This is a genomic window from Kitasatospora sp. NPDC036993, from assembly GCF_055607525.1.
Map to the genome: position 1 here is coordinate 170,344 of NZ_JBVJRP010000006.1, position 54,607 is coordinate 224,950.

Genomic DNA, 54,607 nt, shown 5'->3' on the forward strand with positions numbered 1-54,607 from the left:
GACCCGGCGACGCTGCTCGGCGGCGGCGAGGAGGACCTCTCGCCGGCCGAGAAGGCCCGCCGCGAGCGCAGCCGTGAGGGCTCGGCCGGCATCGTCGGCTACGCCCTGGACGCGGCCGGCACCCTGGCCGCCTTCGCCCTCTCCGGCCGCCTGTTCACCGCGGACACGGTCACCGGCGCCACCGCCGAACTGCCCGCCGAGGGGCCGCTGCTGGACCCGTGCCCGTCCCCGGACGGCTCGTGCGTCGCGTACGCCAACACCGCCGGCGAGCTGCGGCTGACCCGTACCGACGGCAGCGGCGACCGGGTGCTCGCCGAGCCGGACGGGCCGAACGTCACCTGGGGCCAGGCCGAGTTCATCGCCCAGGAGGAGATGGACCGCGACCGCGGCTTCTGGTGGTCCCCCGAGGGCGACCGGCTGCTGGTCGAGCGCGCCGACGACAGCCCGGTGGGCCGCTGGTGGATCGCCGACCCGGCGAACCCGGACCGCGAGCCCGCCGAGGTCGCCTACCCGAAGGCCGGCGCCGCCAACGCCGAGGTCGGGCTCTGGCTGCTCGACCTGCACGGCGGGCGCACCGAGGTGGTCTGGGACCGCGGGGCCCACCCGTACCTGGGCCGGGTGCACTGGTCGAAGGGCGGCGTCCCGCTGCTGCTGGTCCAGACCCGTGACCAGCGCGGCCAGCGGATCCTCGGCCTGGACGTGGCCACCGGCGCCACCGAGGTGCTGCACGAGGAGAAGGACGGCACCTGGCTGGAGCTGTTCCCCGGCTCGCCGGCCTGGACCCCGGACGGCAAGCTGGTCCGGATCTCCGACACCGAGGAGGTGCGCGAAGCGCCTCAGAAGGGTGGTGGCGGGCGACGGGAGGGCGTGCGGGCGCTGGTGATCGGCGGGCGCGCCGTGACCGGGGCCGACCTGCACGTCCGCTCGGTCGTCGCGGTCACCGAGGACGAGGTGTTCTTCAGCGCCTCCGGCGGCACCGAGGAGACCGACCCCGAGCCCGGCTGGGTCGCCGTCGGCCGGATCAGCCACGACGGCACGCGGCTGAGCTGGGAGTCCTCCAACGGACGGCCGTTCACCTCCGTCACCAGCGCGGTGCACGGCGGCGGGATCACCGTCCGGGCCACCGCCGAGCCCGACCTGCCCGGCACCCTGGTCCAGGTCGCCAGGGACCTGCCCGAGGGCCTGGCGGTCGACGACGTCGCCACCGTCGCCTCGTACGCCGAGACCCCGGTCATCACGGCCCGTCCGGTCTTCCGCTTCGCCGGCGAGCGCCGCATCCCGGCCGCCGTCTTCCTGCCCACCGGCTACGACCGCGAGCGGGACGGCCTGCTGCCCGTCCTGATGGACCCGTACGGCGGCCCCGGAGGCCAGCGCGTCTACCAGGCGCACAACCCGCACCTGCAGTCGCAGTGGTTCGCCGACCAGGGCTTCGCCGTGATCGTCGCCGACGGGCGCGGCACCCCGGGCCGCGGGCCGGCCTGGGAGAAGTCGATCGCCTTCGACTTCGCCGGGGCCACCCTGGACGACCAGGTGGCGGCGCTGCAGGCGCTCGCCGGGGAGTTCCCGCTGGACCTCGACCGGGTCGCCATCCGCGGCTGGTCGTACGGCGGCTACCTCGCCGCGCTCGCCGTGCTGCGCCGCCCGGACGTCTTCCACACGGCGGTGGCCGGGGCTCCGGTGACCGACTGGGAGCTGTACGACACCCACTACACCGAGCGCTACCTGGGCGACCCGGCCGAGCGCCCCGAGGTGTACGCCGCGAACTCGCTGAGCGGGTACGCGGCCGGGCTGGAGCGCCCGCTGATGATCATCCACGGGCTGGCCGACGACAACGTGGTGGCCGCGCACACCCTGCGGCTGTCCTCGGCGCTGCTCGCCGCCGGGCGCCCGCACACCGTGCTGCCGCTGTCCGGGGTCACCCACATGACCCCGCAGGAGGAGGTCGCGGAGAACCTGCTGCTGCTCCAGGTCGACTTCGTGAAGCGCTCGCTGGGGATCTGAGCGGCGGAAGGCTCCGGCGGCCGGGCCGTCGGGCCGGGCCGGCCCCACGGCCCGACCACCGTCCCTGACCGGCGGCTCCGGCGGCCGGTGCCCGTGATGCGGGTACCGGCCGCCGGCATGACATCCGTCATGCCGAGGGCACGACGGCGGACACTGCCGCCGCGACCCGCCCGCGCGGGACTCTGAGGTGGTGCGAACAGCACCGGCTGTGACACCACAGGCGTGACACCATCAGAGACAGGAGCCGGGCGATGGATACCGGGGTGGCCGCATTCCGCGGCGTGGGCAAGAGCTACGGGCGGGTGCGCGCCGTGGACGGGCTGGACCTCGTGCTGAGGCCGGGCGAGACCGTCGCCCTGCTCGGGCCGAACGGCGCCGGCAAGTCCACCAGCCTGGACCTGCTGCTCGGCCTGCGCGCCCCCGACCAGGGCAGCGTGACCCTGTTCGGCGGCACCCCGCGGGCGGCGATCGAGGCCGGCCGGGTCGGCGCGATGCTGCAGAGCGGCGGGCTGATGTCCGACGTCAAGGTGCGCGAGCTGGTCCGGCTCGCCTGCGACGTGCATCCGACCGGCCGGCCGGTCACGGAGGTGCTGGCCGACGCGGGGATCACGGAGATCGCCGACCGCCGGGTCGACAAGCTGTCCGGCGGCCAGGAGCAGCGGGTCCGCTTCGCCCTGGCGATCGCCGGCGACAGCGACCTGATCGTGCTCGACGAGCCCACCACCGGCATGGACGTCAGCGTCCGGCAGGCGTTCTGGGCGAGCATGCGGGCCCAGGCCGACGCCGGGCGCACGGTGCTGTTCGCCACCCACTACCTGGAGGAGGCCGACTCGATCGCCGACCGCGTCCTGGTGCTGCACCGGGGCCGGCTGATCGCCGACGGCAGCTCCGCGGAGATCAAGGCGCGGGCCGGGGCGCGCCGGATCGCCTTCGAACTCCACGACGCGGACGGGCGGCCCTTCGACGAGGGGGTGCTGCGCGCCCTGCCGGCCGTGCAGTCGCTGGACGTCACCGCCCGCGTCCCCGGGGTGCGGACGGTACGGATCAGGACCGCGGACGCCGACGCGAGCGTGGCCGGGCTCTACCGGGCGGGCCTGTACCCGCGCGGACTGGAGGTCACCGGCCTGGGTCTGGAACAGGCCTTCCTGACCATCACGGGAGAGCTGGACCGCGAGGACGACGCCGAGAAGGAGAGCGTGCGATGACCACCCTGATCAAGCTGGAGATCCTGCGGACCCTCCGCAACCGGCGCTACCTGCTCTTCACCATCGCCTACCCGGCGCTGATGTACTTCTTCTTCATCCACGCCTACGACACCACCAAGCTCGCCGGCGGCCTGCCGGTGAAGACGTACTTCATGGTCTCGATGGCCACCTTCGGCGCGGTCGGCGCGGTGCTGACCGGCAGCGCGCAGCGGATCTCGCTGGAGCGCAAGAGCGGCTGGGTGCGCCAGCTGCGGCTGACCGCGCTGCCCGGCCGGGCGTACACCTTCGGCAAGATCGCGGCGAGCGCGGTGACCACGCTGCCGGCGATCGCCGTGGTCTTCGCGGTCGGCGCGAGCCAGGGCGTCTCGCTCACCGCGGCGCAGTGGGCCGGACTGGCGGCGGCGCTCTGGCTGGGCAGCTTCGTCTTCGCGGCGCTCGGCGTGGCGCTCGGGTACGCGGCGGCGCCGGACGCGGTGCAGAGCATCGTGATGATCACCTACATGGCGATGGCGCTGCTCGGCGGCACCTGGTTCCCGGTGAGCGGCTCGATGGAGAAGTTCGCCCGGTTCAACCCGGTGTACCTGTACAACAAGCTGGCCACCTTCACCCAGCCCGGGCACTCCCTGGACACCGTCGCGGTCGCCGGGCTGGCCGCCTTCCTCGTGGTGTTCGCCACCGCCGCGGCGGCGCTGTACCGCCGTGACACCCGCCAGGCATGATGACCGGCATGAGTGACGCGCGCCAGGCCCACCGTTCCGACGAGCCGTCGGAGGCGGGCGTGGCGCGCGCCTCCTTCATGAACGTGCCCGGCTCCCCGGTGGAGAGCAGGCGACAGCTGCTGGTCAAGGTCGCCTGGATGATGCTGTGGATGCTCTACCTGGCCTACCCGGCGGGCGACCTGCTGAACGGCGGCCACAGCACGGCCGGGACGGTGCTCGGCTGGTGCTGCCTGGGCGGGTTCATGATCGCCTACGTCCTGCTGGTGATCTTCCGCTCGCAGGCCGGGATGCGGCCGCGGGCCTGCCTGGTGATCGTCACGACGATGGTCGGGCTCGCCGTCGCCGCCTCGGTCGTCCTCGGCGCCGCGTTCCTGACGCTGTTCATCTACGCCTCGGTGTGCGTCGCGATCATCACGCCGGTCCGGCACGCGCTGCGCGCGATGGTCGCCATGGCGGTGCTCACCGCCGCCGTCGGGACGGGCATCGGGGCCGGCGTCGACAACGTCTCGACCTTCGCGCTCAGCGCCTTCCTCTCCGGCGTCGCGATGACCGGTCTGCAACGGCTGGTCGCCACCATGAAGGAACTGCGCGAGGCCAGGGCCACGGTCGCGCACCTGGCCGCCTCCGAGGAGCGGCTGCGGCTGGCCCGCGACCTGCACGACCTGCTCGGGCACTCGCTGTCGCTGATCACCCTGAAGAGCGAGCTGGCCGGGCGGTTCATGGACGCCGGCAAGGACGAGGCCGCGCGGGCGCAGGTCGCCGAGATCGAGCAGGTCGCCCGGCAGTCGCTGATCGACGTCCGGGAGGCGGTGACCGGCTTCCGCCGGCCGACCCTCCAGGTCGAACTGGCCGCCGCCGGTACCGCGCTGGCCGCCGCGCAGGTCCGGCTGGAGGCCGCCCCGCGGCTGGTGGACAGCTGGCCGTCGCTGGCCGACGAGGAGGCGGGCGCCCTGGCCTGGGCGCTGCGCGAGGCCGTCACCAACGTGGTCCGGCACGGCGAGGGCGCCACCGTCTGCACGGTGACGGCGGACGTGAGCTGGGAGACGAGCGGCGAGCGCTACGCCGTCCTGGAGATCACCGACGACGGGCGGGGGCCCGGCAAGTCCCAGCCGGGCAACGGCCTGTCCGGGCTGGAGGAACGGCTGGCGCTGGTCGGCGGACGGCTGGAGACCGGGCCGGGGGAGCGCGGGAGGGGCTTCAGGCTGCGGGCCTCGGTGCCGCTGCGGACGGTCTCCGCGGCCGCTCCGCAGCCCCACCAGGGCGTCCACTAGGCCCGTCGGGCGGACCTGTCCGGAGTCCGCCCGGGGTCCCGTCAGCCCGCCGGAAGTTCCAGCACGAAGCGCGCGCCGCTCCGGGCGGGGGCGACCCGCAGGGTGCCGCCGTGCCGGGTGGCGATGTCCGCCGCGATGGCCAGGCCGAGACCGCTGCCGCCGGCGTCCCTGCTGCGCGCCTCGTCGAGCCGGGTGAACGGCTCGAAGATCCGCTCGCGGTCCTCCGGCGGTACCCCGGGGCCGTCGTCCCTGACCTCCAGGACGCAGTGGTGCCCGGTCCGCCGGGCGGACAGCACCACCTCGGCGGCCGCGTGCCGCCGGGCGTTGTCCAGCAGGTTGCGCGCCAGCCGGTGCAGCCGGATCCGGCTGCCGTGCACCAGCACCGGCTCCGGCGCGTCCACCCGCAGGGCGACCCGGGCGCCGAGGGCCGGGCGGCACTGGTCGGCCAGCTCCCGCAGCACGGCGGACAGGTCGACGGAGGAGAGCCGGCCGGCTGTCGCCGGGTGCGAGCCCCGGGCCAGGAACAGCAGGTCCTCGGTGAGCTGCTGGAGCCGTTCGACCGAGGTGAGCGCCTCCTGGGTCGCCGCCGGCCAGTCGGTCCGCTCGGGGTGCGCCAGCGACACCTCCAGGTTGGTGCGCAGCGCGGCGATCGGGCTGCGCAGCTCGTGGGAGGCGTCCGCGACGAAGCGCTGCTGCTGGGCGGCCGAGCGCTCCAGCCGGTCCAGGGTGGCGTTGGTGGTCCTGGCCATCCTGGTGATCTCGTCGCCGGAGCGCGGCACCGGGACGCGACGGTCCAGCCGGTGCTCGCCGATCTCGGCCAGCTGGGCCCGGATCGCCTCCACCGGACGCAGCGCCCGGCTGGTCGCCGTCCAGGCCATCAGCGCGACCAGCAGCGCGGCGAGCGGCACGCCGAGCCGCAGCACCGGGTCGATGGTGCGCAGCGAGGCCTCGGCGGCGAACGGGGTGGCCAGCACGTAGACCGTGACCGGGCCGACCTTCGGCTTGACCGGCTGGCCGTTCTCCTCGCTCGACGGCCACAGCAGCGGGCTCCAGCTGCCCATCGCGGTGAAGGTGCGCCCCGAGTAGCGGTTGGCGGCGACCGGCCCGGCCGGGCCGATGGTGATCCGCTGCACCGACTGCCAGTCGTCCGGCGCCGGCTGCGGTACGAGGACGGGCGGACCCCCGGCCAGGTGCTGGGTGGTCAGCGGGCCGCCCATGGTCACCACCTGGCCCGCGCTGTTCAGCACCAGGTAGGGCAGCTGCCCGTGGTCCGCCAGCTGCTGGCCGTGCTTGTAGCCGTTGCTGATCTCGCGGGCCTGGGCGTGGGCGTCCGCCTCGGCGGCCTCCAGCTGGGCGTCGTACATGTGGTCGCGCAGCCACCAGGCGCCGACGCCGAGCAGCAGCAGTGCCGCCAGTCCGGCCGCCAGCGAGGTGCGCAGACGGGTGGAGAGCCTGCCGGGCACCGCTCAGGCCTCCAGCCGGTAGCCGGCGCCGCGCACGGTGGTGATCGAGCGGACGCCGAACGGGGTGTCCACCTTGCGGCGCAGCATGCTGACGTACACCTCGACGATGGACTCCTCGCCGTCGAAGGCGATGTCCCACACCTCGTCGACGATCCGGCGCTTGGAGAGCACCTCGCCGGGGTGCTCGGCCAGACAGCGCAGGACGGCGAACTCGCGCTCGGTCAGGGTGATCTCGGCACCGGCCCGGCCGCAGCGCCGGCCCGCGGGGTCCAGCCACAGGTCGCCGACCCGCAGCAGCGGGCCGGGGCTCTGGCTGCGACGGATCAGCGCGCGCAGCCTGGCCAGGAAGACCAGGTAGGAGAACGGCTTGGTGAGGTAGTCGTCGGCGCCGGTGTCCAGCCCCTCGGCCTCGTCGTACTCGCCGTCCTTGGCGGTCAGCATCAGGATCGGCGTGGTGACGCCGTCGGCGCGCAGCGCCTCGCACACCTTGTAGCCGTTCAGGCCGGGCAGCATGATGTCGAGCACGATCGCCCGGTAGGCGTGCCGCTGGGCCAGCCGCAGGCCGGTGAGGCCGTCCGGGGCGAGGTCGACGGTGTAGCCCTCGGCCTCCAGGCCGCGCCGTACGGCCGCCGCCACCTGGGCGTCGTCCTCCACCACCAGAATCTCCATGCGGCTCAGGATGCCACCGGCGCCGGATCCGTTCCTTAAGCGGTCTTCAGCTTTCTCAGCCTCGCTTCAGGGGCGCGGGTGCATGCTCTCGCCGATTTCGCCGGTCCGCCTCGGGCCGGTGTCCCGAGCGAGAGGGGGTGGGGGATGGCCGTCCTCCAGGAGCGGGCCGCCGGGGCCCGCGTCCCGGCCGGCGGCCGGAGAGCCGCCACGGCCGCGCCCGCCCGGCACCGCAGGCCGCGCCGTACGCTCCCGCCCAGCCTGGTGATGGCGGTGGGCACGGTGGTGTCCAGGGCCACCGGCTTCGTCCGCTCGGCGCTGCTGGTGGCGGTCCTCGGCTCGGGGGTGCTCGCGGACGGGTACAACGTGGCCAACACGGTGCCCAACATCCTCTTCGTGCTGCTGATCGGCGGCGCGCTGAACACCGCGCTGGTGCCCCACCTGGTGCGCGCCGCGAAGGAGTCGGCGGACGGCGGGGCGGCGCACGTCGACCGGCTGGTGACGGTTCTGGTCGCCGCCCTGCTGGTGCTGACGGCGGTGGTGGTGCCGGCCGCGCCGTACGTCGTGCGGGCCTACACCTCGTACGGCGGAGCGCAGTTGGGCGACACGGTGCTGCTGGCGTACCTGTGCCTGCCGCAGGTGTTCTTCTACGGGCTGTTCACGGTGCTCGGCCAACTCCTCAACGCCCGGCAGCGGTTCGCGCCGATGGCATGGGCCCCGGTGCTCAACAACCTGGTGGTGATCGGGGTGTTCGGCGGCTACCTCGGCCGGCACTCCTTCTCCGCCGCGGACCTGACGGTCCTCGGAGCCGGGACGACGGCCGGCGTGGTCGCCCAGAGCCTGGTGCTGCTGCCCTGCCTGCGGGCGGCCGGGGTACGGCTGCGCCCCCGCTGGGACTGGCGGCAGGCGGGGCTCGGCGAGCCCCTGCGGGCCGCCGGGTGGACGCTGCTGCTGGTGCTCTGCGACCAGGTGGGCTACTGGGTGGTGACCAGGCTGTCGACCGCGGCCGGAGCCGAGGCCGCCGCGGCCGGGCTGCCGGGCGTCGGGTACACCGCGTACAGCAGCGCGTACCTGCTGTGGATCGTGCCGCACGGGGTGGTCACGGTCTCGGTGGTCACGGCGGTCGTCCCCGCGCTCAGCGCCGCCGACTCCCCGCGTGCCGTCCGCTCGCTGCTGGCCCGCACCGTCCGCACCGTCGGGGTGGTCACCGTCCCGGCGGCCTGCGCGTTCGCGGTCCTCGCGCCGCAGCTGTGCGCGCTCGCCTTCGGGCACGGCCGCACCGATCCGGCCGACGTCCTGGCCATCGCCGGGATGCTGACCGCCTTCGCGCCCGGCCTGGTCCTCTACTCGGCCTCGTACGCGCTGACCCGCACCTTCTACGCGCTCGGCGACAGCCGCACGCCCTTCCTGCTCAACCTGCTGCCCGTCGCCGCCACGGCCCTCGGGGCGGTGCTCTGCCACCAGTTGCTGCCGCTGCGCTGGGCCGTCACCGGGATGGCCGGGTGCTACGGCGGATCGTTCCTGCTCACCGTCCTGGCCGCGGCCCTGCTGCTGCGCCGCCGGCTCGGGCCGCTGCGCGTGCTCGGGGCCCACGTGAAACCGCTGCTGGCCGCCCTCCCGGCCGCTGCCGCCGCCTGGTGGGCCACCAGGTACGGCCTCGTCCCGGCCGCCGCGGCCCTCGCCGTCCTGTACCTCCTGCTCGCCCACCTCCTCCGGATCGACGAACTGTCCGCCCTCACCAAGCGATTGCGCCGCCGCCCATGACCCAGCTCCCCGCCGACGTCACCCGAGTCCTCGACGCCCTCCTCCCCGAGGGCCACCCCCTGCGCGCCCAGGTCCCGCGGCTGCGCATCGAGTGCCGCTGCGCCTGCGGCTGCACCGCGTACTTCACCGGCCCCGGCACCGTCACCCGCGCGGAGGTCGTGGCCGGGGCCGTCATCGGCTGCGACGGCGAGGTCCTCCTCTTCGCCGAGGACGGACGCCTCTCCTGGCTGGAGGTCTGCTCCTGGACCGACCCCAAACTCACCCTCGCCGAAGCGGCCCGCCACCTGCTCGGGGAACCCGGCAGGCCGGACTGACCGCCGTTCGGGGCGTGCCTGCCGTGCTCGTTCCCGGCTTCGACCCGCACGCCGTCCCCGGCCCGGACGGCGACGCCGCCCGGGCCGTCCTCGTCTTCCACACCGGCATCACCGACAGCGTCGAAGCCGCCCGGCGCCGGCTGCCGCAGGACGTGGACCCCGGGCGTCAATGACCGAGGCCGAAGTCCCTGGCATGGGTGATACTCGTTGCGTTTGCTTCGAATATTGCGAATAATTCATTGAGCGAGGAGGCTGTCATGTCATCCATGACCGATGGCCGGAAGATCGCCCCGGGTGCGGTTGACGCGGAATCCGCGGCGCGCGCGCTGCGGAGACTCAAGGACTACCTGGCCCACACCGCGCGGCCCGACGAGGACGTGCGGATCCTCACCGAGACCGGCGACGACGTGCTGGTGCTCCCCCGTCCGACGGTCGAGATGTTCGCGGCGATCCTCGCCGCCGTGGCCGGAGGGCAGGGTGTCCAACTGGTGCCCGTCGACGCCGAGGTGTCGACGCAGGTGGCCGCCGAGATGCTGAACGTCTCGCGGCCCTACCTGATCGGGCTTCTGGAGCGGGGGGAGATGCCCTACCGGCTGGTCGGGCGGCACCGCCGGGTCCGTCTGGACGACCTGGCGGCCTACCGGCGGGCGGACGATCGTCGGCGCAAGGACGCCGCCGACGAGCTCTCGCGCCTCGACCAGGAGTTGGGACTGGACTGAGCCATGGCATTCGTTGTCGTCTACGACGCGTGCGTGCTGTACCCGAACACGCTGCGCGACCTCCTGTGACGGCCAACCTCAAGGGCTTCCCGGAGAGCTGCCTGGCGGAATGGGGGATCGAGGCGAAGTCGCCGGATGACTTCGTCCTCGACCTCATCGGACTGGACGACCGGGTCGTGTACTCCTGCGTCCAGGAGATCGCGGATGCCCGGCGCAACCCGCCGACGACCTTCGAGGACGTCCTGGGGATCCTCGAACGCTCCGGATTGATCGAGGTGGCGGCAGCCTTGCGGGCGGGGCCGATGCCGATCGCCTGAGCCGGCGAGGGTTCGGGTACCGCTCTTCGGCGTGGGACGTCGGCTCGGTCTCCTACGCGTCGGGGAGGGGGCGCTGGTAGGCGAGGGCGGGGCGGTCGTCGAGGAGGAACTCGTGGGCGAGTCGGAAGCCGTTGCGGGTGAGGACGGCCTGCGAGGCCGGGTTGTCGACGGTGGTGACGGCGGTGACGGCGCGGAGGCCGTAGGCGGTGGCGGCGAGGCGGCAGGCCTCGGCCACGGCGGCGGAGGCGATGCCGCGGCCGGTGGCGGACTCGGCCACCCGGTAGCCGAGTTCGGCGCTGCCGTCGGCGAGGTCGACGAGGTTGACCCGGGCGACGACCTCCCCGTCCGCGTCGAGCACCACGTGGAACCGGCAGGTGCCCTCGGCCTGCTCGGCGAGGAGGGCGGCGTGGCGCTCCGCGAACCCGGCGAAGTAGGCGTCGCCGCGGTCCGGGACGCTGCGGGCGAAGTACGCGCGGTTGGCGCGTTCGAAGGCCAGCAGGGCGTCGGCGTGGTCGGGGCGCAGCGGTTCCACGGTGATCATCACGCCAGTCTGCCGCGCAGGGCCTCGGTGAACCACTCGAATACGTCCCGCAGGCTCTCCTGGACCGGCCAGCCGTTGACGGTCGCCATCAGCTGCCAGTAGCGCTCGGCGCGGGGGTCGTCGGCGGTCCCGAGGCGGTCGAACAGCCACTGCCGCAGTGCGGCGTCGTCCGGGCGGCCGAAGGCCTCGGCGTAGGCGGCGGTGAGGGTGGCGACGACGGGGCCGGCGTCGGGGGAGGCCGGGGCGACGCCGGCCGCCAGCGCGGCCCGGACCCGGGAGGTCACCGTCCCGGTGAGTTCGGTGTGCAGGCCGGTGCGGTCCCCGTCCGCGCGTTCGGCGGCCTGGTGTTCGGCCATCTTCCGTACGGCCGCGCGGAAGTCCGGGTCCTGGACGAGTTCGCCCAGTTCGACCCAGGCCTCGACCTGCTCCGGCCGTGGCTCGTCGGGCAGTTCGGGCATCGCGGAGCGCATCATGGCGACGAACTCCGGGTTGGCGTCCAGGCCGCCGAAGGCCTCGTCGACGAAGTCGTGGACCAGACGCCGGCGTTCGGCGTCGGAGAGCTTGGCGAGCTTGTGCATGAGTCTCATCTCCTCGGGGGTGGAACCGCGTTGGGCGACGGCGAGCAGCACCGCCCGGCGCAGCCGCAGCGTGCGGATCTGCACCTCCAGCGCCTCGGCGTGCGCGGCGGCGACCTCGGGCAGCGGGGCCTGCCGCTCCAGCACCCGGCGGATCGCGGGCAGGTCGAGCCCGAGTTCGCGCAGGGTGCGGACGAGGTCCAGCCGGGCGAGCGCGTGGACGTCGTACCGCCGGTAGCCGGCGGTGGTGCGGGCGGTGGGCGGCACGAGGCCCGTGTCGGCGTAGAACCGGATGGCCTTGACGGTGAGTCCGGTGCGCCGGGCGAGGTCGCCGATCGAGTAGAGCGTGTCGCTGCCGTCCGCGCCGTCGCTGCCGCCGATGCCATCGGTGTCGTCCGTGCCGTCCGTGCCGTCCATGTGGTCCACCTTGGCGTCTCCCCCTGGGGGAGACTCAACCCCGCCCTCTAAGGTCGTGGCCATGAACGACACTGACAACGGGGCCTCGATCCGCGTCCTCCTCGCCGAGGACCAGGGAATGGTCCGGGAGGCGCTGGCCGCGCTGCTCGGGCTGGAGGGGGACATCGACGTCGTCGCGCAGGTCGGGCGCGGGGACGAGGTGGTGGCGGCGGTGCTGGCGAACGACGTGCAGGTCGCCGTGCTGGACATCGAGATGCCGGGGATGACGGGCATCGAGGCGGCCGCCGAGCTGAGTCGTCAGGCGCCCCGGACGAAGGTGGTCATCGCGACGACCTTCGGGCGCCCCGGCTACCTGCGCCGGGCGATGGAGTCCGGCGCGGACGCCTTCCTGGTGAAGGACGCGCCGGCCGCCGAGCTGGCCGAGGCGATCCGCCGGGTGCTGCGCGGCGAGCGGGTGATCGACCCGGCGCTGGCCGCCGCCGCGCTGGCCGAGGGCGCCAACCCGCTGACCCCGCGCGAGCGGGACGTGCTGGGCGCGGCCGCCGACGGCGCGGTGAACGCGGACATCGCCAGGCGGCTGCACCTGTCCGAGGGGACGGTGCGCAACTACCTGTCGATGGCGATCCAGAAGACCGAGGCGCGCAACCGCACCGAGGCGGTCCGGATCGCCCGGGAGAAGGGCTGGCTCTGACCCGTCGGCACCGTGAGCCCTGTCACCGATCTCCGTGGTCAGTACACCTAGTTCAGCCGGTGCCTGGCCGCCCTGGCCTCCTGCCGGACCTTGGCGGCGGTGTCCGGGTCGAAGGCGTCCAGGATCTGCGCGTAGGCGTCCATCTCCGCCGAGCCGCCGAGGAAGTCCCCGGTGCGGACGAGGAGTTCGGCCCGCTCCAGGCGCAGCTGGGCGGGGTGCCTGGGCAGCAGCAGGGCGAGTTCGGCGGCCCAGAGCTGGGTGCGGGCGTGTTCGGGGCGGTCGGCGGCCCAGGCGCGGATGTTGCCGAGCACCCGCAGCACGATGTCGAGCGGCTGGGCCGGGGTCAGCAGGGCGGGGCCGAACTCCTGCCCTGCGGCGGCGACCAGCTGCTCGGCGTCCTCCGGGTCGAGCAGTCGTCCGCCGTGGAACGGGTCGGCCAGGACGTAGTCCTCGCCGCCCGCGGGGCCGCCCACCGCGACGATGAAGTGGCCGGGCAGCGCGATGCCGTGGACGGTCAGCCCGGCCCGCCGGCCGACCGCCATCCACACCAGCGAGAGCGTGATCGGCAGCCCGCGCCGGCGCCGCAGCACCTCGGGCAGCAGCGAGGACTCCAGCCGCCGGTAGTCCGCCGGCTGCCCGTGGAAGCGCTCCCGTCCGCCGAGCACTGCGGCGAGCAGGGCGGCGGTCTCCTCGGGCCCGACGGGCGCCCGCTCGGCGACCGCCAGCCGGACCGCCGCCGCGTGCCGCTCCAGCGCGGCCTCGCAGGCGGCGAGCAGTGCGTCCACGCCCGGTGGTTCGCCGGGGTCGTCCGGGTCGGGCACCATGCCGTGCTCGGCGGCGGCGAGCAGGCACAGCAGCACCGGGTCGGGCTGTTCGGCGCGGGCGGCGGTCCGGAAGCGGTCTCTGCTCTGCTCGGTCACGGTGACGGCGACGGCTTTCGTACGGCGGACGGACAAGGCGGCGGACGGACGGGGGAGGCGGGACGGCGCGGCCGCTATCCCTGGGGAAGGAGGGCGTAGTGGTAAGTGTGACTGGTCGCGAAGCCGAGTCCGTCATAGAGCGCGATCGCTCCCGCGTTCTCCGCCTCGACCTGGAGGTAGGCGCCGCTCGCCCCCTCCTCGGCCGCGCGCGAGGCGAGCACCGCCATGACCGCCGTCGCCAGCCCGGCCCGCCGGGCGTACGGCTGGACCTCGATCGCGCCGAAGCAGGCCCAGGGGCCGTCGATGACGCAGCGTCCGATCGCCGCCGGCGGCTGTCCCGGAGCGCCGGGCACGGTGGCGAACCAGACCGAGGGCCCGCCGTGCAGCACCTGGCGGGCCGCCTCCTCCACCGCCGGGTCGCCGCCGACCCGCCGGTACACCGACATCCACCGCGCGTCCGCCGTCCGCGCCAGCCGTACCCGGTCGTGCCCGGAGCCGACCCGGGAGAGGCCGGCCAGCGGGGCGGTGCGGACCAGGGTGGGCGCGTACCCGGCGCCCAGCCGGTCGAGCTCGGCGACCAGCGGATCCGGCGAGCCGGGGGAGATCACCTCGACGTACGCGGGCAGCCCGCGCGCCGCGTACCAGGCGCGGACCGCCGCCAGCGCCTGAGGCAGCGGCAGCCCGGGCTCCCCGAGCGCCTGGACGGAGTTGGCCCGCCGGGTGAACCCGGCCGCGGCGCGCAGCGTCCACTCGCCGAGCGGCTCCCGCTCGACGGCCGGCCAGCCGCGTCCCGCGATCCGCTGCAGCTCGACCGGCGTGGTGACCGGCAAGGTCGCGCGTCGGACCGGAAACCGCGGCACCACCTTGCCTGCGACCAGCAGCTTCTCCGGCAAGAACACCGGATCGCCGGCGCGGGGGACGATCGTCAACCCATGATCGTCCCACGATGTGAGCACACCGATCGAATCCCGGAACACCGGCCGGTCGTCCACGAACTCCGAGAGGCGCCGTACGGACACGCGTCGTCCCACGTCAGAGCGATCTATCCGGACCTCGGGACGATCGTCCGCCGGGTTGCCCGTCGTCATCTGGCCACCTCCTGTGCATTTGCGGTCTCCGACCCGCGATACTAGGGGCGGGCATCGACGACGCCGCGCTCACCGCGCACGGCAGCAGAACAGAACGGGCCACCAGGCCCTTCCGAGGAGGAAAGACAGCGTGACCTACGTCATCGCGCAGCCTTGTGTCGACGTGAAGGACAAGGCGTGCATCGAAGAGTGCCCGGTTGACTGCATCTACGAGGGCGAGCGATCGCTCTACATCCACCCGGATGAGTGTGTCGACTGCGGCGCTTGCGAGCCGGTCTGCCCGGTCGAGGCGATCTTCTACGAGGACGACACTCCGGAGGAGTGGAAGGACTACTACAAGGCGAACGTCGAGTTCTTCGACGACCTGGGCTCGCCCGGCGGCGCCTCCAAGCTCGGCCTGATCGAGCGTGACCACCCCTTCATCGCCGCTCTGCCGCCGCAGAACGCCGACCACTGACGATCGGTGGCAGAACAGCTGTGAGCACCAACAGCACGCGCGCGCCGTTCCCGGGCCACCCGGGGGCGGCGCGCCGCGTTTCGGACAAGCTCCCGGTCTTCCCCTGGGACAAGCTGGAGCCGTACAAGAGGACCGCGCTGGCCCACCCCGGCGGGCTCTGCGACTTCTCCGTCGGCACCCCGGTGGACCCGGTCCCCGAGGTGATCCAGAAGGCGCTGGCCGCGCACACCGACACGCCCGGCTACCCGACCGTCTGGGGCCCGCTGGAGCTGCGCGAGGCGATCGCCGGCTGGCTGCACCGCCGGCTCGGCGCGGAGATCGGCCCGCAGGCCGTGCTGCCGACCGTCGGCTCCAAGGAGCTGGTGGCCTGGCTGCCGACCCAGCTCGGCCTCGGCCCCGGCGACCAGGTCGCCTACCCGCGGCTGGCCTACCCGACCTACGAGGTGGGTGCCCGGCTGTGCGGCGCCGAACCGGTCGAGTACGGCTCGGTGGACGAGCTGGACGGCTCCCGGGTGCGCCTGCTCTGGGTGAACTCGCCGTCCAACCCGACCGGCCGGGTGCTGGGCGCCGACGAGCTGCGCCGCGCCGTCGAGTGGGCCAGGGAGCACGGGGCGCTGCTGGTCAGCGACGAGTGCTACCTGGAGCTGGGCTGGGAGGCCGATCCGGTCTCCGTCCTGCGTCCGGACGTCTGCGGCGACGGCCACGAGGGCCTGCTGGCCATCCACTCGCTCTCCAAGCGCTCCAACCTGGCCGGCTACCGCGCCTCCTTCGTGGCGGGCGACCCGGTGGTGGTCAAGGAGCTGCTGGAGGTGCGCAAGCACGGCGGCATGATCGTGCCGGCGCCGGTCCAGGCAGCGACCGTCGCGGCGCTCGCGGACGACGCGCACGTCGCCGAGCAGCGTGAGCGGTACGCGGCCCGGCGCTCGGCGCTGCGGGCGGCGCTGGAGGCGTACGGCTTCCGGATCGAGCACTCCGAGGCGAGCCTCTACCTGTGGGCGACCCAGGACCGCCCGTGCTGGGAGACCGTGGCCGAACTGGCCGGGCTGGGCATCCTGGTGGCGCCCGGCGACTTCTACGGTCCGGCCGGCGACCGCTTCGTGCGGGTCGCGTTCACCGCGACCGACGAGCGGGTCGCCGCGGCCGTGGAGCGGCTGAACGCGGGGCGCTGAGCCTCCCTGAGGGGCCGTACGGCGAAGGGGCCGGTGTCACGGACACCGGCCCCTTCGGCCGTTCCGGCCCGGCCGTACGGGAGCACACCCGGGCGGAGCACCGTACGGGCGCACGGAGCCCCGCCGGTGCGGAACACCGCCCGGCCGCACGGATCGCGGCCGGGCGGCGGTGCGGAGCACGGCCCGGCGCCGTGGCGCCCGACCGGGCCGTGTGAGCTACAGCGGCAGCCCGTTCAGGCCGCCGCCGTTGAGGCCGCCCAGCAGGCCGCTGAGCGGGCCGAGCGCGCCGGTGAGGCCGGACAGCGGGCTGTTCTGGCCGAGGTCGGCACCGCCGAGGCGGTTGGCCGACCCGTGCTCGGCCAGGCCGAGCACGTCGGTGGCGGGGAGGTCGGCCGGCAGGGCCTGCTGGACCGAGCCGAGCGGCAGCGCCCGCTGCACCGCGCCGACCGGCAGCGCGTCGGCGACGGCGGTGCCGCCGGGGACGGCCCCGGTGAGGTTCTCGGCGCCCGGCACGGCCTGGGTGACCGTGCCGGCCTGGGTGAGCCCGCCGAGCGGGCCCGTGTCGGCGAGGGCGCTGCGGTTGCCCGTGCTCTTGCCGGTGACGGCCTCGCCGAGCTTGCCGGCCAGAGCCGAGGCGACCCTCGGGGTGACCGAGGAGAGCTGGCCGGCGGTCGCGGCGGTCTGGTCGACCGGAGCGGTCAGCGAGCCGGCCTTCTCGTTCGCCTCGGGCAGCTGCTGGGCGACGATGTTGCCGGCGGCGTCGGCGGAGGCCGGTACGCCCGCGGCGACGGTGGCCGCGCCGGTGCTGCCGGCGGCCTGGCCGAGCTGGTGGGTGGTGTGCTGGAGGGTGGAACCGGTGTCGGTGTTGGTCAGCTGGCCCAGCGGTGCCGCGAGGTCGCTCTTGGGCAGCAGGGCGTCCCCGCCCAGGGCGGACGCGGAGCCGGCCGCGACCAGCGGGGTCGCTCCTGCGGCCACGACGAGCGCGGCCTGGGCGATCCGGCGCGTGAGGGAGTGAGACATGGGGCTCCTCGAAGGGGTCTGGGTCCGTCCCGTCCGCCCCGGGGACCGGGTGTGGACGACCGGGCGGACGACGTTGTTACCGCTTGAGAAGCCAGAAGGTTTCGGCCCGGGCAAGGGAGATGTCTGACCGACCATCGGATCGTACGACTGCGACGATGCCGTCCGCCGGGCCCGGTCGGACGCCGTCGAACCGGCCCCAGCCAAGGGGAGTGACGGTTCTCCACCCTGGTTCGCCGGAACGGGCGGCCGGTCCACCGGCGTTGACCCGAATCACCCGATCGGCGGCAACCCGAACACCTGTGCGTCAGCCCTTGCCGACCGGCGCCAGGGTGACCTGGACGAGCTTGGTCGAGGTGCCCGAGGTCTGCGTCTGCCAGCCGTCCTCGGACTTGGACTTGCGCCAGATCTTCCCGTCGTAGGCGACCGTCGCGACGCCCAGCTGCTGGGCCTGGGCGACGGCCCAGTGGGCCACCTCCCAGCCGATGGCCCGCTCGGCGCTCACCCCGCCGTCCGCACCGGCGTCCGAGGAGGAGGTCAGCGCGGTGGTGGCCGGGTCCGGGGTCAGCGAGACCGCGTTCTCGGCGCCCTTGATGGTCGAGGCGTAGCCGGTCGCCGGGGTCACCGTGCGGCCGAACTCCCGGCGCACCCGGTCGGACAGCACCTGGGCCCGGTCCGGAGCCGCGACCGGAGCCGCGGTGGCGCCCGGGGCGGCGGTGGCACCCGGGGCGGGGGAGGAGGAGTCCTCCGGGTCCGGCCTGGCGTAGTCGCGCACCACACAGGAGAACGAGGCGGGCTCGCGGCCGGCCAGCGCCGAGGTGAGCAGCGTCGCCTTGGTCTCGTGCTTGGCGTAGGCCTGCGGGTAGCCGCTCTTCTGCACCGTCTGCGCGGCGTCGGTCAGCGGCATCCGGGTGTAGCCGGGGACCTTGACCAGGCCGTCCAGGAACTTGTTGGTCGCGTACACAGGGTCCGCGATCTGCGCCGGGGTGCCCCAGCCCATCGACGGCCGCTGCTGGAACAGGCCGATCGAGTCCCGGTCGCCGCCCGCGAGGTTGCGCAGCTTGGACTCCTGCATCGCGGTCGCCAGCGAGATCGTGGTCGCCCGGTCCGGCAGCGCGCGCGAACGCGCCACCGCGGCGATCGTGGCGGCGTTGGCGGCCTGCGGCAGCTCCAGCGTGCCGTTGCCCGCCGCCGTCTTCACCGTGCACTCCTCGGACGCGTCCGGCTTGAAACCGAACCACCAGATCCCGACCACGGCCAGCCCGGAGACCAGGGCGAGACCGAGCAGCCCCACGATCACCATCAGCAGGGCGCGCAGTGGCCCGCGGCGTCGAGTGGGCTCCTCCTCGTCGCCCAGCTCCACGCTGCTCCTTCTCCTGGCCACCGTCGCCCCTCTCGTGCCTGCTCCTTGATCCGACACCGTACCCACTCGGACGGATGTGCGGCGCCCCCCGGTTGCCGATTGCCCGCCCGCTCTCCTCCGGAGCGCCCCCCGGTCCGGGCGGTGAGGCCGGTCCGGGTCACCGGGCGGCCGCCCCGCGCGGACTAGGCTGGCGCCCATGAGCAGCCCGAACCCGACGCCCCTGGACCTCACTCTCGACGGCGGCACGCTGACCGCCAGGCTCGTCGACTTCCCCTCGGTGAGCGGCGACGAGCAGGCGCTCGCCGACGCCGTGGAGGCCGCCCTGCGCGGCTACCCGCACCTCACCGTGGACCGTCACGGCAACAACGTGGTGGCCCGGACGAACCTGGGCCGCGCCGAACGCGTCGTGCTGGCCGGCCACCTGGACACCGTGCCGATCGCCGACAACCTCCCCTCCCGCGTCGAGGGGGACCTGCTGTACGGCTGCGGCACCACGGACATGAAGTCCGGGGTGGCCGTCCAGCTGCGGCTGGCCGCCGGCCTGACCGAGCCCAACCGCGACCTCACCTTCGTCTTCTACGACTGCGAGGAGGTGGAGGCCAGCCGCAACGGCCTGGGCCACCTGGCCAAGGACCGCCCGGAGCTGCTGGCCGGCGACTTCGCGGTGCTGATGGAGCCGAGCGGGGGCATGGTCGAGGGCGGCTGCCAGGGCACCCTGCGGGCGCAGGTCAGGCTCACCGGCGTGCGCGCCCACTCGGCCCGCAGCTGGCTCGGCGACAACGCCATCCACCACGCCGCCGAGGTGCTCACCCGACTGGAGGACTACCGGCCGCGCCGGGTGGAGATCGACGGCCTGGAGTACCGCGAGGGCCTGAACGCGGTCCGGATCGACGGCGGCGTGGCCGGCAACGTGATCCCGGACGAGTGCGTCGTCACGGTCAACTTCCGCTTCGCCCCGGACCGCGACGAGGCGGACGCGAGGAAGCACGTGCAGGAGGTCTTCGCGGGCTTCGAGGTGGTGGTCACCGACTTCGCCGCGGGCGCCCTGCCCGGTCTCGCCCAGCCGGCCGCCCAGGCCTTCCTGGCGGCCACCGGCGGCCAGGCCAGGGCCAAGTTCGGCTGGACCGACGTCGCCAGGTTCAGCACGCTCGGCGTCCCCGCGGTCAACTACGGGCCCGGCGACCCGAACCTCGCGCACAAGCGGGAGGAGCACTGCTCGCTGAGCGCCATCGCCGAGGCCGAGGAGCGGCTGCGCGCCTGGCTGACCGGCTGAGCCGGGCGGCCCGGCTCGGCCGGCCCGCGGTCGAACGCCACCTTCCGGTTGCCCAACCGACCTTCCCCCGTTGCCTGAAAACGGGGGAAGGCGGGCGTAGGGTTTCGTCATGACAGGCACAGGAGACGAGAAGCACTACGGCCACGGTCCCGAGCAGGTCGGGGTGCCGCGGAAGAAGAAGGCCTGGCCCGAGAAGCAGAAGGGCCCGGTGCTGGTGCGCCGGGACCAGGTCGGCACGAGCACCACGGACCAGCGCCTGCTGGACACCACCGGCCCCACCGACTGGCTGCACACCGACCCGTGGCGGGTGCTGCGGATCACCTCCGAGTTCGTCGAGGGCTTCGGCGCCCTCGCCGAACTCCCGCCCGCGATCAGCGTCTTCGGCTCCGCCAGGACCCCGGCCGACTCGCCGGAGTACGAGGCGGGTACGGCCATCGGCCGGGCCCTCGCCGAGGCCGGCTACGCGGTGATCACCGGTGGCGGCCCGGGCGCGATGGAGGCGGCCAACCGCGGCGCCTCCGAGGCGGGCGGGCTCAGCGTCGGGCTCGGCATCGAGCTGCCCTTCGAGCAGGGCCTCAACGAGTTCGTCGACCTGGGGCTGAACTTCCGTTACTTCTTCGTCCGCAAGACGATGTTCGTGAAGTACTCGCAGGGCTTCGTGGTCCTGCCCGGCGGCCTCGGCACGCTGGACGAGCTGTTCGAGGCGCTCACCCTGGTGCAGACGAAGAAGGTCACCCGCTTCCCGGTGATCCTCTTCGGCAGCGCGTACTGGGGCGGCCTCTACGAGTGGCTGAAGGACACCCTGGTCGCGCAGGGCAAGGCGGCCCCGCACGACCTGGAGCTGTTCCACGTCACCGACGAGATCGACGAGGTCATGAAGATCCTCGCCGACGCCCGCCGGCCCGCGAACGAGATCTAGGCCCGAGCCCTAGGCCAGCCCCCGGCGGGCGACCGCCGGGGGGCGGGTGCCCCGGATCGAGGCGACCATGTCCAGCACCTGGCGGGTCTGCTCGACCTGGTGCACCCGGTAGACCTGCGCGCCCAGCCAGGCGGAGACCGCCGTGGTGGCCAGGGTGCCGAGCAGCCGCTCGTTCACCGGCTTGTCCAGGGTCTCGCCGACGAAGTCCTTGTTGGAGAGCGAGACCAGCACCGGGAAGCCGGTCGCGGTCATCTCCGGCAGCCGCCGGGTGGCCTCCAGCGAGTGCCGGGTGTTCTTGCCGAAGTCGTGGCCCGGGTCGATGATCACCGCGTCCCGCCGTACGCCCAGCTCCACCGCGCGCTCGGCCAGCCCCACGGTCACCCGCAGGATGTCCGCCATCACGTCCTCGTACCCGGTCCGGTGCGGCCGGGTGCGGGGCTCGGCACCGCCGGCGTGGGTGCAGACCAGCCCGGCTCCGTGCCGGGCGGCGACCTCGGCGAGCTTCGGGTCCACCCCGCCCCAGGCGTCGTTCAGCAGGTCGGCGCCGACCTCGCAGACGGCCTCGCCGACCTCGTGCCGCCAGGTGTCCACGCTGATCACCGCCTCGGGGTGGCGCTTGCGCAGCTCGGCCACGAAGGGCACGGTGCGCCGCAGTTCCTCCTCGACGGTGACCTCGTCGCCGGGCCCCGCCTTCACCCCGCCGATGTCCAGGATCGCCGCGCCCTCGGCCATCGCCCGGTCCGCGGCGGCGAAGGCGGCCTCGTCGGCGAAGGTCGCACCCCTGTCGAAGAACGAGTCCGGCGTCCGGTTGACGATCGCCATGATCACCAGCTCGTCGTCACCGAATTCCCGCGGTCCCAGGCGCAGTGCCACCGATGTCTCCTCCACAGCTCCTGCGGGTGCGATGATGGCCCCCGGCCTCACTAAGGGACCATGCTGTCATGATCAGTGTGGTTCCCTGCCACCTCATAGCGGACCGGCCGGGAGTTCGGGAGGACAGCTCGTGTTCTGGGTGATCGTGGTCGCCATGGCCGTGGTGGTCGGCGGTGCCGCCCTGGTGGCGCTCGGCGGGGGAGGTTCGATGCCGGAGGCGGCACCGGACCGCGTCTCCGCACGGCTGCCGCAGGACCGCCCGCTGGGCAAGGCGGACGTGGACGAACTGCGCCTGCCGATGGCGCTGCGCGGCTACCGGATGGACGAGGTGGACGACGTCCTGGACCGCCTCGGTGCCGAACTCGCCTACCGCGACGCGCGGATCGCCGAGCTGGAGGCCGCCGCCCACCTGCGCGGCGCCGTCGAGGCGACCGCCGCCCCCGACCCGGCGGCCGAACCGCTGCCCGGCCTGGAGGAGTTCGCCCAGGTGGTCGAGCCGGCCGTGGCGCTCACCAAGCAGCCGGCCGGGGAGCAGACCCCCGAGGACGCGAAGCCGGGGCGGGACCGGTGACGGCGGCGGACGGCGCGGTGCTCGGCGCGGACGGCCTGCGCCGCTGCGGCTGGGGCGACTCCCCCGAGGACTACCGCTTCTACCACGACACCGAGTGGGGCCGCCCGGTGCACGGCGACGACGCGCTGTTCGAGCGGGTCAGCCTGGAGGCCTTCCAGTCCGGACTGTCCTGGCTGACCATCCTGCGCCGCCGCGAGGGCTTCCGGGCCGCGTTCGCGGGCTTCGAGATCGCCAAGGTCGCCGAGTTCGGCGAGGCGGAGCAGGAGCGCCTGCTCGCCGATCCGGGCATCATCCGCAACCGGGCCAAGATCGAGGCGGCGATCTCCAACGCGCGGGTCGCCCGCGACCTGGAGGGCGGCCTGGACGCGCTGATCTGGGGGTTCGCCCCGGAGCCCGGCCGGCCGGCCCCCCGCGCCCTGGGCGAGGTGCCGGCCGTCACGCCCGAGTCGACGGCGCTGGCGAAGGCGTTGAAGAAGGAGGGCTTCCGCTTCGTCGGCCCGACCACCGCCTACGCCCTGATGCAGGCCTGCGGGCTGGTCGACGACCACCTGGCGGACTGCCACGTCCGGACCGGCGCCCGGGGCTGACCACCGGGTCCGGGCCGGCCGGCCCGGACCCGCCGAGGCCGTCGGCGGCCCGGGTGCGTCAACGGCCAGGGTGCGTCAACGGCCCAGGTACGTCGGCTTCTCCTTGGCGATGAAGGCGCGCACCGCGATCCTGTGGTCCTCGCTCTCGCCGGCCAGTGTCTGCAACTCGTCCTCCTTGTCGAGGAGTTCGTCCAGCGAGTGGGAGGCGCCGTACGCCAGCGACTCCTTGACGGCGCCGTAGGCGACGGTCGGGCCCTCGGCCAGCTCGCGGGCGAAGACCCGTGCGGTGGCGGCGAGTTCCCCGGCCGGCACCACCTTGGTGGCCAGGCCCAGCTCCATCGCCTCGGCGGCCTTCACCGTCCGGGGCAGCATCAGCAGCTCGGTCGCCCTGGCGTGCCCGACCAGCCGGGGCAGCGTCCAGGAGGCGCCCGAGTCGGCGGTCAGCCCGATCCCGGTGAAGGCGGTGTTGAAGCCGGCCCGGTCGGAGAGGACGCGGAAGTCGCAGGCGAAGGCGAGCGAGGCACCCGCGCCGGCCGCCACCCCGCCGACCGCGGCGACGGTCGGCTTGCGCATCCCGGCCAGCGCCCGCACCAGCGGGTTGTAGTGCTCGCCGACGGTCCGCAGCGCTCCCTCGCCGGTCTCCTCGGCCCGCTTCAGCATGGCCAGGTGCTCGTTCAGGTCCTGCCCGACGCAGAACGCCCGCTCGCCCGCCCCGGTCAGCAGCACGGCCCGCACCGCCGGGTCGTCGGCCGCCGCGGTCACGGTGTCGCGCAGCGCGACCTTGGTGGCCACGTCGAGGGCGTTCATCGCCTCCGGGCGGTTGATGGTGATGACGGCGAGGCCGCCGTCCAGCTCGTACTGCACGGAATCGGACATGGGTGAGGGCTCCCGGGGTCGTGGCGGTGTCAGTCGTGTGTGTCAGGATGCCGGAGCACGCGGGGGCCTGGGGAGTGTGAGGTATCGCACCTTCCCGTGGCGTCCGCACCGCCGCCACGCCGGGGCTTATGACATGAATTGCGACGGTTGGGGGCGGTCCGGCCGTGGTTGCACCGAGAGTGATGTTGGTCATCAGCCCGTGGCATGCGGGATAATGGCTTCCGATCAATGCGTTCGATACCGGCGGTGGACGGACTGCCGGTGCGTAGCTGAGCGGTTGCAGGAAGGGGAACGAGCATGGCGGCCATGAAGCCGCGGACGGGTGACGGCCCGCTCGAAGTCACCAAAGAGGGGCGGGGCATCATCATGCGCGTTCCGCTCGAAGGCGGCGGACGCCTTGTGGTGGAGCTCACGCCTGACGAGGCCGACGCCCTCGGCGAGGCCCTGAAGAAGGCCTGCGGCTGACCGCAGCAGGTGCTCGCCATCTCCTGGGGATGTGCAGCCGGGCCCGGGTACGACGTCACGTCGGCCCGGGCCCGCGCGTTTTGCGCCCCGCCGGGGCCCGGTGGCCCACGGCCCCGGAACGGCCGCACAGGGGCTGCCCGGCGGCCTCTCGGCGGCCGCTCAGCGCTTGATGGCGCAGAGCAGCCCGTCCGACACCGGCAGCAGCGCCGGCAGCAGGGCCTCGCTCTCCCGCACGTCCCTGACCAGGTCCCTGACCGCCCCGGTCTGCGGGTCCTGGAGGTCTGGCTCGGCCAGCCGGCCCTCCTGGAAGACCCCCTCGAAGCAGACCATCCCGCCCGGCCGCAGCAGCCGCAGCGCCTCCAGCAGGTACTCGCAGGACTCGGCCGGATCGCCGTCGCAGAACACCAGGTCGTACTGGCCGTCGGCGAGCCGGGGCAGCACCTCCAGCGCCCGGCCCGGTATGAACCTGGAGCGGTTGGCCGCGAACCCGGCCGCCTGGTACGCCTCGCGGGCCAGCTGCTGGCGCACCGGCTCCGAGTCGACGGTGGTGAGCACGCCGTCCGGCCGCATCCCGCGCAGCAGGTAGACCCCGGACACCCCGGTGCCGGTGCCGATCTCGGCCACCGCCTTGGCGTCCAGCGCGGCCGCGAGCAGCCGTAGGCAGGCCCCTCCGCTCGGGCCGATCGCCCGTATCCCGGTCCGCGCGGACTGTGCCCGGGCGTAGGTCAGCACCGCGTCCTCGCCCACGTAGGTGTCGGCGAGAGCCGCGCGTGCGGGCCCGAACTCGCTGATGGCTGCCTCTTCCGGAGCTCCGGGCGGCGACCCGGTGCCGAAGGATGTCGATATTTCCTGGCACAGGTTACTGGCCGACCGGGAACTGCGTACGGCGGCGGGCCGTTGTCATGACGGACCGGGTGCGGAAGTCCTCCCGGGCACTTTTATCCGGGCTTGACGGGTGAGGTGGATATGGTGGTGGCCCTGCTGGGCAGAAGAGCCGACCGAGGAGGTGTGGCCGAGGGCGACGTCCCTGTGCGGCGGCACCCCCGCGGCACCGCGTCAGCCCGTACGCCGAAGCCCGTGATGAACCAGCCTGCGCACTCCGACCTGGACCAGCCCGTCGCCGCGACGCCGGCCACCGAGGCGCCCGCCCTCGCGACCTTCACCGAGGGTCCCGACGCGCAGACCTGGACTCCGCCCACCTGGGAGGAGATCGTCGAGGCGCACAGCGCCCGCGTCTACCGGCTCGCCTACCGACTGACGGGGAACCAGCACGACGCCGAGGACCTCACCCAGGAGGTCTTCGTCCGGGTGTTCCGTTCGCTGTCGACCTACACCCCCGGCACGTTCGAGGGCTGGCTGCACCGGATCACCACCAACCTGTTCCTGGACATGGTCCGCCGCCGCCAGCGCATCCGCTTCGACGCGCTCGGCGAGGACGCGGCCGAGCGGCTCGCCTCCCGCGAGCCCAGCCCGGCCCAGCACTTCAGCGACACCCACTTCGACGCCGACGTGCAGCACGCCCTGGACACCCTCGCCCCGGAGTTCCGCGCCGCCGTGGTGCTCTGCGACATCGAGGGACTGTCCTACGAGGAGATCGCCGCCACGCTGGGTGTCAAGCTCGGCACCGTCCGCAGTCGCATCCACCGCGGCCGTTCGCACCTGCGCGCCGCGCTCAAGCACCGCGCCCCCGGCTCGGCCCCCGGCCGTGAGCGCCGCGGCGGCTCGGAGGAGCCGGTGCCCGTCGGTGTCGGCGCGGTCGAGGCCGCGGTCGCGCCCGGTGGGCGCGGACGGAGGCGGTCGTGAGCGGAACCAGCCGGTCCGGTTCGGACCGGTCGGACCCGTCCGACCGGCCTCCGACCCGACGGAGCTGGGGCCTGCCGGGCCGTCGCGGAGGCGACGAACCCGGTGAGCCCGTGCTGCCCCCGGTGGCGCTGCCCGCGGACTCGGCGCTGCACGCGCTTCCCGTCCGCCCCGCCGCACCCGCCGTCGAGGAGCACCACCTCGGCGAGCGCCTCTCCGGCTTCCTGGACGGCGAACTCGGCCACGACTCGCGCGACCGGGTCCAGGCCCACCTGGCGACCTGCCCGCAGTGCCTCGCCGAGGCCGACGAGGGCCGCGCCGTCAAGCACCTGCTGACCCGCACCGGCACGCCCGGCCCGTCCGCCGGGCTGATGGCCCGCCTGATGGCCGTCGGCAACCTGCCCGAGGACGCCCCGGCCGACCACGACTGGCAGGCCGGGCGCGGCCGCCGCGATGACGACGACGACCTGCCCGGCGGCGGGGTCGCCGCCACCGGCACGCTCGGCGGCAGCCGGCTCGACGGCGGCTCCTTCGGCCGCGGTGCCGGGGCCTCCTTCGGCGCCGGCGCGCTCGGCGCCGACTCCCCGCTGCCCGGGGTCGACCCGCGCGCCTTCGGCCGCGGCGCGGTGCTGCGGCCGCTGATGGGCCGGCGCTCCGGCCGTCCCGAACCCACCGCCGACGCCCCGGCCCGTCCGGAGCCGTCCGCGACCGCGTTCCGTGCCCCCGCCCGCGGCCGCCGGCTGGTCTTCGCCGCCGCGGGAGCCTTCTCCGTCGCCGCGGTGACGCTCGGCGGCGTCGGCGGGCTCACCCCGCAGGGCGAGGAGCGCCACGGCACCACCGTCAGCCCGCCCGGGGCCGGGAGCGGCCGCGGTGGCGGCCTCGTCCCGATGAACGCGCAGGTCCCGGTGGACTTCCCCGGCCGACCGGTCGCCGCGACCCGCGAGGCGACCCCGTCGGGCTCCCCCGAGCGCTACCCGGGCGGCGTGGCCGCGCTGCGCCAGCAGACCCGGTAGAGCGGCCCTCGAAGGACCGGGCACAGGCCCTCGACCGTTCGTCCGCACGGCCTCGGCCACCAGCAGGTCTTTACCACGGCTTCATCCCAGCGTGGACCAGGGACTCGCCGGTGGCCATTACCCTGTAGGAACCGTCGTCCGACGAGCTAGGGAGCAAAGGGTGTTCAGCGACGTAAGCGGGCTGGAGGTCCTGACCCTGGTCGTGATGGCGATCATCATCTTCGGTCCGGACAAACTGCCGAAGCTGATCCAGGACACCATGAACGTCGTCCGGAAGATCCGCTCCTTCGCCGACAACGCGAAGGAGGACATCCGCAGCGAGCTGGGCCCCGAGTTCCAGGACTTCGAGTTCGAGGACCTCAACCCCAAGACCTTCGTCCGCAAGCAGCTCATGGGCGACCAGGAGGACCCGCTGGGCCTCAAGGACATGAAGGACTCGCTGGACATCCGCTCCGTCCTGGACGACAAGCCGGCGGCGCCGGTGAACGGCCGCAGCGGCAGCGTCAGCTTCGAGAAGTCCGAGCCGGCCCCCGCCTCCGCCGGGGCCCCGCTGGCGCCCGGCGAGCGGCCCCCGTTCGACCCCGACGCCACCTGATCCGCGCCGCCGGTCCGCGTCGCGCGCGGCGCTCCGGCAGCGCGCCGGCACGCCGCGCACGGTGCCCGGAACCGCGCCGCCGCCCCGCCCGGCCACCCGGCTGAGCGGGGCGGCGGCTCGTGCGCCGCTATTGTGCTGATTGTTCCCGCTGAGCCGTCCGTCACATCGCGACCCGTCGCGGACCAGGAACGGCTCCGGGGAACGCCGCGGTGCGCCACCATGGGAGCGCGCCACGGCAGGCAAACGTGTGTTTGAGGAGGCCCGGGGATGGACGCGACGAGTCAGGCGGGAGGGGCGACGGCCACGGCCGGTGGCCCGGTGGTCGGCGGGCAGGCCCGTCCGGCGGACCCACTGGTGCCCTACCTGTCCGCCGACTTCCCCTGGTACGGGCTGGACGAGGGCTGGACCGGCCGCCGCTTCCTGGTGCAGGCCGGCGCCGGCGGCCGGGCCGCGGGCAGTGTCGACTACGGCTCGCTCGGCCACGGCGAGGAGCCGGCCCAGCGGTACGAGCCGCGCGACGTGCGGAAGTTCGCCGTCGTGGTCACCGTGGCCCGCCGGGACAGCCGCCGCAGCGCCGACAACACCGGCACCCTGGAGGCGACCTCCGCCTCCTCCGCCGCCTGGCTGGCCGGCTCCGGCCTGCTCGCCGCGACCTGGCCGGGGCAGCTGGACCGCGCGCTGCGACAGGACTGGCTGGACCAGCAGAGCAGCCTCGCCTGGGACCTCGCCGACGACCTGGCGGGCCCCGGCTGGTCCACCCTCAGCCTGCCCGTCAACGGCCTGCCGCAGCCCTTCCGCTACCGCGAGTCCGAGTACGGCTGGGTGCTGGCGGGCGAGGCCCCCGGCGTCCTGCTGGGCGCCTACGGCCGCGGCGTCAGCGCCTACGGCATCGGCTTCTCCACCGTCCCGGAACTGGCCGCCTACACCCGGCCGTAGGGCCCGTGGCGGTACGACGAGGGGCCGGGTGGTCACCCGGCCCCTCGTCGGTCACCGCCTCAGAACTTGTTCCTGGGCGTCAGGCCCAGCGACATCCCCGACAGCCCGCGCTGGCGGCCGCCGAGCTTGCCGGCCACCGCGCGCAGGGCGGCGCCGGCCGGGGAGTCGGGTGCGGCGAGCACGACCGGGCGGCCGTCGTCGCCGCCCTCGCGCAGCCGGACGTCGATCGGGATCGAGCCGAGCACCGGGACGGTCGCGCCGACGGTGCGGGTGAGCGCGTCCGCGACGATCCGGCCGCCGCCGGTGCCGAACACGTCGATCATCTCGTCGCAGTGCGGGCACGGCATGCCGGACATGTTCTCGATCACGCCGACGATCTTCTGGTGGGTCTGCACCGCGATGGTGCCGGCCCGCTCCGCCACCTCGGCGGCGGCCATCTGCGGGGTGGTGACGATCAGGATCTCCGCGTTGGGGACCAGCTGGGCCACCGAGATCGCGATGTCGCCGGTGCCGGGCGGCAGGTCCAGCAGCAGCACGTCCAGGTCCCCCCAGTACACGTCGGCGAGGAACTGCTGGAGCGCGCGGTGCAGCATCGGGCCGCGCCAGACCACCGGGGCGTTGCCCGGGGTGAACATGCCGATCGAGATGACCTTCACGCCGTTCGCCTGCGGCGGCATGATCATGTCCTGGACCTGGGTCGGCCGTCCCTCGACGCCCAGCATGCGCGGCACGCTGTGGCCGTAGATGTCGGCGTCCACCACGGCGACCTTCAGGCCGTCCGCGGCCATCGCGGCCGCCAGGTTCACGGTCACCGAGGACTTGCCGACGCCGCCCTTGCCGGAGGCGACGGCGTAGACCCGGGTCAGCGTGCCCGGCTTGGCGAACGGGATCTCCCGCTCGGGGGCGCCGCCGCGCAGCAGCTGGGACAGCTCCTTGCGCTGCTCGTCGCTCATCACGTCGAGCTCGACCTCGACGCCGGTCACGCCGGGGACCTTCCCGACCGCCTCGCGCACCCGGGTGACGATGGTGTCGCGCATCGGGCAGCCGGAGACCGTCAGGTAGACCGCGACGTGCACCGCGCCGCCCTCGGTGATCCCGACCGATTTCACCATGCCGATCTCGGTGATCGGGCGGTTGATCTCCGGGTCGTTGACGGTCGCCAGCGCCTGGCGTACGGACTCCTCCGTGACGCCGGCCGCAACCTCTGTCTCGTTGGCCATGCCTTGATGGTACGGCGCCGCCGGATTGCCTTGACTTGCCGGTAGCGTGCCGCCGGTCACAGGGAGCCGGAGGTCTCCCGGCGCTCCTCGATCTCCCTGAGCAGGGACTGGAGTTCGGACCGGATGAAGTCTCGGGTGGCCACCTCGCCGAGGCCGTGCCGCAGGGCCGCGACCTCGCGGGTCAGGTACTCGGTGTCGGCGATGTTGCGGTCGCTGCGGGCCCGGTCCTGCTCCATGTTGACCCGGTCCCGGTTGTCCTGGCGGTTCTGCGCCAGCAGGATCAGCGGGGCCGCGTACGAGGCCTGGAGCGACAGCGCCAGGGTCAGGAAGATGAACGGGTACTCGTCGAAGCGCACGCTCGCCGGCAGCAGGGTGTTCCACGCTATCCAGACGACCACCACCACCGTCATCCAGACGATGAACCGCCCGGTGCCGAGGAAGCGGGCGATCCGCTCGGACAGGACGCCGAACGCCTCCGGGTCGTAGGAGGGCAGCGAGAGCAGGCCGGGGCGGGCGGTGCGGGGCTGGTCGAGCCTGGCCCGGCCGGTGCCGGTGATCGGCGTGGTCTCCGCGCGCCGGTCCCGGCCTCCTTCGCGGGTGCGCAGCTCGCGCAGCTGGCGCAGCTGACGGAGTTCACCCTGGAGGCGCCGGCGCGCGGAGTCGTCCGGCCGTCCGTTCCGGTCACCGTCCACCGGTCACCCCTTCCGTGTCGTCGTCGCGGGTCTCGTCGTCGGCGTGCAGCGCGGCGTCGCGCCAGTCGTCCGGCAGCAGGTGGTCGAGCACGTCGTCGACGGTCACCGCGCCGAGCAGGTGGTCCGCCTCGTCCACGACCGGCGCGGCGACCAGGTTGTAGGTCGCCAGGTAGCTGGTGATCAGCGACAGCGGGGTGTCCGGCGGCAGCGGGTCCAGGTCGTCGTCCACCAGCGAGCCGACCAGGACGTACGGGGGCTCGCGCAGCAGCCGCTGGAAGTGCACGGTGCCCAGGTAGCGGCCGGTCGGGGTCTCGTTCGGCGGCCGGCAGACGAAGACCTGCGCGGCCAGGGCGGGCTTGTGGTCGCTGACCCGGACCCGGGCCAGCGCCTCGGCGACCGTCGCGTCCGGCTCCAGGACGACCGGCTCGGTGGTCATCAGACCGCCGGCGGTGTCCTCCTCGTACGACAGCAGGCGGCGCACCGGCGCGGCCTCGTCCGGCTCCATCAGCTGGAGCAGCCGCTCGGCCTCGTCGCCGGGCAGTTCGGAGAGCAGGTCGGCGGCGTCGTCCGGGTCCATCGCCTCCAGGACGTCGGCGGCGCGCTCCTTCTGGAGCTTGCCGATGATCTCGACCTGGTCGTCCTCGGGCAGCTCCTCCAGGACGTCGGCCAGCCGCTCGTCGTCGAGGGCGGCGGCCACCTCGGCACGGCGCTTGGCGGACAGGTGGTGCAGCACGCTGGCCAGGTCGGCGGGACGCAGCTGCTCGAAGGTGGCCAGCAGGTTGGCGGCGCCCTGGTCCTGCTCCGGCAGCGAGAAACCGGTGACGTCCTGCCAGTCCAGGGTGAGCCGCTCGCCCCTGCCCTTGCGCAGCCTCCCGGCGCGGCCGACCTGGACGAAGACCTTGCTGATCTCCCACTCGCGCAGCCGGGTCTGCACCATGCCGACGTCCAGCACGGTGACCCCCTCACCGGTCTTGGACCAGGTGACGGTGCGGTCCAGCAGCTCGGCGAGCACCAGGGTCTCGGACGGGCGCTGCTCGAAGCGGCGCAGGTTGATCACCCCGGTGGTGAGCACCTGGCCGGACTCCAGGCTGGTCACCCGGGTCATCGGCAGGAAGATCCGGCGCCGGCCGACCACCTCGACCACCAGGCCCAGCACGCGCGGCGGGCGGCCGCCGAGCCGCAGCGACACGACCACGTCCCGGACCCGTCCGACCTGGTCGCCGTTCGGGTCGAAGACGGCGATGGCGGACAGATGGGAGATGAAGACCCGGGTGCCTGGTCCTGCCATGGACTCCCTCGACTCGCTCGACGCCGTACCGGATGCGCCGGGGGCGCACTCGCGGCCAAGGCTACCCGCGCGTCCGGGGCCCGGCCCGGTGGCACGGTAGCCGCCGGACGAGTCCTCGGCGTGAACCTTTAACGGCGCTTGAACAGCAGTTTGGGCAGGCCGGCCGGGATCGGGCGGCGGGTGGTGGCCGGGGTGGCCATCGGCCGCGCGCCGTGCGAACCGTCCGGCATCGCCCCCGGGCGCTCGGTGAGCGGGCCGGCCGGCTCCAGTCGCAGCACCCGGCACTCGCGGGCCCAGCGGTCGGTGATGGCGTCGGTGTCGGGCGCGTTCAGCCGCTTGCCCCTGAGCTCCTCGACGGCGCCCCGCCAGGCCTCGCCGTCCGGTGCGAGCTCGACCACCCGGGCGCTCCAGCCGGTCAGCCGGCCGCCCTTGTCCTTGCTGCGGACGGTGACCGTGGCCCCGGTGCCCGGCTCCAGGCCGTGCAGCGGCTGCTCGCCGCCCCCGCCGACCACCACGACCGCGCCGTCGTGCCAGGCGTGCCACAGCGGCCGGGCGTGCTCCTGGCCGTCCGCGCGTACCCAGAGCAGGCCGGACTTCTTCGCGGCCTCCTCCAGCAGGGCCCGGTCGAGGAAGTCGTCGGCGGTCGCGGGGGCGGGCGTACGGTCCATGGCGCACAGCGTACGGCTTCCCCCGGGGCCGCCTCCCCGTCGTCCGGATGTCTCACCCTCCGGGCGACAGTTCCATTACGGCACCACGGGCCTTACCGTATGACCGCCCCACTCTCGCCCCGCCGCCGCCCCACCCCTCGTGACCAGCAAGGAGCGCCGTGCCCGCCGCCCGGCCCGCGACCGCCCCCTCCGCCGACCCCGCGACCGCCGACCCGCGTCCGGCGCACCCGCACCCGCACCCGCATCCGCATCCGCTCCCGACCCTCGACCTGCTGCTGCTCGCCGTGGCGATCGGCGGCATCTCCTTCTCCGGCCCGCTGATCAGCGCCACCGCCGCACCCGCGCTGGCGATCGCCTTCTGGCGCAACGCGATGTCGGTCGGCGCCCTCGGCCCGTACGCGCTGCTGCGCCACCGCGCCGAACTGCGCGGGATCGGCCGGCGGGCGCTGCTGCTCGCGGTGGCCGCCGGGACGCTGCTGGCCGTGCACTTCGCGCTCTGGATGCCCAGCCTGCGGATGACCTCGGTGGCCTCGGCCACCGCCCTGGTCACCACCACCCCGCTGTGGACCATCCTGCTGATGCGGCTGATGGGGGTCAGGGCGCCGCGGCCGGTCTGGATCGGCACGTTCGTCGCCTTCGCCGGCGTGCTGGTGCTGACCGGCGTGGACCTCTCGCTCTCCCCGCAAGCGCTGCTCGGCGACGCGCTCGCGCTCGCCGCGGGCCTGGCCTCCGCCGCCTACGTGCTGCTGGGCGCCGAGGTCCGCAAGACCGTCAGCACCACCGCGTACACCCTGGTCTGCTACGCCACCACGGCGGTGGTCCTGCTGGGGGTCTGCCTGGCCGCCGGGACGCCGCTGGCCGGGTGGTCCGCCGGGGTGTGGTGGCAGATCGTGCTGCTGATGGTCACCGCCCAACTGCTCGGCCACTCGCTGACCAACCGGGTGGTGCGCAACCTCGGACCGTCCATCACCTCCACCGCGATCCTGCTGGAGACCCCGGGCGCGGCCCTGATCGCCGCCCTCTGGCTGGGCCAGTGGCCCCCGGTGGCCGCCTACCCGGCGATGGTGCTGATCCTGCTCGGCCTGGTCCTGGTCGCCCGCGGCGGGCGGCGCTGACCGCCGTCGTGCCCGGCCCCGGCCCCGGTCCTGTCCTGGGCCCGGTCCTCGTCCTGCTCCCGGTCCTCGTCCTGGTCCCGGTCCCTGCCGTCGTCCCGGCTCCGGCCGTCGGTGCGGTCAGAGCCAGCCGTTGCGGCGGAAGCCCCGGTACATCCCGACGCAGATCAGCGCGATCGCGCCGAGCACCGTCGGGTAGCCGTACTTGTGGTGCAGCTCGGGCATGTACTCGAAGTTCATGCCGTAGACGCCGGTGATCATGGTGGGCACCGCGAAGATCGCCGCCCAGGCGGTGATCTTGCGCATGTCCTCGTTCTGCGCCACCGAGACCTGCGCCAGGTTCGCCTGGAGGAGCGAGTTCAGCAGTTCGTCGAAGCCGTGCACCTGCTCCGCGACCCGGGCCAGGTGGTCGGCGACGTCCCGGAAGTACTTCTGGATGTCCGGGTCGACCAGCCGCTGGAGCGGCTCGGACAGTTGCTGCATCGGGCGCAGCAGTGGCACCACCGCGCGCTTGAACTCCAGGACCTCGCGCTTGAGTTGGTAGACCCGGCCGACGTCGGCGCTGCGTCCGCCCTTGGCCGAGAAGACGCCGTACTCGATCTCGTCCACGTCGTTCTGGAGCCGCTCGGCGACCAGCAGGTAGTTGTCCACGACGTGGTCGGCGATCGCGTGCAGAACGGCCGCGGGCCCCTTGGCGAGCAGCCCGGCCTCGTCCGCGTCCGCCTCCAGCCGGTGGCGCAGCTCCTGCAACGAGCCGTGGCCGCCGTGCCGGACGGTGATCACGAAGTCCCGGCCGGCGAAGACCATCAGCTCGCCGGTCTCCACCACCTCGCTGGTGGGCGTGAGTTGGTCGTGCTCGACGTAGCGGATGGTCTTGAAGACGGCGAACAGCACGTCGTCGTAGCGCTCGACCTTCGGCCGCTGGTGCGCGTGCACCGCGTCCTCGACCGCGAGCGGGTGGAGGCCGAAGCGCTGGGCGATCCCCTCGAACTCCGCCTCGGTCGGCTCGTGCAGCCCGATCCAGCTGAACGACCCCTCGCCCTCGGGGAGTTGGTGCGCGGCCTTGACCCGGCGGGCGGCCTCGCGCGGGCTGCACGTCTCGCCCCTGCGCCTGCCGTGCTGGTAGACCGCGCAGTCCACGACCGCCGAGGCGGCGTCCTCGGCGACGTCGTAGACGCCGGCCGCGCCGCGACGGCGGTTGGTGCGGACGGCGGCGCGCAGGCTGTTGATCATCGACATGGCAGGCTCCCAGAGGCAGGAACCGTCGTGCGGCGACGTGGAAGAAGAAACGTTCGGCCGCGGAACGACGGCGGAGAACACCGGTGAAGAAGGGGATGAAAGTGCTCTCCCGGCCGGTCCGTTCACCGTGGGGCCTGCGCCCGGGGCTACCGCGGCTGATTCAGCCGGTTGGGCCCGCGGGGCGAGGGGTACGGGGAAGTCGGGGCCGGGCAGAGCTGCCGGTACTGCATGGTCGGCCGGTATCCACCGCAACCACCTCCTTCATGCCGCCGCCCCGGGACGAACGATCCCGGTGGCCAGTCGCTCACCCTAACAGCTGACCGGGCGTCGACGCCGACGGGTTTCCCAGAGGTTTCCCAAGCTTTTACGGGATCCGGTACCACCCCCCGCCCGCGACCGCCCCCGACCTGCCCGGACGCGGCCCGCGCGGCCCCGGGGGTTACGCTCACCGGCATGGCGCACGACTTCCCGTCCTTCGGCGATCCCCACGGCGGCAGCTCCCCCGAGCTCTCCCGGGAGGCGGTGCTGGCCGCCGTCGAGGCCCGGCTGATCTCCACCCTCGGCGAGCCGGGCGGCCGCGCCGCGGTCACCTTCCTCGGCGCCGACCGGATCGAGGTGCTGCGCTTCGGCCCGGACGCCCAGGGCCTGGTGCGGTACGCGACGCTCGGCATGTCCGCCGCGCCGATGGCCGACCCGACCTCGCCGGTCGCCGACCAGGTGCGCGGCCCGCGCGTCGAACTGCTGCTGACCGTCAGGGGCGGGCGCGACAGCGTGCTGCGCACCCTGGCGACCTTTGCCGCGACCCCGCAGGTCGAGGGCCTGGTGGTGGCCCCGGGGGGCTCGCTGGACCTCGGTTCCCCGCTCTGGGACGGCGCGCCCTTCACCTCGGTGCTGGCCGCCGAACCCGGGGGCCTGGTCGAGGACCTGGAGCTGGCCGATCCGGCCGATCCGGTCCTCTTCCTGCCGCTGCTGCCGATGACGCCCAACGAGGCGGGCTGGAAGCGGGTGCACGGCGCGGCCGCGCTCCAGGAGCGCTGGCTGGACCAGGGCTCCGACCTGCGCGACCCGGACCGGCGCGGCGTCCGGCTGGACTGACGCCGGGTCGGGCAGGGGGGCGGAAACGACCGGAGCCCGGAGCGGGGGACTCATCATCCCTTGCTCCGGGCTCCGGTTCGGCTCAGCGCTCGATCGGCTTCATGCCGGTGGCCTGCGCCAGCAGCGCCTCGTACACCTCGGGGTCGGTGGTGTACTCGCCGAGCCGGACGGTCTTGCGGGCGCCGTGGTAGTCGCTGGAGCCGGTGACCAGCAGGCCCAGCTCGCCGGCCAGGCCGCGCAGCCGCACCCTGGTCTCCTCGTCGTGGTCGGTGTGGTCGACCTCCAGCGCGGCCAGCCCGGCCGCCGCGAGGTCGGCGATCACCTGGTCGGAGACCGTCCGGCCGCGCTTGACCGCGCCCGGGTGGGCGAACACCGGCACCCCGCCGGCCGCCCGGACCAGCCGGACCGCCTCGACCGGGTCGGTCTCGTGCTTGCGGACGTCCGCCCGCCCGCCGTTGGCCAGCCAGTCGGCGGTGAAGGCGTCCGAGACGGTGGCCACCACGCCCGCCTCGACCAGCGCGCTGGCGATGTGCGGCCGGCCGACCGAGCCTTCCCCCGCGATCCGCTGCACCTGCTCCCAGCTGATCTCCGCGCCGAGCTCCCGGCAGCGTTCCACGATCGCCCGCCCGCGCCGGAACCGGTCGGTGCGCACCAGCTCCCGCTCGCGCGCGAACGCCGGCTCCTCGGGGTCGAACAGGTACGCCAGCAGGTGCATGCTGATGTCCTCGACGACGCAGGACAGTTCGGCGCCGGGGACGACGGTCAGCCGGGTGCCGCCGGGCAGCGCGTGCACGGCCTCGGCGGCCTCGGTGTGGCCGGCCACGGTGTCGTGGTCGGTCAGCGCCACCACGTCGAGGTTCGCGGCGACGGCCGCCGCGACCAGTTCGGACGGGCTGTCGGTGCCGTCGGAGGCGTTGCTGTGGGCGTGCAGGTCGATGCGCACGGATCAGGCTCCTCGGGGCTCGCGGGTGCCGCCAGGATAGGCCGTCACGCCCCGGGAGCGGGGGCCGGTCCGACTGTCCGGGCTCCCACCCGCCGGACTGGACGCCGGACGGGACGCGGGCTGGATGCCGGGCGCACGACGGCGGTCCGGGGACGGGCCTACCCGAGCAGCCGCGGGGAGAGCGCCCCGCAGGGCAGCAGGCCCAGCTCGGCGCCGGCCTCCCGCAGGTCGGTGAGCACCAGTTCGTCGTACATCACCAGCGCGGACTGCTCGGGCCAGGCGACCGCCCAGAGCCAGAGCCCGCGGGCCTCGCCGGCGAACACCGCGCGGTCGGCCGGGGCGTCCGGGACGTGGAACATCGGGGTGGGCCGGCCGGCGGCCATCAGCTTGGCGTCGGCGGGCTTGTAGAGGCCGACGGAGTCGCCGGGGTCGGGCCCCGGCAGTCCCGCGTAGCGGGCCCCGAGACCGACCCCGAGCTCCTCGGCGATCAGCACCAGCTCGCCGAAGCCGCCGAGCGGCGCGGGACCGGAGCAGGCGACAGCGGTGGCCCGGGCGCCCGAGATGTCGTCGCCGACGTGGGCGATGCCGGTGTAGAGCCAGCCGACCGGGAGCGGCCAGGGCAGCCAGACGGGGACCTGCGAGCGGGCGACGGCGACGCCCAGGGCTTCCACACTGGGGGGCAGCACGGGCTGCATCGGGTGGACCGCTCCGTGCCGGTCGCACTGCCAGGTGTCTGAGAACAGACCGGGGGCGCGGACCCGACCGGCGCACCTCGGGCAGCTTGGCTCGCCCCTCATAGCCGTCAACGCTCCTCCCTCCGGACCGCCGCGTCAAGGACGATCACCCGTACGGAGGGCTCGGCGGAACCTGTCGGTGGCGGTCGCCCGGCCGGCGCTCGGTGGGCGCTTCGCGGGCGGCTCCCGTTGGGGGATGTCCCGTCCCGGGCGGCGGCAAACGTCCGGGGCTCCGGGGCCGGACACACTGACGCCCCGTCATCGGCGAATGCGGTGACAGGGCGTCAGTCGGGTATCGGAACGTCCGGATCGGACGCTCCCGGCTCGTCGGCGGCGGGTGAGGACTCCCGTTCGGGGGCGCCGCGCCGGGTCAGATGGTCGGGCACGGACGGATGAGCAGGCGTTCGCCCGTGCGGGCGGCGGCCTGGACGAACTCGCGCACGGTGGCGGCGTCGGCGATCAGGCTGTCGGCGGCGGAGCCGTCGGGTCCGTCGAGTCGGACGATCTCGAAGCGCATGGTCTGTGTCATGGGCGTCTCCTTTCCTGGCCCCGCGGGGCGGGGCGGTTGCGGCTGAGTCGGTATCAGCCCTTCAGGGGTCCTGCGGATCCGGCGGTGAGGCCGGACCGGGCGGGTCGTCGTCGCGCGTGCGGCGGTCTGCTGCGGCAAGGGCTCCCCCTGCTTGCCTGGTGCGTCCAGTGCCTCGTGAACCACGGTGACGTGGCGGTGCTACCGGGCCGTTGCCCGTCCGTGACGTCCGGGTTTCGGATGATCGGCGCCCTGCTGGAGACCGGCGATGATTCCCGGACAGAATCAAAGATTACCGTAACTAACGAATTTTGTCCTGTGTTGAAGCCGGTCGAAGTTGAAGAAGTGGTACAGACCACTTCTCGGCGAACGGGGGAACCGGCCCGCAACGGAGCGGGTCGGAGCGGGCCGGTCAGGCCCAGAGCGCGGCCAGCGCCTCGGCCGTGGCGGCCGGCTGTTCGGCGTTGGGGGAGTGCCCGGCGTCCGCGACCACCACCCGGCGGGCGCCCAGCCGCTCGGCCATCGCGGTCTGCTCGGGGACCGGCCAGGCGTAGTCCCGCACCCCGGACAGCACCAGCAGCGGCAGCCCGGCGGTGACGGCGGCCAGCTCGGCCACCCGGTCCGGCGCGGCGACCAGGTGGCCGCCGGTGACCGTCAGCGACTGCGGCACGTTGGCCAGCCAGCGCCGGTGCAGGAACTCCGCGACGGCCGGCTCCCGGGCGGGCCTCGGCCGCCCGCTCTGCGCCTCCAGCTGCCGCATGACCTGCCAGATCTGCTCCAGGTCCATCATCTGCAAGGCGTCCAGCAACAGCTTGGTACGGGCGGCCTCGGCCGGGTCGATCGCGCCGGGACCGGTGGACACCAGGGTCAGCGACCGCCAGGGCAGCGGGCCGTCGGCGGCCGCGGCGAGCACCGCCTCGCGCACCACCTGGCCGCCGAAGGAGTGCCCCAGCAGGTGCAGCGGGGCGCCGTCGGCCGCCAGGGCCCCGGTGAGCGCCCGGACGTCCGCGCCGAGCGCCCCGACCCGGTACGCCGCCGGGTCGTCCGGGCCGCCGGTCTGGTACTGCCCGCGCTGGTCCACCGCGGTCACCCGGTACCCGGCGGCGGCCAGCGGCTCCAGCAGCGCGATGAAGTCCTCCTTGCTGCCGGTGAAGCCCGGCACCAGCAGCGCCGAACCGCGCACCGGCCCGTCCGGCTCCGCCCGCAGCGCCGCGAACTCGCCGCGCCCGGTCACCACCCGCTCGGCACGCGCGCACCCGGGCAGCGTCAGAAACGGCGGCGTGCTCATGGGCTGCTCTCCTGGCTGTCCTGCCGGCGGCCTGCTGTCCCGCCGGCGACTCCCCGACGCCCCGAGCTTAAGGCCGTGGCCCGCGGCCCCCCGCCGGGCCGCGTCGTCGGGCCGGGAACGCCCGAGGGGGCGGGCCAGGCCACCACGGCCTGGCCCGCCCCCTCGGGGGAGACGCGGGGAGTGTCAGCTCTCCGGGGTGGCCTCCACCGGCGCGGCGGCCTTGCGGGCGCGGGTGCGCTTGCGCGGCGCCGGGACCTCGGTGGCGGCCTCGGCGGCCTCGGTGGCCGGGGCCTCCGGGGCGGTCTCGGCGACGGCCTTCGGCTTGCGGGCCCGGGTGGCCTTCTTGGCCGGGGCCGGGGCCTCGGTGGCGACTGCCTCGACGGTCGCGGCCGCCTCGACGGCCTCGGCCTTCGGCTTGCGCGCGCGGGTGGCCTTCTTCGCCGGGGCCGGAGCCTCGGCGACGACCACGTCGGCGGCGGCCTCGACGGCCTCCGCCTTCGGCTTGCGGGCGCGGGTGGCCTTCTTGGCCGGGGCCGGAGTCTCGGCGACGATCGCCTCGGCGGCGGCCTCGACGACCGCGACCGCCTCGGCGACGACCTCGGCGGCCTCCGCCTTCGGCTTGCGGACCCGGGTACGGGTGGCCTTCTTGGCCGGGGCCGGAGCCTCGGCGACGACCGCCTCGGCCACGGCGGGCTCGGCCACGGCGGGCACGGCGACGGGCTCGGCCACGACGGGCGCGACGGCGACGGCCTCGGCGACCGTAGCCGCCTCGACCACCGCGACGGCCTCGGCCGCCGCGGCCCCGCCGCGCGAGCGGCGACGGCGACGGCGCGGCGCGGCCTCGCCCTCGGCACCCTCGACGGCCGGAGCCGCCACGGCGGCCTCGGTCACGACGGCCGCGGCCTCGCCCTCGGCGCCGACCTCGCTGCCCCGACGGGTGCGACGGCGCTCACGGGTGCGGCGCGGCTTCTGCTCCTCGGCCTCGACCGCGGCGGCGCCCGGACGGCCGGAGCCGCCCTGCCCGCGCTGCCCGCGCTGACCGTCCTGCCCGTCCTGTCCGCCGCGCCCACCGCGACCGCCACGGCCCGAGCGGGCGCCGCGTCCACCGGTCTCGCCGAGGTCCTCGACCTCCTCCGCGTTGAGCCCGGCACGGGTCCGCTCCGAGCGCGGCAGGACACCCTTGGTGCCCGGCGCGATCTTCAGCAGCTCGTACAGGTGCGCGGAGGTGGAGTAGGTCTCCTCCGGGTCGTTGAACGACAGGTCCAGCGCCTTGTTGATCAGCTGCCAGCGCGGGATGTCGTCCCAGTCGACCAGGGTGACGGCGGTGCCGGAGGCGCCGGCGCGGCCGGTGCGGCCGATCCGGTGCAGGTAGGTCTTCTCGTCTTCGGGGCACTGGTAGTTGATGACGTGGGTGACGCCCTCGACGTCGATGCCACGGGCTGCCACGTCGGTGCAGACCAGCACGTCCACCTTGCCGTTGCGGAAGGCCCGCAGGGCCTGCTCGCGGGCGCCCTGGCCGAGGTCGCCGTGGACCGCGCCGGCCGCGAAGCCGCGTTGGGTCAGCTGGTCGGAGACGTCGGCGGCGGTGCGCTTGGTGCGGCAGAAGATCATCGCCAGCCCGCGGCCGTCGGCCTGGAGGATGCGCGAGACCATCTCGACCTTGTCCAGCGAGTGCGCGCGGAAGATGTGCTGCTCGGTGTTGGCGACGGTCGCGCCGGTGTCGTCCGGGGCGGTGGCCCGGATGTGGGTCGGCTGGCTCATGTACCGGCGGGCGAGGCTGATCACCTGGCCCGGCATGGTGGCCGAGAACAGCAGGGTCTGCCGCTTGGCCGGCAGCATGGTGATGATCTTCTCGACGTCGGGCAGGAAGCCCAGGTCGAGCATCTCGTCGGCCTCGTCCAGGACGAGGGCGCGGACCTTGGACAGGTTCAGCTTCTTCTGCCCGGCCAGGTCGAGCAGCCGGCCCGGGGTGCCGACCACGATGTCGACGCCCTTGGCGAGCGCCTCCACCTGCGGCTCGTACGCCCGGCCGCCGTAGACGGCGAGGACGCGCACGTCGCGCACCTTGCCGGCGGTCTGGAGGTCGTTGGTGACCTGGGTGCACAGCTCGCGGGTCGGGACGACGATCAGCGCCTGCGGGAACTCGGAGAGCTGCTCCTCGGTCGTCCGGCCGGCGTCCACGTCGGCGCGCACGACGACCCGCTCGATCAGCGGGAGGCCGAAGCCGAGGGTCTTGCCGGTGCCGGTCTTGGCCTGGCCGATGACGTCGTGGCCGGTCAGCGCGACCGGCAGGGTCATCTCCTGGATGGGGAAGGGGTGGACGATGCCGACGGCTTCGAGCGCCTCGGCGGTCTCCGGGAGGATCCCCAGGTCCCGGAAGGTCGTCTTGATGGGTTCAGCGGTGGTGGACAGGGTGCTGCCTCTTCCGTGTGGAGGGGCCGAGAGCGAGCGGCGGGCGGGCAGCCGCGCGGCTGCGTACGGGCCTGGGCGGCCCTGATGCAGCTGCGCGGACGCACAACCGCGCCGGTCCCTGCGGCCGGCCGGTGCGCGCTTCCCTGGTGCGGGGCGCGTCGCCGGCGGCGTCGGGGAGGATTCCCGTGAGGGACCTGCGCGGGACCTCCGCCTCGGGGCGTGGTCTCGGCGGCCCTCGCTCGGCCACTGATGCGGTGCCAAGGCTTGAAGTCCAAGCCATGGTCGGAGCCGATCGGCTCTCCGACCGGGCATCCGCGTACGTGAGTACCCGTGCCTCCGGTGCGGACACGTCCGGCTGGACGGTGCCGCTGTGGAGCGGGCTCGCGGGGGTTACCGAGACGGCGGTGACACCGTGCGAACACGACGGGGCTCCGTACCACCATACAGTCAGGCGACGACTCGAACACGTGACGCGTCTGACATTGCCCCCGGCAACTGCCGCCGGACCGGCAGGTCGGGCCGGTCATCCGGGCGCGGCCGACGGCCGGGGAGCCACCCGGGCGCGGCCCGCGGCTCGTCTTCGGGAGTCCGGGGACAGGCCGTAAGGTGGCGGGTCATGGAGACCCATGGTGAGACGCAGGACGAGGCGGCCGGCTCGATCGGGGACTGGGCCACGTGCTCGGCCGACCCCGGCTACCGGGCGGCCGTGCTGGATCTGCTCGGCGCGCTCGCGTACGGCGAGCTGAGCGCCTTCGAGCGGCTCGCCGAGGACGCCAAGCTGGCGCCCGACCTCGCCGACAAGGCGGCGCTGGCCCGGATGGCCTCCGCGGAGTTCCAGCACTACCAGCGCCTGCACGACCGGCTCGCCGAGACCGGCGCGAACCCGCAGGAGGCGATGCGGCCGTTCGTCGAGCCGCTGGAGCTGTTCCACCGGATGACCGCGCCCTCGGACTGGCTGGAGGGCCTGGTCAAGGCCTACGTCGGCGACGCCATCGCGACCGACTTCTACCGCGAGGTGGCCGTCCGGCTGGACGACGACACCCGCGACCTGGTGCTGAGCGTCATGTCCGACACCGGTCACGCCCAGTTCGCGGTCGACAAGGTGCGCCAGGCGATCGAGGCCGACCCCCGGGCCGGCGGCCGGCTCGCGCTGTGGGGCCGACGGCTGATGGGCGAGGCGCTCAGCCAGGCCCAGCGGGTGGTCGCCGAGCGCGACGCGCTGTCCAACCTGCTGGTCGGCGGCGTGCAGGTGCAGGGCTTCGACCTGGTCGAGGTCGGCAAGATGTTCAACCGGATCACCGAGGCGCACACCAAGCGGATGGCCGCCCTCGGCCTGGCCTCCTAGGGCCCGTCTTCAAACCCCCGCCTGCGGGGCGACGCCGGGGCCCGCCCTGGGAGCCGCCCGGCCGGTCAGGCCGCCCGGTGCCGCCGCGCCGTGCGGTGGGCGCCCGACCGGTGCGGGTGGTGCCGGTGCGCCGGGGCACGCCCGGCGGCGAGGTCCGGCCTGGCCAGCAGCGAGGTGACCACGCCCGAGGTCAGCGCCGAGGCCGCGACGGACACCGCCGGGTAGTGCCCGTACAGGGTGAAGTGCGCGATCGCCCCGCCGACCAGCGCCGCCGCCAGCGCGGTGCCCAGCGTCAGGGCCCGGGAGGCCCGGAAGTACGAGGGCAGGGCCAGCAGCGCGGTGCCGCCCGTCACCAGGCCGACGACGGCGAAGACGATCGACTCGACCAGCAAGACTGCCTCCCGGGGGAACGGGCGTGCGCACCGGCGCCGCACCCTCGCCGTACCCCGGTCCGCGCGGCCGTACACACGACGGTGCCCCGCTCCCCCAAGGGGAACGGGGCACCGGGCGATCCCTGTGCGGCGGCGCCTCAGGTGGTGCCGAAGCCGACCTTGCGGGCGGCCGACTCGCCGATCTCCACGTACGCCAGGCGCTCGGCCGGGACGATGATGCGACGGCCGTGCTCGTCGGACAGCGCGAAGATCTTCTCCGAGCCCTCCAGCGCCTTCGCGACCGCGTTCTGGACCTCGTCCGCAGTCTGTGCGCTCTCGATCACGATCTCGCGAGGCGCGTTCTGCACGCCGATCTTGACCTCCACGGCTTCCGTCCCTCCGGGTTGCAGCCTCCACGCACGGGCACCGGACCGCCTGGGACAAGCGTTCCCGGCGACCGCGCCGTACGGCTTCACCATAGAGCACCGGATCACCGGCCAGGCGAAGGTCGGTGGATCAGTCCTGGTCGGCGGCGTCCTCGCCGGACTGCTCGCCCGGGTGCATCGGGAAGCCCTTCAGGCCGCGCCAGGACAGGCTGGCGACCAGTCGCACCGCCTCGTCGCGGGGGATCTCCAGACCCTGTGAGAGCCAGTACCTGGCGGTGATCTGGGCCAGGCCGCAGACCCCGGCGGCGAGCAGCTTGGACTCCGCCTCGGGCAGGTCGGTGTCCTCCTGGATCACCTTGCTGACCAGCGTCGCGCTCGCCTCGGAGGCCCGCTCGACCCGCTCGCGCACGGCCGGCTCGTTGGTCAGGTCCGACTCGAAGACCAGCCGGAAGGCGCCGGACTCGCTGGAGACGTAGTTGAAGTACGCCTCCATGGTGTTGGCCACCCGCTGCTTGTTGTCGGTGGTCGCCGACAGCGCGTCGCGGGTCGACTCGACCAGGGCGTCGCAGTGCTTGTCCAGCAGCGCCAGGTAGAGGTCCAGCTTCCCGGGGAAGTGCTGGTAGAGCACCGGCTTGCTCACCCCGGCGCGGTCGGCGATGTCGTCCATGGCGGCCGCGTGGTAGCCCTGGGCGACGAACACCTCCTGGGCGGCACCGAGCAGTTGTTCACGGCGGGCGCTTCGCGGCAGGCGGGCACCGCGCGGGCGCTCCTGCGCCTCCTGGATGGCCGTCACGGCGCTCCTCACTTCGGGGTTCGTTCGGGGTGGCAAGAGGACCGATTCTACTTTTCGGTAACCGCGCCCGCGTTCGGCGGAGGCGAGAAAAGCGGGTCGGCCTGATTGTCAGGAGCCCACAATACGGCGCTGACCTCGGCCTCGGCAGTGGTGTGACGGGGGCACCGGACGGCCCGACCACCCCGGGGGTCCCCGGTCCCGGCTCACTACCATCGTCCACCATGAGCGGCGCTGAGCAGCAGGTACGTACGGTCGAGGTCCCCGGCGCGGTGCTCGCGGTGCACCGCGCCGCCGGGGACCGTGCCACCGACGGGCGCGAGCCCGGGCTCTTCGTGCACGGCCTCGGCGGCTCGGCCGCCAACTGGGAGGCCCTGATGGGCCGGCTCTCCGGACTGGTCGACGGCGAGGCCGTGGACCTGCCCGGCTTCGGCCGCTCCCACCCGCCCGCCGACGGCAACCTGACCGTCTCCGGCCACGTCCGCGCGGTGATCGGCTACCTGGAGGCCGCCGGCCGCGGCCCGGTCCACCTGTTCGGCAACTCCCTGGGCGGCGCGGTCTCGGTCCGGCTGGCGGCCCTGCGCCCCGACCTGGTGCGCAGCCTCACCCTGGTCTCCCCGGCCCTGCCCGAGCTGCCCCCGCAGCGCTCCGCCTGGCCGACCGGGCTGCTGGCGGTGCCGGGGGTGCCCGCGCTGCTGCGCCGGCTGTCCGCGGGCGGCCGCGACGCCGAGGCGGCCACCGAGGACCTGCTGCGGCTGGTCTACGGCGACCCGGACGGCCTGAGCCCGACGGCCAGGGCCCAGGCGGTGGCCGAGTACCGGCGCCGGCTGGAGGTGCCGCACGCGATGCGGGCGCTGGCCGGCTCGGCCCGCGGCATCGTCTCGGCGTACACCGAGCGCGGCGACCAGGCGCTGTGGCGGCAGGCCGAGCAGGTCGGGGTGCCGGTGCTGCTGGTGTACGGGTTGCGCGACAAGCTGGTCTCCTACCGTTCGGCCCGCCGGGCCTGCGCGGCCTTCGCGGACGCCCGGCTGCTGGTGCTGCCGGAGTCCGGGCACGTGGCGATGATGGAGCACCCCGACGCGGTCGCCCGGGCGGTGCGGGAGCTGATCGGGCACGCCGTGGGCCGGGAGGGCGCCGCCGACCGGAACGGCACGACGGGCTGAGCGCCGGCGCCGCGGCGGGCTCGCGCGGGCGGCCGCGCATACCGCCCGGCAACGGCCCGGTGGTGGCGGAGGTCACGGCGGTTCACTCGATCAGGTGGCAGGCAGGCATGTGACCGATGGATCGGCCCGGGCCGGTCCTACCTTTCTGCTGTCGGACCGAACAGGTGTGGGGGAGCCGCGGCCGCCGGAGGAACCGGAGTGCGGTCGCGGCCGAGGGACCCGGGCGGGCCGGGCCCGGCCCACCGGAGCGGGCGCCCGGGGAACGGAACGCGGGGCGTCCGCGACCGGGCCGCCGGAGGGCCGCCCGGAGGCACCGCGACCCCCGCCGGGGCCGCCGGACCCCCCGTCCGACCGTCCCCGCCGTCGTTCGGGGCGCCCCGGACGACCGCGGGGGCCGCCCGGAAATCCGTCGATCCGACCGCGATCCCGCCCAGCGAATCCGCTCTGCCCTGGAGGTCTCCCGTGCGCGTTGCCCTGCTCACCGAGGGTGTCCGTCCGCATGCCGGGCGTGCTGCCGGAGGCCGGTGCGACCGGCCGGCTGCGGGCGCAGGAACGCTTCGCCGTGGAGCCGGTGACCGTCGCCTTCCGGGAGATCCACCTGGAACCGGTCTCGCAGTACCCGGCCTTCCCCGGGGGCGGTGGCGGGGCCGGCCCGGCGCCGCGCCCGTTCGCCCGCCCCACCGGGTACTGGCCGGCGCGCACCGCTGAGCGCCGCCCGTGCCGTCCGTCCGTGCCGTCGATCCACCCGGGATCCGTTGGGTGATCCCCGTTCTCGTCCCGTTCGTTGAATTCAGTCCGCCAGGTCGTCCCCGACCTCGCTTCGTGGAAGGACGCCCCCGATGAGGGTGCTGCTGCTGGGCGCCGACGGCTTCATCGGCCGCCGGGTCACCGATCGTCTGCTGATGGACCAGGAGTTGCAGGTGACGGTGCTCGGCCGACGCGACTCGGCCGACATCCGCTTCGACCTGACCACGGGGAGCCCGGGCGCGTTGGCCCGGTTCCTGGACGCGGTCGCGCCGCAGGTGGTGATCAACTGCGCGGGCGCCACCTACGGCAGCTCGCGCACCCTGATCCGGTCGAACACGCTGGCCGTCGCGACCGTCTGCGAGGCCATCCGGCGCAGCCGGGAGCCGGCCAGGCTGGTGCACGTCGGCTCGGCCGCCGAGTACGGTCCGGTGCCCGGCGGGGTGCCGGTGTCCGAGCAGGCCGAGCCGCGCCCGGTCGGCCCGTACGGGGTGTCCAAGCTGGCCGGGACGGAGCTGGTGCTGGCCTCCGGGCTGGACGCGGCCGTGCTGCGGGTGTTCGACGTGGTGGGCCCCGGGGCGCCGACCGCCTCGCTGTTCGGGCGGCTGGCCGAGGGCCTGCGGCGGGCGCTGGAGCGGGACGAGAACCAGGTGCGGATGCCCGACCTGTCCGGATACCGGGATTTCGTGGACGTGCGGGACGTCGCGCGGGCCATCCAGGCGGCCGCGGTGTCGGCCGCCACCGGGGTGATCAACGTCGGCAGCGGGCACGCCGTCCGGGCCAGGGACGCGGCCCAGCTGCTGGTGCGGGCCTCGGGCTTCGAGGGCTCGATCGTCGAGGAGAACCGGCAGGTCCTGCTGCCCGCGCAGCTCGCCGGGGCGGGCAGCGACCACCTGCCGGGCCACCACCTGCCGGGCCATCACCAGCCGGGCCACCACCAGCCCGGTCAGCACCTGCCGGGGCACCGCCCCGAGGGACACCGGCCGGAGGGCAGGGCCGTACCGGGCGAGCCGGTGCCGTGGCGGCAGGCGGACGTCCGCACCGCCAGGGACCGTCTCGGATGGCGGACGCAGGTGCCGCTGGAGGAGTCGCTCGGCGACGTCTGGCTGGAGACGGCCTGCCGGGTGTGAGCGCGCCGCGCGGTGTCCCGGGCCCGTCAACCACGGGCTCGGGGCGCCTTCCCCGGCCGCGCCGCCGGTTCCACGATCCGATGCCGCTCGTCTCGCCCATCGGACGAGCTGTCTCGGAATAGTGGAGGGGCGTGACACTGTTGGCGTAGAGAGCCACCCCAGTGGCGGAGCAACAACCCCACGCCGAGGTTGGCCCTGGCCACCCGAACACGACCCATCGGAGTCCCCGTGTCGTTGCCACCCCTGGTCGAGCCGGCCGACGAGCTCACCGTTGACGAGGTCCGCCGGTACTCCCGCCACCTGATCATCCCGGACGTGGGCATGGCGGGGCAGAAGCGGCTGAAGAACGCCAAGGTGCTGTGCGTCGGTGCCGGTGGTCTGGGCTCGCCGGCCCTGCTGTACCTGGCCGCCGCCGGTGTCGGCACGCTGGGCATCGTGGAGTTCGACGTGGTCGACGAGTCGAACCTCCAGCGCCAGGTGATCCACGGCCAGTCGGACATCGGCCGCTCCAAGGCGGAGTCGGCGCGCGACTCCGTCAAGGAGATCAACCCGTACGTCAACGTGGTGCTGCACGAGGACCGCCTCGACAACTCCAACGTCATGGAGATCTTCTCCGGCTACGACCTGATCGTGGACGGCACCGACAACTTCGCCACCCGCTACCTGGTGAACGACGCCGCGGTGCTGCTCGGCAAGCCGTACGTGTGGGGCTCGATCTACCGCTTCGACGGCCAGGCCAGCGTGTTCTGGGCCGAGCACGGCCCCTGCTACCGCTGCCTCTACCCGGAGGCCCCGCCGCCGGGCATGGTCCCCTCCTGCGCCGAGGGCGGCGTGCTGGGCGTGCTGTGCGCGTCCATCGGCTCGATCCAGGTCAACGAGGCGATCAAGCTGCTGGCCGGCATCGGCGACCCGCTGCTCGGCCGGCTGATGATCTACGACGCCCTGGAGATGAACTACCGCCAGGTGAAGGTCCGCAAGGACCCGAACTGCGCCGTCTGCGGTGAGAACCCGACGGTCACCGAGCTGATCGACTACGAGGCCTTCTGCGGCGTCGTGTCGGAGGAGGCGCAGGCCGCCGCCGCCGGTTCGACCATCACCTCGCACCAGCTCAAGCAGTGGCAGGACGACAAGGAGGACATCTACCTCATCGACGTCCGCGAGCCCGGCGAGTACGAGATCGTCAACATCCCCGGCGCGGTGCTGATCCCGAAGAACGAGTTCCTGATGGGCGACGCGCTGGAGAAGCTGCCGCAGGACAGGAAGATCGTCCTGCACTGCAAGTCGGGCGTGCGCTCGGCCGAGGTGCTGGCCGTGGTCAAGGCCGCCGGCTTCGGCAACGCCGTCCACCTGGGCGGCGGCGTGCTCGGCTGGATCAACCAGATCGAGCCGCACAAGCCGGTCTACTGACCGACCCGCACGTGGAAGGGCCCGCCGTCCGGCGGGCCCTTTTCCGTTGCCCGGGTGTGGTCAGTGGCGGGCGATGACGGCGCGGGCCTGTTCGAGGAGCTTGGTGTCGCGCGCCTTGTTCTCCTTGAGCTTGTCGAGGTTGTCGCGGATCGCGTCCGACTCGTACTGCTTCTCCAGGGCCACCCTGATGCCGACCCAGTTCGAGCTGAGCTTGCACCGGGCGTCGGCGGTGGCGACCGCCTTCTGGCGCTCGCCGGGGTGCTGCTCCCCGTGCCACTCCGGCGAGTCGTTGGCGTCCCAGGGGCCCTTGTAGTCGTAGCCGGCGGCCTTCATGCACGAGGACCAGGTGGCGGTGCTGTCCTTGGCGGCCCGCTGTTCCTCGACCTTCTGGCCGACTTTGCCCTGGAGCGCCTCCGCGGCGTCCGAGCCGGTGCCGTCGGCGGGGTGGAATCCGGCCGCGGTGTCCCGGCAGCCCTTCCCCCCGGACGCGTCTGCCGTGGCGCCGGCGGACGGCGCTCCGGTGGCCTCTGGGGCGTTTCCCTCGTACGCGAGTTTCTTTTCGGCCGACCATCCGGCGAACAATCCGTCGCGTTCGTTCTTCTCCGCGGCGTCGGCGTCCTGCCCGGTCATTCCCTCGGGCAGTCGGACCTGATATCCGAGTTCTTTCGCATCACGAATGTCGATGACGCCGTAAAGGCGCCAGGTGGCACCCTGGGGCTTTCGGGCCGGCCAGTCGACGGGATATCCGCGGTCGCGCATGCAGTCGGCGACGGTCAATCGGGCCGCGTTTTCGAGGTCGGTCTTCTCCTGGATCGAGAAGATGTAGTCGGAGAGTGGAAATCCGATCTCGTCGTACGCGTTGACGGCGGGGGCCGACAGGCCCTTGGGGTGGGTGTCGCGCTCCGCCGCGCATCCGGCGAGGGAGAGGAGGGCGAGAGCGAGCACGGCTGACCGGTATCGGGGCACGTTGAAGTCCACTGGTCGGGTTCCGGAACGGCGGCGGGTGGCCGGCCCCCACCTGCGCGGGGGCCGGCCACCCGGGGGATCAGCGGGGGCAGCCGGAGTTGCTGCTGAAGCAGAACGAGCCGATGTTGTCGTTGGCGCCCGCGCCACTGCTGAAGGAGTTGGACGCCAGGTTCTGGCGGATGCTGCCGGGGCCCTCGGCCATCTTGCCGCCGGCGTACCCCTCGTGCTCGTAGAAGTAGACGGTGTTGGCGTTGTCGTAGTTCTTGGTGGAGGACGCCCGGTCGTTGGCGCTGTAGCCGTCGTTCATGGTGACGCTGCCGAGGTACTTGGTCGAGTAGTTCGTGTCGAGCATGGCGCCGGTCCAGTTCCAGTCCGCCCACAGACACACCTCGCCGGTGTTGCAGACGCTGTCCCGCTCGGCCGCGTGAGCCGGCGCCGCCATGAGCGCGACGGAGGCCGCGACGGCGGCGACGGCGGCGAACTGCTTCAGTGCACGCATTCTGTACTCCCTGGTTCTTTTACCACGGGGGATTTCGTCAAGAATTCCGTGCTGTTCGCGGACATCCCCCCTTTGAGCCCGCCCGTTGATAGTTCCACGGCGGTCGACGGACGGGCAACCGCCGGGCTCGGCAGTGGCGGGAAACAGACTTCACGTTTCCATTTCGGGACCTTGACGGGAGTTTTTCAAACATGCAAATTTAACGCCAAGGTGGAATATGGCGGATCCAAAGGTGCATATGTCGCAGGACGGGCGTCCGCCCTGCTCGGGCGGGTCGTGGGCCGTCCGGGCGACGCAGGTGGGCCCCGGCCCGACGGCCGGGGCCCACCTGCCTGCGTCGAGCCGGGGTCAGAGGGCCTTCTTGCGCTGGAGCACGTTGTAGGCGATCCAGCCCGGCAGCACCGGCAGCCAGAAGGTGAGTGCCCGGTAGAGGAAGACCGCCGGGGTGGCGATGGTGGGGGAGACGTCCGCGACGGTCAGGGCGCCGATCAGGGCGACCTCGACCGGGCCGATGCCGCCGGGGGTGGGGATCGCCGAGCCGGCCGCGTTGGCGGTCAGGAAGACCACCGCGACGGCCGAGAAGCTGACGTCGCCGCCGAAGGCCTGCACCGAGAAGTCCAGGCAGGCGGTGAAGGAGAGGGTCAGCAGCAGGATGCCGCCGAAGCCGGTGACCAGCTTGCTGGGCGTCTGCATCAGGTCGAGCATCCGCGGCACCACGCCGAAGAACAGCGAGCGCAGCCGGCCCAGCACGAACCGGCGCAGGGGCGCGACGGCGGCCACCACCAGGGCGAGCACGGCGGCGGTCAGCACGCCGATGATCACCGCGCGGGAGGCGGAGAGGTCGCCGTTGGTCTGGCTGCCGGTGATCAGGCCGAAGCTGAACAGCAGCAGCAGGTGCCCGGTCAGGCCCGCCAGCTGGGAGGCGCCGACCGAGGCGACCGCCTGGCCGGACCGGATGCCGGCCTTCTGGAGGTAGCGGGTGTTGAGCGCGATGCCGCCGATCGCGGCGGGGGCGACCAGCTTGACGAAGGAGCCGGCCAGCTGGGCGGCGACGGTGCGCCGGAACGGCAGCTTCTCGGGCACGAAGCCGGTCAGGCTCATCGCCGCGGCGACGTAGCTGAAGGCGGCGGCGAGCAGGGCGGCCGCGGCCCAGGCCCAGTTCATCTGGGAGAGCTTGAGCTGGGCCGGCTTGATGGTGGTCAGGGCCAGGTAGGCGGCGAAGGTGAGCGCGATCACCATGATCAGGCTCTTCGGCTTCAGCCGTTCCAGCTTGGCCGGGGCCATCGGGGCCTCGGGGGCGATCTGGAGGATCTGGCCGCGGATGCGGCTCAGCAGGTCCTCGCCGGCCGCCGCGATGTCCTCCTCGGCCTGTTCCTGGGTGCGCTCGCCGGCCGCGACCTGCTCCAGCGCCCTGGCCCGGGCGGCGGTCTTGCGCTCCTTGGTGAGCTTGGCGAGGTCGACCCTGGTGGAGCGGCTCATCCCGACCGGCTGGAGCAGCGGCAGCGCCTGCGCCACCCGCTCGGCGCCGAGCACCGCGTTGGCGACGGCGACGGTGCGCTCCGGGCCGATCCGCAGCGCGAAGGTGGTGAGCAGCTGGGCGACGTCGATCCGCAGGGTCAGGTCGGTGGCGGCGATGTCGCCGCCGGAGAGGTTGACCAGGCAGCCGGTCCGTTCGTCCACCACCAGCAGCGACTCGCCGGTCAGCCGGCGGTGGGCGATCCGGCGCTCGTGCAGGGCGGCCACCGACTGCCAGACCGAGGCCATCACCGGGTCGGTGACCTCCTCGTCGGCCAGCTCGTCCAGGGTGCGGCCCTCGACGTTCTCGTACACCAGGATCGCGGCGTCCGGGCCCAGCTCGGAGGTGGCGACCAGCTGCGGTGCGAGGGCACCGGAGGCGGCCGCCGCGTACGCGATCAGGGCCTCCTGCTCCAGCGCCTGGCGCAGCGACTGGGGGCTGCGGCGCACCGCGACCGAGCGCAGCCGCAGCCGCCGCCAGGCCCGGTAGAAGAAGCCGGAGGCCTGCTGCTCGCGGTCGATGATGTGCACGTCCAGCGGGGGGCCGCCCTGCTGGGTGACCTGGTAGCGGCGGGTGCCGCCGGGGGCGTCGGGGGTGCGCACGGCGCCGGCCGGGGTGAAGCCGACCTTGCGCAGGCCGATCATCAGGTGCTGGCCGGTGGGCCGGATGTTGGGGGAGCCGATCGCGTACAGCGTGCCGTAGGCGACGGACCAGCCGATCAGCACGGTGAGCAGCAGCGACAGCGGGGTGGTGTAGCCGCCGAGCAGCTCGGTGACCCCGCTGAAGACCACCACCACCCACAGGGCGACCCGCCAGCGCGGTCTGCTCGACATGCCGACGGCGGTCATGTAGGCGATCACCGGGGCGAGGTAGCCGTGCACCGGGTCGGTGAGGGTGCCGTTGCTGTCCAGCGGCAGCCTGGTCAGCGCGTCCCTGATGTGTTCGGAGGCGCCTTCGGCCACCCACCAGTCGATGCCGAGCGAGACGCCGTACGCGAGCACCGAGGCGAGCACGCCGTCGGCGACCCGCAGGCCGTCGCGTTTGATCAGCCGCTCGACGGCGAAGGCCAGCGGCACGGCGAGGACCGCGACGCTGGAGACCAGGCCGGTGATGGTGGAGAGCACCGCGGAGAAGTGCGGCGCGTTGGAGGCGATGTCCTGCTCGATGCCGGTGGTGGTCGAGGTGGCGATGCCGGCCAGGACGAAGACGGCGACGATGCCGAGGACGCCGGCCAGGAAGCGGATCAGGTCGGACGGGCGGTGCGCGCGGGCGGCGAGCAGCGGCTCGTCGACGTCCAGGTGGGGGGCGTCGTCCAGCGGGTCGGGCTCGTGGAGCCGGGGGGCCTCGGACTGCGGGTCCCCGGACTGCGGGTCCCCGGACTGCGGGTCCTCGGGCTCCGGGGGCCGGGTCGTCTCGGCCGCGGGCGGCCCGGGCTGTTCGGGGGTCCTCGCGGGCGTGGGGGTCTTGATCGTCCGGTCCTTGATCAGGGAGACTTTCGGCGTCGGCCCCGGTTCGGGGCGGCCTTCGTTCCCGCCGCCGGGCGCCGGGGGCACCGCGGCAGCGGACTCGTCGGAGTCCTTGTCCACGCCCACGTCAGCCGTCCCGGTCATCTGGTCTTGTCCTCGTATCACCACTCACCGCCCCGGAAGATGGTGGCATGCCCCGGCCCCCCGTGCGGGACAGGGGCCGGATCGGGCGCGGCGGATCGTACGTACGGGGCCGCGGGTGCGCCCCCGTAGGGAAGGATGCCGCAGGTGACGGACGCAACAGACGAAGGCCCTCCCGGCACCCTCCCGCCGTTCGCCGAACTGGTGCTCGACCTGACCGAGCGGATTCCACCCGGTCGGGTGATGACCTACGGCGACGTCGCCGAGTACCTGGGCCAGGGCGGCCCCCGGCAGGTCGGCCGGGTGATGGCCCTGTACGGCGGCTCGGTGCCCTGGTGGCGGGTGATCCGCGCGGACGGCCGGCTGCTGCCCGGGCACGAACACCGCGCCCTCGACCACTACGGCGACGAGGGCACCCCGCTGCGCGAACTCGCCGACCCGCCCCGGGTCGACCTCCGGCGGGCCCGCTGGGACGGCGAGCCGATCCGGTAGGCCCCGCCCGAGCCGATCGGTGCCACCCGGACGGGAATGACGGGGCAGGACCGTAGGCTCGATACGGGCGGGCCCGACGGGTCCGCCCCCGCCGTGCCCCAGTCCGACCCCAGGATCAGCAACGTGAGTGAGCGAAGCGAGCGAGCCGTCGACAGGCGCGCGAGCTCCCCCTACCGGCTCGTGCGCAGCCCGCTCGTCCAGCCCGGCCCACCCGTGCTGGACGCCTACCAGCGCGCCGTGGTCGAGCACGCCGGCGGGCCGCTGCTGGTGCTGGCCGGTCCCGGCACCGGCAAGACCACGACGCTGGTCGAGGCGGTCGCCCGGCGGATCGAGGACGGCACCGACCCCGAGAAGATCCTCGTCCTCACCTTCAGCCGCAAGGCCGCGAC

56 protein-coding genes and 1 pseudogene (2 of these 57 running past the window's edge) are annotated in these 54,607 nt (G+C 73.9%); 30 read left to right on the forward strand and 27 right to left on the reverse strand.

The genetic code is table 11. The features are described 5' to 3' along the window. The 4 genes and pseudogenes from ACZ7C5_RS14695 to ACZ7C5_RS14710 form a co-directional block, all read left to right on the forward strand. On the forward strand, positions 1–2,001 hold the 3' portion of the coding sequence (locus ACZ7C5_RS14695; protein WP_470322700.1) for a S9 family peptidase. It extends 198 nt beyond the left edge of the window; 2,001 of the gene's 2,199 nt are visible here — the last part of the coding sequence; its start codon lies off the left edge, out of view; it ends in the stop codon at positions 1,999–2,001. Positions 2,002–2,309: 308 nt separating this feature from the next. Further along, positions 2,310–3,206: pseudogene (locus ACZ7C5_RS14700) on the forward strand (ABC transporter ATP-binding protein); the annotation flags it as partial. Then, entirely contained in the window at positions 3,203–3,925 is a 723-nt protein-coding gene (locus ACZ7C5_RS14705; RefSeq protein ID WP_401083266.1) for an ABC transporter permease, read from the forward strand. The pseudogene ACZ7C5_RS14700 and the gene ACZ7C5_RS14705, both read left to right, overlap by 4 nt. Before the next feature lie 8 nt (positions 3,926–3,933). Then, positions 3,934–5,196: a sensor histidine kinase gene (locus tag ACZ7C5_RS14710; protein ID WP_401083268.1), complete on the forward strand. Its 1,263-nt coding sequence runs from the start codon at positions 3,934–3,936 to the stop codon at positions 5,194–5,196. A 41-nt stretch (positions 5,197–5,237) separates the two neighbouring features. Here the strand turns inward: ACZ7C5_RS14710 and ACZ7C5_RS14715 are convergent, their stop codons facing one another. Continuing rightward, on the reverse strand, positions 5,238–6,659 hold the full coding sequence (locus ACZ7C5_RS14715; RefSeq protein WP_470322701.1) for a sensor histidine kinase: 1,422 nt from the start codon (positions 6,657–6,659) through the stop codon (positions 5,238–5,240). 3 nt (positions 6,660–6,662) lie between these two features. Further along, positions 6,663–7,328: a response regulator transcription factor gene (locus ACZ7C5_RS14720; RefSeq protein WP_188296377.1), complete on the reverse strand. Its 666-nt coding sequence runs from the start codon at positions 7,326–7,328 to the stop codon at positions 6,663–6,665. Between the two features lie 144 nt (positions 7,329–7,472). On the opposite strand from ACZ7C5_RS14720, the gene murJ reads away from it, so the two are divergent. From murJ to ACZ7C5_RS14745, 5 genes are all read left to right on the forward strand, one after another. Beyond that, positions 7,473–9,089 (forward strand): murein biosynthesis integral membrane protein MurJ, encoded by a 1,617-nt coding sequence (gene murJ / locus ACZ7C5_RS14725; RefSeq protein ID WP_470322702.1) that lies wholly within the window; start codon positions 7,473–7,475, stop codon positions 9,087–9,089. Further along, a complete protein-coding gene (locus ACZ7C5_RS14730; protein ID WP_401083274.1) occupies positions 9,086–9,403 on the forward strand; it encodes a hypothetical protein in 318 nt (105 codons plus the stop codon). Before murJ ends, ACZ7C5_RS14730 begins: the two co-directional genes overlap by 4 nt. A gap of 14 nt (positions 9,404–9,417) precedes the next feature. Further along, positions 9,418–9,576: a hypothetical protein gene (locus tag ACZ7C5_RS14735; RefSeq protein WP_401083276.1), complete on the forward strand. Its 159-nt coding sequence runs from the start codon at positions 9,418–9,420 to the stop codon at positions 9,574–9,576. Between the two features lie 93 nt (positions 9,577–9,669). Next, positions 9,670–10,122 carry a helix-turn-helix domain-containing protein gene (locus ACZ7C5_RS14740; protein WP_470322703.1) on the forward strand — a complete coding sequence of 151 codons (453 nt, stop codon included), beginning with the start codon at positions 9,670–9,672 and terminating at the stop codon, positions 10,120–10,122. A gap of 65 nt (positions 10,123–10,187) precedes the next feature. Then, positions 10,188–10,439, forward strand: a complete 252-nt coding sequence (locus ACZ7C5_RS14745) for a VapC50 family PIN domain-containing toxin (protein ID WP_401083279.1) — start codon at positions 10,188–10,190, stop codon at positions 10,437–10,439. A 52-nt stretch (positions 10,440–10,491) separates the two neighbouring features. On the opposite strand, the gene ACZ7C5_RS14750 is transcribed toward ACZ7C5_RS14745, so the two are convergent. Further along, positions 10,492–10,980, reverse strand: a complete 489-nt coding sequence (locus ACZ7C5_RS14750) for a GNAT family N-acetyltransferase (protein ID WP_401083281.1) — start codon at positions 10,978–10,980, stop codon at positions 10,492–10,494. Then, entirely contained in the window at positions 10,980–11,972 is a 993-nt protein-coding gene (locus tag ACZ7C5_RS14755; RefSeq protein WP_470322704.1) for a MerR family transcriptional regulator, read from the reverse strand. The genes ACZ7C5_RS14750 and ACZ7C5_RS14755 overlap by 1 nt, the downstream gene beginning before the upstream one ends. A gap of 61 nt (positions 11,973–12,033) precedes the next feature. Between ACZ7C5_RS14755 and ACZ7C5_RS14760 the strand changes: the two genes are divergently transcribed. Then, entirely contained in the window at positions 12,034–12,663 is a 630-nt protein-coding gene (locus ACZ7C5_RS14760; protein ID WP_188296372.1) for a response regulator transcription factor, read from the forward strand. A 47-nt stretch (positions 12,664–12,710) separates the two neighbouring features. On the opposite strand, the gene ACZ7C5_RS14765 is transcribed toward ACZ7C5_RS14760, so the two are convergent. After that, positions 12,711–13,583, reverse strand: coding sequence for a transglutaminase family protein (locus ACZ7C5_RS14765; protein WP_401083286.1), 873 nt, complete (start codon positions 13,581–13,583; stop codon positions 12,711–12,713). Between the two features lie 74 nt (positions 13,584–13,657). Further along, positions 13,658–14,671 (reverse strand): GNAT family N-acetyltransferase, encoded by a 1,014-nt coding sequence (locus tag ACZ7C5_RS14770; RefSeq protein WP_470322705.1) that lies wholly within the window; start codon positions 14,669–14,671, stop codon positions 13,658–13,660. Between the two features lie 130 nt (positions 14,672–14,801). Between ACZ7C5_RS14770 and fdxA the strand changes: the two genes are divergently transcribed. Next, positions 14,802–15,128, forward strand: a complete 327-nt coding sequence (gene fdxA, locus ACZ7C5_RS14775; RefSeq protein WP_030061559.1) for a ferredoxin — start codon at positions 14,802–14,804, stop codon at positions 15,126–15,128. A gap of 20 nt (positions 15,129–15,148) precedes the next feature. Further along, on the forward strand, positions 15,149–16,297 hold the full coding sequence (gene dapC, locus ACZ7C5_RS14780; RefSeq protein WP_401083290.1) for a succinyldiaminopimelate transaminase: 1,149 nt from the start codon (positions 15,149–15,151) through the stop codon (positions 16,295–16,297). A gap of 216 nt (positions 16,298–16,513) precedes the next feature. Here the strand turns inward: dapC and ACZ7C5_RS14785 are convergent, their stop codons facing one another. Together ACZ7C5_RS14785 and ACZ7C5_RS14790 are read right to left on the reverse strand one after the other, a co-directional pair. Then, on the reverse strand, positions 16,514–17,317 hold the full coding sequence (locus tag ACZ7C5_RS14785; protein ID WP_223244198.1) for a hypothetical protein: 804 nt from the start codon (positions 17,315–17,317) through the stop codon (positions 16,514–16,516). A 304-nt stretch (positions 17,318–17,621) separates the two neighbouring features. Further along, entirely contained in the window at positions 17,622–18,677 is a 1,056-nt protein-coding gene (locus tag ACZ7C5_RS14790) for a VldE C-terminal domain-containing protein (protein ID WP_401083292.1), read from the reverse strand. Between the two features lie 196 nt (positions 18,678–18,873). On the opposite strand from ACZ7C5_RS14790, the gene dapE reads away from it, so the two are divergent. Together dapE and ACZ7C5_RS14800 are read left to right on the forward strand one after the other, a co-directional pair. Beyond that, positions 18,874–19,950 carry a succinyl-diaminopimelate desuccinylase gene (gene dapE / locus ACZ7C5_RS14795; RefSeq protein ID WP_470322706.1) on the forward strand — a complete coding sequence of 359 codons (1,077 nt, stop codon included), beginning with the start codon at positions 18,874–18,876 and terminating at the stop codon, positions 19,948–19,950. Between the two features lie 109 nt (positions 19,951–20,059). After that, positions 20,060–20,869: an LOG family protein gene (locus ACZ7C5_RS14800; RefSeq protein WP_401083296.1), complete on the forward strand. Its 810-nt coding sequence runs from the start codon at positions 20,060–20,062 to the stop codon at positions 20,867–20,869. A gap of 9 nt (positions 20,870–20,878) precedes the next feature. Here ACZ7C5_RS14800 and folP read toward each other — a convergent pair whose 3' ends face one another. Continuing rightward, positions 20,879–21,691: a dihydropteroate synthase gene (gene folP / locus ACZ7C5_RS14805; protein WP_401083733.1), complete on the reverse strand. Its 813-nt coding sequence runs from the start codon at positions 21,689–21,691 to the stop codon at positions 20,879–20,881. 181 nt (positions 21,692–21,872) lie between these two features. On the opposite strand from folP, the gene ACZ7C5_RS14810 reads away from it, so the two are divergent. Together ACZ7C5_RS14810 and ACZ7C5_RS14815 are read left to right on the forward strand one after the other, a co-directional pair. After that, the gene (locus ACZ7C5_RS14810; RefSeq protein ID WP_188296509.1) at positions 21,873–22,313 is read left to right on the forward strand and encodes a DivIVA domain-containing protein; all 441 of its coding nucleotides are present in this window, start codon (positions 21,873–21,875) and stop codon (positions 22,311–22,313) included. Next, on the forward strand, positions 22,310–22,900 hold the full coding sequence (locus ACZ7C5_RS14815; RefSeq protein ID WP_188296510.1) for a DNA-3-methyladenine glycosylase I: 591 nt from the start codon (positions 22,310–22,312) through the stop codon (positions 22,898–22,900). Before ACZ7C5_RS14810 ends, ACZ7C5_RS14815 begins: the two co-directional genes overlap by 4 nt. Before the next feature lie 75 nt (positions 22,901–22,975). Here ACZ7C5_RS14815 and ACZ7C5_RS14820 read toward each other — a convergent pair whose 3' ends face one another. Next, complete coding sequence (locus ACZ7C5_RS14820; RefSeq protein ID WP_470322707.1) at positions 22,976–23,776, reverse strand: enoyl-CoA hydratase-related protein; 801 nt, start codon at positions 23,774–23,776, stop codon at positions 22,976–22,978. A gap of 297 nt (positions 23,777–24,073) precedes the next feature. Between ACZ7C5_RS14820 and ACZ7C5_RS14825 the strand changes: the two genes are divergently transcribed. Continuing rightward, the gene (locus ACZ7C5_RS14825; RefSeq protein ID WP_014137929.1) at positions 24,074–24,241 is read left to right on the forward strand and encodes a DUF3117 domain-containing protein; all 168 of its coding nucleotides are present in this window, start codon (positions 24,074–24,076) and stop codon (positions 24,239–24,241) included. A 159-nt stretch (positions 24,242–24,400) separates the two neighbouring features. Here the strand turns inward: ACZ7C5_RS14825 and ACZ7C5_RS14830 are convergent, their stop codons facing one another. After that, complete coding sequence (locus ACZ7C5_RS14830; protein ID WP_188296514.1) at positions 24,401–25,033, reverse strand: O-methyltransferase; 633 nt, start codon at positions 25,031–25,033, stop codon at positions 24,401–24,403. 288 nt (positions 25,034–25,321) lie between these two features. Here ACZ7C5_RS14830 and sigE point away from each other — a divergent pair, with 288 nt between their 5' ends. From sigE to ACZ7C5_RS14850, 4 genes are all read left to right on the forward strand, one after another. Further along, the gene (sigE, locus tag ACZ7C5_RS14835; RefSeq protein ID WP_401083735.1) at positions 25,322–26,044 is read left to right on the forward strand and encodes an RNA polymerase sigma factor SigE; all 723 of its coding nucleotides are present in this window, start codon (positions 25,322–25,324) and stop codon (positions 26,042–26,044) included. Between the two features lie 110 nt (positions 26,045–26,154). After that, entirely contained in the window at positions 26,155–27,054 is a 900-nt protein-coding gene (locus ACZ7C5_RS14840; protein WP_401083301.1) for a zf-HC2 domain-containing protein, read from the forward strand. Between the two features lie 160 nt (positions 27,055–27,214). Further along, a complete protein-coding gene (locus tag ACZ7C5_RS14845) occupies positions 27,215–27,649 on the forward strand; it encodes a sec-independent translocase (RefSeq protein WP_401083303.1) in 435 nt (144 codons plus the stop codon). Between the two features lie 267 nt (positions 27,650–27,916). Further along, positions 27,917–28,585: a hypothetical protein gene (locus tag ACZ7C5_RS14850; protein WP_188295020.1), complete on the forward strand. Its 669-nt coding sequence runs from the start codon at positions 27,917–27,919 to the stop codon at positions 28,583–28,585. 59 nt (positions 28,586–28,644) lie between these two features. Here the strand turns inward: ACZ7C5_RS14850 and ACZ7C5_RS14855 are convergent, their stop codons facing one another. The 4 genes from ACZ7C5_RS14855 to ACZ7C5_RS14870 form a co-directional block, all read right to left on the reverse strand. Further along, positions 28,645–29,805, reverse strand: coding sequence for an Mrp/NBP35 family ATP-binding protein (locus ACZ7C5_RS14855; protein WP_188295019.1), 1,161 nt, complete (start codon positions 29,803–29,805; stop codon positions 28,645–28,647). 56 nt (positions 29,806–29,861) lie between these two features. After that, positions 29,862–30,410, reverse strand: a complete 549-nt coding sequence (locus ACZ7C5_RS14860; protein WP_401083737.1) for a DUF1003 domain-containing protein — start codon at positions 30,408–30,410, stop codon at positions 29,862–29,864. Between the two features lie 76 nt (positions 30,411–30,486). Beyond that, complete coding sequence (locus ACZ7C5_RS14865) at positions 30,487–31,785, reverse strand: magnesium transporter MgtE N-terminal domain-containing protein (RefSeq protein ID WP_470322708.1); 1,299 nt, start codon at positions 31,783–31,785, stop codon at positions 30,487–30,489. Between the two features lie 128 nt (positions 31,786–31,913). After that, a complete protein-coding gene (locus tag ACZ7C5_RS14870; protein WP_401083309.1) occupies positions 31,914–32,453 on the reverse strand; it encodes a hypothetical protein in 540 nt (179 codons plus the stop codon). Between the two features lie 158 nt (positions 32,454–32,611). Here ACZ7C5_RS14870 and ACZ7C5_RS14875 point away from each other — a divergent pair, with 158 nt between their 5' ends. Next, complete coding sequence (locus tag ACZ7C5_RS14875) at positions 32,612–33,568, forward strand: DMT family transporter (RefSeq protein WP_470322709.1); 957 nt, start codon at positions 32,612–32,614, stop codon at positions 33,566–33,568. A gap of 117 nt (positions 33,569–33,685) precedes the next feature. Here ACZ7C5_RS14875 and corA read toward each other — a convergent pair whose 3' ends face one another. Next, positions 33,686–34,804 carry a magnesium/cobalt transporter CorA gene (gene corA / locus ACZ7C5_RS14880; RefSeq protein WP_401083313.1) on the reverse strand — a complete coding sequence of 373 codons (1,119 nt, stop codon included), beginning with the start codon at positions 34,802–34,804 and terminating at the stop codon, positions 33,686–33,688. A 453-nt stretch (positions 34,805–35,257) separates the two neighbouring features. On the opposite strand from corA, the gene ACZ7C5_RS14885 reads away from it, so the two are divergent. Then, entirely contained in the window at positions 35,258–35,899 is a 642-nt protein-coding gene (locus ACZ7C5_RS14885; RefSeq protein WP_470322710.1) for a suppressor of fused domain protein, read from the forward strand. Between the two features lie 82 nt (positions 35,900–35,981). On the opposite strand, the gene ACZ7C5_RS14890 is transcribed toward ACZ7C5_RS14885, so the two are convergent. From ACZ7C5_RS14890 to ACZ7C5_RS14910, 5 genes are all read right to left on the reverse strand, one after another. After that, on the reverse strand, positions 35,982–36,842 hold the full coding sequence (locus ACZ7C5_RS14890) for a PHP domain-containing protein (RefSeq protein ID WP_470322711.1): 861 nt from the start codon (positions 36,840–36,842) through the stop codon (positions 35,982–35,984). A gap of 158 nt (positions 36,843–37,000) precedes the next feature. Further along, a complete protein-coding gene (locus tag ACZ7C5_RS14895) occupies positions 37,001–37,639 on the reverse strand; it encodes a DUF6758 family protein (protein ID WP_188295012.1) in 639 nt (212 codons plus the stop codon). A 307-nt stretch (positions 37,640–37,946) separates the two neighbouring features. Continuing rightward, entirely contained in the window at positions 37,947–38,105 is a 159-nt protein-coding gene (locus tag ACZ7C5_RS14900; protein WP_188295023.1) for a hypothetical protein, read from the reverse strand. A 409-nt stretch (positions 38,106–38,514) separates the two neighbouring features. Further along, positions 38,515–39,390: an alpha/beta fold hydrolase gene (locus ACZ7C5_RS14905; RefSeq protein WP_401083320.1), complete on the reverse strand. Its 876-nt coding sequence runs from the start codon at positions 39,388–39,390 to the stop codon at positions 38,515–38,517. Positions 39,391–39,573: 183 nt separating this feature from the next. Then, complete coding sequence (locus ACZ7C5_RS14910; RefSeq protein ID WP_470322712.1) at positions 39,574–41,688, reverse strand: DEAD/DEAH box helicase; 2,115 nt, start codon at positions 41,686–41,688, stop codon at positions 39,574–39,576. A 730-nt stretch (positions 41,689–42,418) separates the two neighbouring features. Between ACZ7C5_RS14910 and ACZ7C5_RS14915 the strand changes: the two genes are divergently transcribed. Then, positions 42,419–43,147: a ferritin-like fold-containing protein gene (locus ACZ7C5_RS14915; RefSeq protein ID WP_401083323.1), complete on the forward strand. Its 729-nt coding sequence runs from the start codon at positions 42,419–42,421 to the stop codon at positions 43,145–43,147. 65 nt (positions 43,148–43,212) lie between these two features. Here the strand turns inward: ACZ7C5_RS14915 and ACZ7C5_RS14920 are convergent, their stop codons facing one another. The 3 genes from ACZ7C5_RS14920 to ACZ7C5_RS14930 form a co-directional block, all read right to left on the reverse strand. Continuing rightward, positions 43,213–43,539 carry a hypothetical protein gene (locus ACZ7C5_RS14920; RefSeq protein ID WP_401083325.1) on the reverse strand — a complete coding sequence of 109 codons (327 nt, stop codon included), beginning with the start codon at positions 43,537–43,539 and terminating at the stop codon, positions 43,213–43,215. Positions 43,540–43,676: 137 nt separating this feature from the next. Next, positions 43,677–43,904, reverse strand: a complete 228-nt coding sequence (locus ACZ7C5_RS14925) for a DUF3107 domain-containing protein (RefSeq protein ID WP_401083326.1) — start codon at positions 43,902–43,904, stop codon at positions 43,677–43,679. A gap of 130 nt (positions 43,905–44,034) precedes the next feature. Beyond that, on the reverse strand, positions 44,035–44,697 hold the full coding sequence (locus tag ACZ7C5_RS14930; RefSeq protein ID WP_401083328.1) for a TetR/AcrR family transcriptional regulator: 663 nt from the start codon (positions 44,695–44,697) through the stop codon (positions 44,035–44,037). 221 nt (positions 44,698–44,918) lie between these two features. Between ACZ7C5_RS14930 and ACZ7C5_RS14935 the strand changes: the two genes are divergently transcribed. The 4 genes from ACZ7C5_RS14935 (at position 44,919) to moeZ (ending at position 49,138) form a co-directional block, all read left to right on the forward strand. Beyond that, positions 44,919–45,857: an alpha/beta fold hydrolase gene (locus tag ACZ7C5_RS14935; RefSeq protein WP_401083330.1), complete on the forward strand. Its 939-nt coding sequence runs from the start codon at positions 44,919–44,921 to the stop codon at positions 45,855–45,857. A gap of 499 nt (positions 45,858–46,356) precedes the next feature. Continuing rightward, positions 46,357–46,620: a hypothetical protein gene (locus tag ACZ7C5_RS14940; RefSeq protein ID WP_470322713.1), complete on the forward strand. Its 264-nt coding sequence runs from the start codon at positions 46,357–46,359 to the stop codon at positions 46,618–46,620. 76 nt (positions 46,621–46,696) lie between these two features. Then, complete coding sequence (locus ACZ7C5_RS14945) at positions 46,697–47,731, forward strand: NAD-dependent epimerase/dehydratase family protein (protein ID WP_470322714.1); 1,035 nt, start codon at positions 46,697–46,699, stop codon at positions 47,729–47,731. 228 nt (positions 47,732–47,959) lie between these two features. Next, the gene (moeZ, locus tag ACZ7C5_RS14950) at positions 47,960–49,138 is read left to right on the forward strand and encodes an adenylyltransferase/sulfurtransferase MoeZ (protein ID WP_188297778.1); all 1,179 of its coding nucleotides are present in this window, start codon (positions 47,960–47,962) and stop codon (positions 49,136–49,138) included. A gap of 60 nt (positions 49,139–49,198) precedes the next feature. Here moeZ and ACZ7C5_RS14955 read toward each other — a convergent pair whose 3' ends face one another. The 3 genes from ACZ7C5_RS14955 to ACZ7C5_RS14965 form a co-directional block, all read right to left on the reverse strand. Then, entirely contained in the window at positions 49,199–50,083 is an 885-nt protein-coding gene (locus ACZ7C5_RS14955; RefSeq protein ID WP_470322715.1) for a hypothetical protein, read from the reverse strand. A gap of 100 nt (positions 50,084–50,183) precedes the next feature. After that, entirely contained in the window at positions 50,184–50,603 is a 420-nt protein-coding gene (locus ACZ7C5_RS14960; protein WP_401083337.1) for a peptidase inhibitor family I36 protein, read from the reverse strand. 348 nt (positions 50,604–50,951) lie between these two features. Next, the gene (locus ACZ7C5_RS14965) at positions 50,952–53,729 is read right to left on the reverse strand and encodes a flippase-like domain-containing protein (protein ID WP_470322716.1); all 2,778 of its coding nucleotides are present in this window, start codon (positions 53,727–53,729) and stop codon (positions 50,952–50,954) included. Positions 53,730–53,864: 135 nt separating this feature from the next. Between ACZ7C5_RS14965 and ACZ7C5_RS14970 the strand changes: the two genes are divergently transcribed. Together ACZ7C5_RS14970 and ACZ7C5_RS14975 are read left to right on the forward strand one after the other, a co-directional pair. Further along, a complete protein-coding gene (locus ACZ7C5_RS14970; protein ID WP_401083341.1) occupies positions 53,865–54,218 on the forward strand; it encodes an MGMT family protein in 354 nt (117 codons plus the stop codon). A 36-nt stretch (positions 54,219–54,254) separates the two neighbouring features. Beyond that, positions 54,255–54,607 carry the 5' portion of an ATP-dependent helicase gene (locus ACZ7C5_RS14975; protein ID WP_401083343.1) on the forward strand. The gene runs 3,190 nt beyond the window's last position, so only the first 353 of its 3,543 coding nucleotides appear in the window; it begins with the start codon at positions 54,255–54,257; its stop codon lies beyond the right edge, outside the window.

What these genes read in the sequence shown, in the direction of transcription:
- ACZ7C5_RS14935 (WP_401083330.1), top strand. Translation starts at nt 44,919, where the DNA reads ATGAGCGGCGCTGAGCAGCAGGTACGTACGGTCGAGGTCCCCGGCGCG.
- ACZ7C5_RS14945 (WP_470322714.1), top strand. Translation starts at nt 46,697, where the DNA reads ATGAGGGTGCTGCTGCTGGGCGCCGACGGCTTCATCGGCCGCCGGGTC.
- murJ (WP_470322702.1), top strand. Translation starts at nt 7,473, where the DNA reads ATGGCCGTCCTCCAGGAGCGGGCCGCCGGGGCCCGCGTCCCGGCCGGC.
- ACZ7C5_RS14755 (WP_470322704.1), bottom strand. Translation starts at nt 11,972, where the DNA reads ATGGACGGCACGGACGGCACGGACGACACCGATGGCATCGGCGGCAGC.
- ACZ7C5_RS14720 (WP_188296377.1), bottom strand. Translation starts at nt 7,328, where the DNA reads ATGGAGATTCTGGTGGTGGAGGACGACGCCCAGGTGGCGGCGGCCGTA.
- ACZ7C5_RS14855 (WP_188295019.1), bottom strand. Translation starts at nt 29,805, where the DNA reads ATGGCCAACGAGACAGAGGTTGCGGCCGGCGTCACGGAGGAGTCCGTA.
- ACZ7C5_RS14705 (WP_401083266.1), top strand. Translation starts at nt 3,203, where the DNA reads ATGACCACCCTGATCAAGCTGGAGATCCTGCGGACCCTCCGCAACCGG.
- ACZ7C5_RS14750 (WP_401083281.1), bottom strand. Translation starts at nt 10,980, where the DNA reads ATGATCACCGTGGAACCGCTGCGCCCCGACCACGCCGACGCCCTGCTG.
- ACZ7C5_RS14915 (WP_401083323.1), top strand. Translation starts at nt 42,419, where the DNA reads ATGGAGACCCATGGTGAGACGCAGGACGAGGCGGCCGGCTCGATCGGG.
- ACZ7C5_RS14825 (WP_014137929.1), top strand. Translation starts at nt 24,074, where the DNA reads ATGGCGGCCATGAAGCCGCGGACGGGTGACGGCCCGCTCGAAGTCACC.
- ACZ7C5_RS14820 (WP_470322707.1), bottom strand. Translation starts at nt 23,776, where the DNA reads ATGTCCGATTCCGTGCAGTACGAGCTGGACGGCGGCCTCGCCGTCATC.
- ACZ7C5_RS14730 (WP_401083274.1), top strand. Translation starts at nt 9,086, where the DNA reads ATGACCCAGCTCCCCGCCGACGTCACCCGAGTCCTCGACGCCCTCCTC.
- ACZ7C5_RS14905 (WP_401083320.1), bottom strand. Translation starts at nt 39,390, where the DNA reads ATGAGCACGCCGCCGTTTCTGACGCTGCCCGGGTGCGCGCGTGCCGAG.
- ACZ7C5_RS14785 (WP_223244198.1), bottom strand. Translation starts at nt 17,317, where the DNA reads ATGTCTCACTCCCTCACGCGCCGGATCGCCCAGGCCGCGCTCGTCGTG.
- ACZ7C5_RS14895 (WP_188295012.1), bottom strand. Translation starts at nt 37,639, where the DNA reads ATGAGGGGCGAGCCAAGCTGCCCGAGGTGCGCCGGTCGGGTCCGCGCC.
- ACZ7C5_RS14960 (WP_401083337.1), bottom strand. Translation starts at nt 50,603, where the DNA reads ATGCGTGCACTGAAGCAGTTCGCCGCCGTCGCCGCCGTCGCGGCCTCC.
- sigE (WP_401083735.1), top strand. Translation starts at nt 25,322, where the DNA reads ATGAACCAGCCTGCGCACTCCGACCTGGACCAGCCCGTCGCCGCGACG.
- ACZ7C5_RS14800 (WP_401083296.1), top strand. Translation starts at nt 20,060, where the DNA reads ATGACAGGCACAGGAGACGAGAAGCACTACGGCCACGGTCCCGAGCAG.
- ACZ7C5_RS14910 (WP_470322712.1), bottom strand. Translation starts at nt 41,688, where the DNA reads ATGACCCTGCCGGTCGCGCTGACCGGCCACGACGTCATCGGCCAGGCC.
- ACZ7C5_RS14900 (WP_188295023.1), bottom strand. Translation starts at nt 38,105, where the DNA reads ATGACACAGACCATGCGCTTCGAGATCGTCCGACTCGACGGACCCGAC.
- ACZ7C5_RS14965 (WP_470322716.1), bottom strand. Translation starts at nt 53,729, where the DNA reads ATGACCGGGACGGCTGACGTGGGCGTGGACAAGGACTCCGACGAGTCC.
- ACZ7C5_RS14865 (WP_470322708.1), bottom strand. Translation starts at nt 31,785, where the DNA reads ATGGCAGGACCAGGCACCCGGGTCTTCATCTCCCATCTGTCCGCCATC.
- ACZ7C5_RS14850 (WP_188295020.1), top strand. Translation starts at nt 27,917, where the DNA reads ATGGACGCGACGAGTCAGGCGGGAGGGGCGACGGCCACGGCCGGTGGC.
- ACZ7C5_RS14970 (WP_401083341.1), top strand. Translation starts at nt 53,865, where the DNA reads ATGCCGCAGGTGACGGACGCAACAGACGAAGGCCCTCCCGGCACCCTC.
- ACZ7C5_RS14740 (WP_470322703.1), top strand. Translation starts at nt 9,670, where the DNA reads ATGACCGATGGCCGGAAGATCGCCCCGGGTGCGGTTGACGCGGAATCC.
- folP (WP_401083733.1), bottom strand. Translation starts at nt 21,691, where the DNA reads ATGGCGATCGTCAACCGGACGCCGGACTCGTTCTTCGACAGGGGTGCG.
- dapE (WP_470322706.1), top strand. Translation starts at nt 18,874, where the DNA reads ATGAGCAGCCCGAACCCGACGCCCCTGGACCTCACTCTCGACGGCGGC.
- ACZ7C5_RS14885 (WP_470322710.1), top strand. Translation starts at nt 35,258, where the DNA reads ATGGCGCACGACTTCCCGTCCTTCGGCGATCCCCACGGCGGCAGCTCC.
- ACZ7C5_RS14770 (WP_470322705.1), bottom strand. Translation starts at nt 14,671, where the DNA reads ATGACGACGGGCAACCCGGCGGACGATCGTCCCGAGGTCCGGATAGAT.
- ACZ7C5_RS14870 (WP_401083309.1), bottom strand. Translation starts at nt 32,453, where the DNA reads ATGGACCGTACGCCCGCCCCCGCGACCGCCGACGACTTCCTCGACCGG.
- corA (WP_401083313.1), bottom strand. Translation starts at nt 34,804, where the DNA reads ATGTCGATGATCAACAGCCTGCGCGCCGCCGTCCGCACCAACCGCCGT.
- ACZ7C5_RS14760 (WP_188296372.1), top strand. Translation starts at nt 12,034, where the DNA reads ATGAACGACACTGACAACGGGGCCTCGATCCGCGTCCTCCTCGCCGAG.
- ACZ7C5_RS14710 (WP_401083268.1), top strand. Translation starts at nt 3,934, where the DNA reads ATGAGTGACGCGCGCCAGGCCCACCGTTCCGACGAGCCGTCGGAGGCG.
- ACZ7C5_RS14940 (WP_470322713.1), top strand. Translation starts at nt 46,357, where the DNA reads ATGCCGGGCGTGCTGCCGGAGGCCGGTGCGACCGGCCGGCTGCGGGCG.